Annotated in this window: 51 protein-coding genes (2 of these 51 cut by a window edge); 20 read left to right on the top strand and 31 right to left on the bottom strand. The window is 48.2% G+C overall.

What is annotated here, in order from left to right; translation table 11 throughout:
• Positions 1-884, top strand: partial view of a LysR family transcriptional regulator gene (locus EJP77_RS12670; protein ID WP_127199599.1) — the 3' portion only. The gene continues 4 nt to the left of window position 1, outside the view; only the last 884 of its 888 coding nucleotides appear in the window; its start codon lies off the left edge, out of view; it ends in the stop codon at positions 882-884.
• A gap of 189 nt (positions 885-1,073) precedes the next feature.
• Here EJP77_RS12670 and EJP77_RS12665 read toward each other — a convergent pair whose 3' ends face one another.
• A complete protein-coding gene (locus tag EJP77_RS12665; RefSeq protein WP_127199598.1) occupies positions 1,074-2,489 on the bottom strand; it encodes a deoxyguanosinetriphosphate triphosphohydrolase family protein in 1,416 nt (471 codons plus the stop codon).
• A 280-nt stretch (positions 2,490-2,769) separates the two neighbouring features.
• Between EJP77_RS12665 and EJP77_RS12660 the strand changes: the two genes are divergently transcribed.
• From EJP77_RS12660 to EJP77_RS12650, 3 genes are all read left to right on the top strand, one after another.
• Complete coding sequence (locus tag EJP77_RS12660) at positions 2,770-2,982, top strand: hypothetical protein (protein ID WP_127199597.1); 213 nt, start codon at positions 2,770-2,772, stop codon at positions 2,980-2,982.
• A gap of 23 nt (positions 2,983-3,005) precedes the next feature.
• Positions 3,006-3,857: a sulfurtransferase gene (locus tag EJP77_RS12655; RefSeq protein ID WP_127199596.1), complete on the top strand. Its 852-nt coding sequence runs from the start codon at positions 3,006-3,008 to the stop codon at positions 3,855-3,857.
• 534 nt (positions 3,858-4,391) lie between these two features.
• Positions 4,392-6,617 carry an AAA family ATPase gene (locus tag EJP77_RS12650; RefSeq protein WP_185897335.1) on the top strand — a complete coding sequence of 742 codons (2,226 nt, stop codon included), beginning with the start codon at positions 4,392-4,394 and terminating at the stop codon, positions 6,615-6,617.
• Between the two features lie 310 nt (positions 6,618-6,927).
• On the opposite strand, the gene EJP77_RS20685 is transcribed toward EJP77_RS12650, so the two are convergent.
• Positions 6,928-7,071, bottom strand: coding sequence for a hypothetical protein (locus tag EJP77_RS20685; protein WP_185897334.1), 144 nt, complete (start codon positions 7,069-7,071; stop codon positions 6,928-6,930).
• Between the two features lie 104 nt (positions 7,072-7,175).
• Here EJP77_RS20685 and EJP77_RS12645 point away from each other — a divergent pair, with 104 nt between their 5' ends.
• Both EJP77_RS12645 and EJP77_RS12640 read left to right on the top strand, forming a co-directional pair.
• Entirely contained in the window at positions 7,176-7,739 is a 564-nt protein-coding gene (locus EJP77_RS12645) for a PadR family transcriptional regulator (RefSeq protein WP_127199594.1), read from the top strand.
• Positions 7,732-8,718 (top strand): BtrH N-terminal domain-containing protein, encoded by a 987-nt coding sequence (locus tag EJP77_RS12640; protein ID WP_127199593.1) that lies wholly within the window; start codon positions 7,732-7,734, stop codon positions 8,716-8,718. Before EJP77_RS12645 ends, EJP77_RS12640 begins: the two co-directional genes overlap by 8 nt.
• A 216-nt stretch (positions 8,719-8,934) precedes the next feature.
• Here the strand turns inward: EJP77_RS12640 and secA2 are convergent, their stop codons facing one another.
• Positions 8,935-11,211, bottom strand: a complete 2,277-nt coding sequence (secA2, locus tag EJP77_RS12635) for an accessory Sec system translocase SecA2 (RefSeq protein WP_127199592.1) — start codon at positions 11,209-11,211, stop codon at positions 8,935-8,937.
• Positions 11,212-11,454: 243 nt separating this feature from the next.
• On the opposite strand from secA2, the gene EJP77_RS12630 reads away from it, so the two are divergent.
• Positions 11,455-13,518 (top strand): RCC1 domain-containing protein, encoded by a 2,064-nt coding sequence (locus tag EJP77_RS12630; protein WP_127199591.1) that lies wholly within the window; start codon positions 11,455-11,457, stop codon positions 13,516-13,518.
• Between the two features lie 211 nt (positions 13,519-13,729).
• Here the strand turns inward: EJP77_RS12630 and EJP77_RS12625 are convergent, their stop codons facing one another.
• Genes EJP77_RS12625 through EJP77_RS12615 form a run of 3 tightly spaced genes read right to left on the bottom strand, consistent with a single transcriptional unit; the run spans position 13,730 to position 16,109 of the window.
• Complete coding sequence (locus EJP77_RS12625; RefSeq protein WP_127199590.1) at positions 13,730-14,404, bottom strand: sulfite oxidase-like oxidoreductase; 675 nt, start codon at positions 14,402-14,404, stop codon at positions 13,730-13,732.
• Positions 14,405-14,433: 29 nt separating this feature from the next.
• Positions 14,434-15,198, bottom strand: coding sequence for an SDR family NAD(P)-dependent oxidoreductase (locus EJP77_RS12620; RefSeq protein ID WP_185897333.1), 765 nt, complete (start codon positions 15,196-15,198; stop codon positions 14,434-14,436).
• 17 nt (positions 15,199-15,215) lie between these two features.
• Positions 15,216-16,109, bottom strand: coding sequence for a hypothetical protein (locus tag EJP77_RS12615; RefSeq protein ID WP_127199589.1), 894 nt, complete (start codon positions 16,107-16,109; stop codon positions 15,216-15,218).
• A gap of 180 nt (positions 16,110-16,289) precedes the next feature.
• Between EJP77_RS12615 and EJP77_RS12610 the strand changes: the two genes are divergently transcribed.
• On the top strand, positions 16,290-17,066 hold the full coding sequence (locus EJP77_RS12610; protein ID WP_127199588.1) for a MerR family transcriptional regulator: 777 nt from the start codon (positions 16,290-16,292) through the stop codon (positions 17,064-17,066).
• A gap of 102 nt (positions 17,067-17,168) precedes the next feature.
• Here EJP77_RS12610 and EJP77_RS12605 read toward each other — a convergent pair whose 3' ends face one another.
• Together EJP77_RS12605 and EJP77_RS12600 are read right to left on the bottom strand one after the other, a co-directional pair.
• On the bottom strand, positions 17,169-18,557 hold the full coding sequence (locus EJP77_RS12605) for an aldehyde dehydrogenase (protein WP_127199587.1): 1,389 nt from the start codon (positions 18,555-18,557) through the stop codon (positions 17,169-17,171).
• 33 nt (positions 18,558-18,590) lie between these two features.
• Positions 18,591-19,349, bottom strand: coding sequence for an exodeoxyribonuclease III (locus EJP77_RS12600; RefSeq protein ID WP_127199586.1), 759 nt, complete (start codon positions 19,347-19,349; stop codon positions 18,591-18,593).
• Positions 19,350-19,489: 140 nt separating this feature from the next.
• Here EJP77_RS12600 and EJP77_RS12595 point away from each other — a divergent pair, with 140 nt between their 5' ends.
• Positions 19,490-21,208: a methyl-accepting chemotaxis protein gene (locus tag EJP77_RS12595; protein ID WP_127199585.1), complete on the top strand. Its 1,719-nt coding sequence runs from the start codon at positions 19,490-19,492 to the stop codon at positions 21,206-21,208.
• Positions 21,209-21,344: 136 nt separating this feature from the next.
• On the opposite strand, the gene thrC is transcribed toward EJP77_RS12595, so the two are convergent.
• Positions 21,345-22,745, bottom strand: a complete 1,401-nt coding sequence (gene thrC / locus EJP77_RS12590) for a threonine synthase (RefSeq protein ID WP_127199584.1) — start codon at positions 22,743-22,745, stop codon at positions 21,345-21,347.
• 189 nt (positions 22,746-22,934) lie between these two features.
• Between thrC and EJP77_RS12585 the strand changes: the two genes are divergently transcribed.
• Positions 22,935-24,095, top strand: coding sequence for an MFS transporter (locus tag EJP77_RS12585; RefSeq protein ID WP_127199583.1), 1,161 nt, complete (start codon positions 22,935-22,937; stop codon positions 24,093-24,095).
• Positions 24,096-24,319: 224 nt separating this feature from the next.
• Here EJP77_RS12585 and EJP77_RS20680 read toward each other — a convergent pair whose 3' ends face one another.
• Positions 24,320-24,484 carry a hypothetical protein gene (locus tag EJP77_RS20680; RefSeq protein ID WP_185897332.1) on the bottom strand — a complete coding sequence of 55 codons (165 nt, stop codon included), beginning with the start codon at positions 24,482-24,484 and terminating at the stop codon, positions 24,320-24,322.
• A 409-nt stretch (positions 24,485-24,893) separates the two neighbouring features.
• Between EJP77_RS20680 and EJP77_RS12580 the strand changes: the two genes are divergently transcribed.
• Positions 24,894-26,585 carry a methyl-accepting chemotaxis protein gene (locus tag EJP77_RS12580; RefSeq protein ID WP_127199582.1) on the top strand — a complete coding sequence of 564 codons (1,692 nt, stop codon included), beginning with the start codon at positions 24,894-24,896 and terminating at the stop codon, positions 26,583-26,585.
• Positions 26,586-26,657: 72 nt separating this feature from the next.
• On the opposite strand, the gene EJP77_RS12575 is transcribed toward EJP77_RS12580, so the two are convergent.
• The 11 genes from EJP77_RS12575 to EJP77_RS12525 all read right to left on the bottom strand — a co-directional run bounded on the left by EJP77_RS12575 (position 26,658) and on the right by EJP77_RS12525 (position 38,172).
• Positions 26,658-27,959, bottom strand: coding sequence for a pyrimidine-nucleoside phosphorylase (locus EJP77_RS12575; RefSeq protein ID WP_127199581.1), 1,302 nt, complete (start codon positions 27,957-27,959; stop codon positions 26,658-26,660).
• Between the two features lie 235 nt (positions 27,960-28,194).
• On the bottom strand, positions 28,195-28,902 hold the full coding sequence (gene deoD / locus EJP77_RS12570) for a purine-nucleoside phosphorylase (protein ID WP_127199580.1): 708 nt from the start codon (positions 28,900-28,902) through the stop codon (positions 28,195-28,197).
• Positions 28,903-29,204: 302 nt separating this feature from the next.
• Complete coding sequence (gene deoB / locus EJP77_RS12565) at positions 29,205-30,383, bottom strand: phosphopentomutase (protein ID WP_127199579.1); 1,179 nt, start codon at positions 30,381-30,383, stop codon at positions 29,205-29,207.
• Positions 30,384-30,409: 26 nt separating this feature from the next.
• Positions 30,410-31,588, bottom strand: coding sequence for a NupC/NupG family nucleoside CNT transporter (locus EJP77_RS12560; RefSeq protein ID WP_127199578.1), 1,179 nt, complete (start codon positions 31,586-31,588; stop codon positions 30,410-30,412).
• An 83-nt stretch (positions 31,589-31,671) separates the two neighbouring features.
• A complete protein-coding gene (locus tag EJP77_RS12555; protein ID WP_127199577.1) occupies positions 31,672-32,070 on the bottom strand; it encodes a cytidine deaminase in 399 nt (132 codons plus the stop codon).
• 33 nt (positions 32,071-32,103) lie between these two features.
• Positions 32,104-32,769: a deoxyribose-phosphate aldolase gene (gene deoC / locus EJP77_RS12550; protein ID WP_127199576.1), complete on the bottom strand. Its 666-nt coding sequence runs from the start codon at positions 32,767-32,769 to the stop codon at positions 32,104-32,106.
• Positions 32,770-32,961: 192 nt separating this feature from the next.
• Positions 32,962-33,897, bottom strand: a complete 936-nt coding sequence (locus EJP77_RS12545) for a DNA-binding transcriptional repressor DeoR (RefSeq protein ID WP_127199575.1) — start codon at positions 33,895-33,897, stop codon at positions 32,962-32,964.
• Positions 33,898-34,095: 198 nt separating this feature from the next.
• Positions 34,096-36,354, bottom strand: a complete 2,259-nt coding sequence (locus EJP77_RS12540; RefSeq protein WP_127199574.1) for a carboxypeptidase-like regulatory domain-containing protein — start codon at positions 36,352-36,354, stop codon at positions 34,096-34,098.
• The gene (locus EJP77_RS12535; protein ID WP_127199573.1) at positions 36,332-36,682 is read right to left on the bottom strand and encodes a hypothetical protein; all 351 of its coding nucleotides are present in this window, start codon (positions 36,680-36,682) and stop codon (positions 36,332-36,334) included. The genes EJP77_RS12540 and EJP77_RS12535 overlap by 23 nt, the downstream gene beginning before the upstream one ends.
• Positions 36,666-37,211 carry a sigma-70 family RNA polymerase sigma factor gene (locus tag EJP77_RS12530; protein ID WP_246021883.1) on the bottom strand — a complete coding sequence of 182 codons (546 nt, stop codon included), beginning with the start codon at positions 37,209-37,211 and terminating at the stop codon, positions 36,666-36,668. The genes EJP77_RS12535 and EJP77_RS12530 overlap by 17 nt, the downstream gene beginning before the upstream one ends.
• 67 nt (positions 37,212-37,278) lie before the next feature.
• Complete coding sequence (locus EJP77_RS12525; protein ID WP_127199572.1) at positions 37,279-38,172, bottom strand: LysR family transcriptional regulator; 894 nt, start codon at positions 38,170-38,172, stop codon at positions 37,279-37,281.
• Between the two features lie 194 nt (positions 38,173-38,366).
• On the opposite strand from EJP77_RS12525, the gene EJP77_RS12520 reads away from it, so the two are divergent.
• From EJP77_RS12520 to EJP77_RS12500, 5 genes are all read left to right on the top strand, one after another.
• A complete protein-coding gene (locus tag EJP77_RS12520; RefSeq protein ID WP_127199571.1) occupies positions 38,367-39,293 on the top strand; it encodes a phosphate ABC transporter substrate-binding protein in 927 nt (308 codons plus the stop codon).
• Positions 39,294-39,387: 94 nt separating this feature from the next.
• Positions 39,388-40,287 carry a phosphate ABC transporter permease subunit PstC gene (gene pstC / locus EJP77_RS12515; RefSeq protein ID WP_127199570.1) on the top strand — a complete coding sequence of 300 codons (900 nt, stop codon included), beginning with the start codon at positions 39,388-39,390 and terminating at the stop codon, positions 40,285-40,287.
• Positions 40,284-41,171: a phosphate ABC transporter permease PstA gene (pstA, locus tag EJP77_RS12510; RefSeq protein ID WP_127199569.1), complete on the top strand. Its 888-nt coding sequence runs from the start codon at positions 40,284-40,286 to the stop codon at positions 41,169-41,171. Before pstC ends, pstA begins: the two co-directional genes overlap by 4 nt.
• A 28-nt stretch (positions 41,172-41,199) precedes the next feature.
• Complete coding sequence (gene pstB, locus EJP77_RS12505) at positions 41,200-41,955, top strand: phosphate ABC transporter ATP-binding protein PstB (RefSeq protein WP_127199568.1); 756 nt, start codon at positions 41,200-41,202, stop codon at positions 41,953-41,955.
• Positions 41,956-42,201: 246 nt separating this feature from the next.
• The gene (locus EJP77_RS12500) at positions 42,202-42,771 is read left to right on the top strand and encodes a permease (protein ID WP_127199567.1); all 570 of its coding nucleotides are present in this window, start codon (positions 42,202-42,204) and stop codon (positions 42,769-42,771) included.
• Between the two features lie 45 nt (positions 42,772-42,816).
• On the opposite strand, the gene EJP77_RS12495 is transcribed toward EJP77_RS12500, so the two are convergent.
• Entirely contained in the window at positions 42,817-43,380 is a 564-nt protein-coding gene (locus tag EJP77_RS12495; protein WP_127199566.1) for a GbsR/MarR family transcriptional regulator, read from the bottom strand.
• Between the two features lie 233 nt (positions 43,381-43,613).
• Here EJP77_RS12495 and EJP77_RS12490 point away from each other — a divergent pair, with 233 nt between their 5' ends.
• Positions 43,614-44,816, top strand: coding sequence for a quaternary amine ABC transporter ATP-binding protein (locus tag EJP77_RS12490; protein ID WP_127199565.1), 1,203 nt, complete (start codon positions 43,614-43,616; stop codon positions 44,814-44,816).
• Positions 44,816-46,573 carry a glycine betaine ABC transporter substrate-binding protein gene (locus EJP77_RS12485; RefSeq protein WP_127199564.1) on the top strand — a complete coding sequence of 586 codons (1,758 nt, stop codon included), beginning with the start codon at positions 44,816-44,818 and terminating at the stop codon, positions 46,571-46,573. The genes EJP77_RS12490 and EJP77_RS12485 overlap by 1 nt, the downstream gene beginning before the upstream one ends.
• 96 nt (positions 46,574-46,669) lie before the next feature.
• On the opposite strand, the gene EJP77_RS12480 is transcribed toward EJP77_RS12485, so the two are convergent.
• Together EJP77_RS12480 and EJP77_RS12475 are read right to left on the bottom strand one after the other, a co-directional pair.
• A complete protein-coding gene (locus EJP77_RS12480; RefSeq protein WP_127199563.1) occupies positions 46,670-47,050 on the bottom strand; it encodes a response regulator in 381 nt (126 codons plus the stop codon).
• Positions 47,051-47,230: 180 nt separating this feature from the next.
• Positions 47,231-47,908 (bottom strand): Na-translocating system protein MpsC family protein, encoded by a 678-nt coding sequence (locus tag EJP77_RS12475; protein ID WP_127199562.1) that lies wholly within the window; start codon positions 47,906-47,908, stop codon positions 47,231-47,233.
• A gap of 298 nt (positions 47,909-48,206) precedes the next feature.
• On the opposite strand from EJP77_RS12475, the gene EJP77_RS12470 reads away from it, so the two are divergent.
• A complete protein-coding gene (locus tag EJP77_RS12470; protein ID WP_127199561.1) occupies positions 48,207-50,837 on the top strand; it encodes an S-layer homology domain-containing protein in 2,631 nt (876 codons plus the stop codon).
• A gap of 241 nt (positions 50,838-51,078) precedes the next feature.
• Here the strand turns inward: EJP77_RS12470 and groL are convergent, their stop codons facing one another.
• The 7 genes from groL to EJP77_RS12435 all read right to left on the bottom strand — a co-directional run bounded on the left by groL (position 51,079) and on the right by EJP77_RS12435 (position 56,212).
• Positions 51,079-52,698, bottom strand: coding sequence for a chaperonin GroEL (gene groL, locus EJP77_RS12465; protein ID WP_127199560.1), 1,620 nt, complete (start codon positions 52,696-52,698; stop codon positions 51,079-51,081).
• An 81-nt stretch (positions 52,699-52,779) separates the two neighbouring features.
• Complete coding sequence (gene groES, locus EJP77_RS12460) at positions 52,780-53,064, bottom strand: co-chaperone GroES (RefSeq protein WP_127199559.1); 285 nt, start codon at positions 53,062-53,064, stop codon at positions 52,780-52,782.
• Between the two features lie 275 nt (positions 53,065-53,339).
• On the bottom strand, positions 53,340-54,101 hold the full coding sequence (gene tatC, locus EJP77_RS12455; protein ID WP_127199558.1) for a twin-arginine translocase subunit TatC: 762 nt from the start codon (positions 54,099-54,101) through the stop codon (positions 53,340-53,342).
• A gap of 121 nt (positions 54,102-54,222) precedes the next feature.
• Positions 54,223-54,438: a twin-arginine translocase TatA/TatE family subunit gene (locus EJP77_RS12450; protein ID WP_127199557.1), complete on the bottom strand. Its 216-nt coding sequence runs from the start codon at positions 54,436-54,438 to the stop codon at positions 54,223-54,225.
• A gap of 85 nt (positions 54,439-54,523) precedes the next feature.
• Positions 54,524-55,009, bottom strand: a complete 486-nt coding sequence (locus EJP77_RS12445) for a MogA/MoaB family molybdenum cofactor biosynthesis protein (RefSeq protein WP_127199556.1) — start codon at positions 55,007-55,009, stop codon at positions 54,524-54,526.
• 39 nt (positions 55,010-55,048) lie between these two features.
• Positions 55,049-55,516: a cyclic pyranopterin monophosphate synthase MoaC gene (gene moaC, locus EJP77_RS12440; protein WP_127199637.1), complete on the bottom strand. Its 468-nt coding sequence runs from the start codon at positions 55,514-55,516 to the stop codon at positions 55,049-55,051.
• A gap of 72 nt (positions 55,517-55,588) precedes the next feature.
• A complete protein-coding gene (locus EJP77_RS12435; protein ID WP_127199555.1) occupies positions 55,589-56,212 on the bottom strand; it encodes a 5-formyltetrahydrofolate cyclo-ligase in 624 nt (207 codons plus the stop codon).
• A gap of 202 nt (positions 56,213-56,414) precedes the next feature.
• Here EJP77_RS12435 and EJP77_RS12430 point away from each other — a divergent pair, with 202 nt between their 5' ends.
• Positions 56,415-57,671 carry the 5' portion of an ABC transporter ATP-binding protein gene (locus tag EJP77_RS12430; protein ID WP_127199636.1) on the top strand. 693 nt of this gene lie beyond the right edge of the window, so 1,257 of the gene's 1,950 nt are visible here — the first part of the coding sequence; its start codon is at positions 56,415-56,417; its stop codon lies off the right edge, out of view.

Below are 57,671 nucleotides of genomic sequence, written 5' to 3'. Positions count from 1 at the left end.
AGCTTCTACAACTTCAATATTTTATTGCTGTAGCCAGATTGGAGCATGTAACGGAAGCCGCGCGAAGTCTGCACGTGACTCAATCTTCGCTAAGCAAGACGATTCAGCGTCTGGAGGAGGATTTAGGTGTCCCCCTATTCGACCGAGTAGGAAGGAAGCTGCGGTTAAATGAATTCGGGAGCAAATTTCTTCGCCGCGCCGAAAGGGCCCTCTTTGAACTCGAACAGGGGAAGCAGGAGATTAGCGATTTATCAAGTCCCGAACATGGCACACTCGAATTGGCAGTAACCGCAGCAAGCGCACTGCCCTATATCCTTCGGGAGTTCCGGAAGAATCGGCCCGATGTCCAATTTTATGTCCAAATGCTAACCACACAAGAAATGGTTACGCTTCTTCACAGGGGAGAGGTAGACTTCTGCTTGTCCTCTCCATCTATACACGGGGATGATATTAATACCCAGATCGTGTTCTTCGACCCGGTCCTTGTTGCTGTTCCCAAGAGTCATAGACTGGCAGGCCAGGATAGCGTGAGCTTGGCTGAACTGAGAGATGAGTGGTTTGTCGGTGTGAAAAGAGGCTATGGTACACGTGATTTAACGGACTCGGTATGCCAATCTGCCGGATTCTTGCCAAAATACGTGTACGAGGGAGATGAACCTGCAAGGTTAGGCTCACTTGTGGAAGCTGAAATTGGCATTGCCTTCATCCCAAGCACAGCAAGCAATGCCAATGATCATATTCACTATCTCCACGTGGAGGGTCATGAATTGGTGCGAGAGATCGCATTGTTATCACATAAGAGTCGCTACATTTCGCGGGCAGCCCAGGAATTTCGTGAGGTGGTTGTGGAGTATTTCGCGGCGATGGCGGCAGGGGAAAAATAAAACAGCAGCAGAATTAGACTTTATGACTCAGTCCAATTCTGCAGCTGCTTTTTGTATTCGAAGTTCGCGCTGTCAGCAGGAATACCATCAAGGAGCTCTCCCAATATGATAACCGTATCATAGGGGATTCTCCCTTCAGATTATTATTTCTCAGAACCATCTCCCGCCGGGAGCCCGTTCTGCTCGGGGTTAATCCAGATCGTAAATCGAGCCGACCTTGAGTCCGTACAGTTCGTTGTATATTTTCTCGGCGTAAGCGTCGGTCATGCCTGCAATATAATCAATGATCATATGCTCCCAGGTCCAGATCGGGTGCTCTCTCTTCTGATCCCGGTCAAAACGGCGGAGCCAGTCGCCCGGAATAATGGACTTCGAAGTGTGGGGGTCCACAAAAGCATCCCAGAGCCTTTTAATAATCCACGCACTCCGCTTCTGCAGGCGCTGTACCCTGAGGTCCCGGATCATGGTAACCCAAGCGAAGCTCTTGAGCACACTGACCGTCCGCAGCATATCCTCGTCCTCTTCCCCATTCCTCACAAAGGTCACCTTCTGCCAGTTCCCGTCCGGAATGACGCCCAGGCTTCCCACGAAGAGGCTTACCCAATAAGCCTTAACTTCCCGGCGGGTCCTTGACGAATCGAAGTCACAGGTCGGCAGCTTCTCATTCCAGACCCGCAGGAACGAAGTCAGCACCTCCTCTGCCTTACTGCGTATGCGCTCATCATCCCATCCCTGCCAGCACGGATCCTCCAGCGTATTCACCTTCTCCACAATCAGCTGCTGGATATGCGAGTCCTGCATGAAATGTTCATGCACCTCGATCTTCCCCGCCTTGATCCCATCCTCCAGATCATGCGCCGAGTACGCGATATCATCACACAGGTCCATCAGCTGGGCTTCCAGCGTCTTCTTGCCCGCCGGGATGCCCCAAAGACTGCGGATCTCAGAAATATACTGCCACTCATGGTGATACATGCCCTTATGATTGACCGTGCCGGGAAATGGATACTTGTTCGTTCCCAGCAGCACCGCATCCGACAGATTCAGCCCGTCCAGATCCTCCCGCTTCTCCAGGAACATCATAAGCCGGAAATTATGGGCATTTCCTTCGAAATGCTCGTATTTCTGCCGCATTGTGGAGCGAATTAGCAGCTCATTGGCAGCTGGATCAATGCTCTTCTGCAGCTCCTGCTGCACCTTGTCCTCGATCAACCGGTCCAGAATCCCCGCGAGCACCTCTTCTCCTTTATGCCCAAATGGCGGATGCCCGAAATCATGACAGATCGCCGCACATTCCACAACCTCGGAGTCAATAATGAGTCCCGGATTGCCAGCCCGCGCGGTGTCAATGCCCGGATAGGAACGAATCAGGCTGCGCGCAGCTTCCCTCGCAATCTGCGCCACCTCAAGAGAATGGGTAAGACGAGTCCGGTAGTAATCGCCGGTTCCGGCCCCGAACACCTGGGATTTCCCCTGCAGGCGCCGGAAGGTAGGTGAATGAATCAATCTTGAATAGTCACGCTCGTAAGCCGCCCGTGCATTCCCATGCCCGTGCCCCGTCTGATCCGGGTACTGCCTGTGCTGCCTGAGTCCATTAACGTCCATAACAAAGCCACTCCTAATTATTAGATCTGCTATATGAGTTGAACTAGTGATTTTACCTGTTAGTCAGCCGTGTGAAATGTTCTTACAATTAAGTTCAACTTCTATAGCAGGATTTTAGTAATTTTTAACTAGTGTACTTCCAGACTCTGTGTGAAGTCAAAAGGAGAATCCCATGTCCCTACCAGGCATAAAATCCTGCGGCAGCTTGCGGTCGCACCAAGGGCCATTTTTATGATATGGTAACCTTAATTGTAATTTGTACCAGCAAAGGGGAATCACCATGCCAATTAGAAGACCACTCCTGACAGAACAGGACTTTCAGGAGGCTTTGGACCATCAGTACCGTATTCGTGTATTTCAAGATGATCATCTGGTAGATTCCGGCGGAGTCATTATCCGCTTTGATGACCTGACTGTCATCCTGCAATCGAGCGTAAGCGAACTGGCGTATCATTCACGCAAGGACTGTCAATTTTTTGAGATTCGGAAATAAAAGGATATAGAGGAGGAGTAATCATGTCTATGTTGGTTGCAAAAAACTGGCTACTCGCGAGGCTCTACGAGCAGGATCAAGTCATTGTGGACTGCCGCTTCCAGCTCGGCAAGCCTGAAGTAGGACGGCAGGCTTATGACGCCGGCCATATTCCAGGCGCTGTCTACCTGGACCTGGAGGCAGACCTGTCGGGTCCTGTCCAGGCCCATGGCGGACGCCATCCCCTGCCGGAGCTAACGGCACTGGAAGAGCGTCTTAGCCGGGCCGGGATTGGCCCGCAGACGAGAGTCGTTGCTTACGACGATCAGGGCGGCATGTACGCCGCGAGGCTGTGGTGGCTGCTGCGCTATGCCGGGCATGAGCAGGTCTATGTGCTGAGCGAAGGCTTCTCCGCATGGGAGGCGGCGGGTTACCCCGTGAACGCCGAGCAGCAGGTGGTCATTCCGCAGACGTTCACCGCTCAGCCGCAGCGCGGCATGTGGGCTGACGTCAGCGAGGTGCGCGAAGCCTCTGCCGCCGGGGCACACGGCGCGCTGCTGGTGGATTCGCGCGAAGCGAAGCGCTATATCGGCGAGGAAGAGCCGATCGATGCCCGCGCAGGACATATTCCAAGCGCGGTTAACCGCTTCTGGAAAGAGGTGCTTGACGAGCGCGGAGCCTGGAAGAGCGAGGCCGAGCTGAGGGAGCATTTTGCTGATATTATTCAAGAAGCTGAAGAAGGCCGCGACGTTGTTGTATACTGCGGATCTGGCGTGAGCGCTTGTCCGAATGTGCTCGCGCTGCACCATCTCGGGTATACGAACGTGAAGCTGTATCCGGGAAGCTGGAGCGACTGGATCAGCTATGAGGAGAATCCAATAGCTGTGGGAAATTAAGAAAAAGCTTAGCATCATATAAATATGATGAAAATTTTAAATACATCGTCACTGAGGCATGGGCTTTGGGCGGTGTATTTTTTATTCTTAGAACAATGAGTCAACGCACCTGTCCAGGAACATTACAAATCAGGTCGTTTCAGATACTGGCTCTAATGTCCTTGTTAATAGAAATATGGTGGGATCCCTGACAAACCAACCAATGGAATAAAACACCTAATATCTCCGCAAGTTAAAATTTAACAACCCTTAAGTTTAGTCAGCAGCAATTAACATGTCAGGGACAACAAATAAACAAACATACGTTCCATTACTAATTTACCACTATCATAGTAAAATGGTCATATATCCCATTTGTTATTTGCCAATCGGGAATGAATTCTTTAGGGAATGAGGGGATGAAGAATGCTTGATATGGAGTGTCTAGTTATTTGATTTTTGCGAGCAAGCTACATCACTGAAAAATGGAAGCACTTAAGAAAACTATATTTTAAATATCCCTTTTTTCAAAAAAACACTTACGGGGTGAAAGTAGTGATTAAAGAATTATCTATAAAAAAAATAGCGACTTATAATGATTTAGGCGTTACCTATAGTGGGTTTAAGAAAATTAATTTTCTTTACGGTTCAAATGGAAGTGGAAAAACATCACTATCAAATGTTATGAAAGATATTGATCACTTCTCGGAATGCAATATAGATTGGGTTTCTCAACCATTAAAAACATTGGTATACAATCAAAAATTCGTAGAGGAGAATTTTCATCAAGATTCAAACATAAAAGGTATTTTCACTTTAGGTAAAGAGTCAACAGAAATAAAAAATGAAATTCTTGAAAAAAAGGGGTTAGTAGATATATTAGATGGTGAGATTCGGAGAATGCGCAGTAACTTATCAACTAAGGAGGAGGAATACACCTCAAATGAAAGTGAATTTATAGAATATTGTTGGGATTTGAAAAGGAAATATGATGACGAGTTTTTGCAAGCTTTTTCGGGTGTTCGAAATAATAAAATCAACTTTATGAAAAAATGTAAACAAGCACATTCAATCGAGAACATACTATGTGATTTTGAAGATTTACGCACTCGTTCAAATAAGTTATTTAAAGGAACTTTAGTGAAAGTTCAAAATATTCCCTTAATAACTATTGACGAACTTAACGCTCTTTGTATTAATAAGTTATTCCAAAAACAAATTGTTGGTAAACAAGATGTTGATATTGCGTCTCTCATTTCAAGGCTAGCTATAAGTGATTGGGTTAAAAGTGGATTCGATCATGTGCATAAGTCAGAAGGTAAGTGTCCTTTTTGCCAACAGTCATTACCAGATGGTTTTCTACATAAGTTGGAAGAATACTTTAATGAAACTTATGAATATGAGATGAATGAGTTAATAGATTGCGTTGACTTATATATTAAATTATATAATAGTCTTGAAACGACGATCCAAGCTCTACTAAATGAAGAGTTGCCATATATCGATAAATGGAGAATTAATCAACAGTATGAGTTAATTAGATCAAAAAACGAAATTAATCTCGAATTGATTGACCAAAAGCAAAAACAACCTAGTAAGAAAATTGAATTGACTTCCTTTGATGCATTTGTAAAAAATATCAATTTGGAAATTGATAAAGTAAATCTAGAAATTCACGGACATAACAGGATGGTTGATAACCGAGCCCAGGAAGAACAAATATTGAAAGACCAAATATGGAAATACATAGCGAATGAAAATCTCCATATTCACGAGATCTATGTGCGAAAAGAATTTAGCATTAAAAGTGCTATTACGGGGATCAAAGCTGGCATATTGTCAAAAACATCTGAGAAAAATAGGATAATTTCCGAAATTCAGAGTTTAGAAGCTCAAATTACCAGTGTAATTCCTTCCGTTAATGAGATGAATCGTATGTTAAAGGCGTACAATTTTACTAACTTCAGTTTTGCCCATACACAAAGCGAGGGTAATTATCGCTTGATACGTTCTAATGGAGAAGATGTAAATCAGACGTTAAGTGAAGGAGAAAAAACATTCGTAACATTTTTATATTTTATGCATTTGTTGAATGGAAGTAATAACAGAGATCTTATTTCAGAGAATAAGATTGTTGTAATTGATGATCCTATTTCTAGCTTGGATAGCAATATATTATTCATTGTTAGCAATCTCATTTTGAAGCTAATCGATGACATTAGGAAGAATCAGAACAATGTGGTTCAATTATTTGTTTTAACCCATAATGTTTACTTTCACAAGGAGGTAACTTTTCAAAAGAAGCGTTCAAAGGGAATAAAGTTAAATGATGAGACGTTTTGGATAATTAGAAAAGTTAATAATGTTACTGAAGCTCAACCTTACGATTCAAATCCAATAAAAACCTCGTATGAGTTAATGTGGAACGAGCTTAGAGCAGCAGCAGAGAGTAGTACTTCATCAACTACAGTCCAAAATCTAATTCGTAGAATCATAGAAAATTATTTCAAAGTATTTGGTAATTTTAGTGAAGACGATATATTGGGTAAATTCGAGGAAGAGGAAATGGTAGTATGTAAATCGCTTTTATCTTGGGCAAATGATGGGTCCCATTTTGCTGGTGATGATTTGTATATTGAACATCCATTAGACACAAATGCTAGATACCTAAAAATATTTGAGAAGATATTCGAGGTAACAAATCATCATGCTCATTACAAAATGATGATGGGCGTTGAGGAAGTTAACCTGAATGAAATCAATCAGGCACAGGTATCGTGATAGAGATCAAGTCTTTTTAGTTCAATTCCTCTTCATATGCTTGCCAACTGGTGCGACTGGATCAGCTATTAGGAGAATCCGGTAGCAACCGGAGAAGAGTAAGAACAAAGAAGCCGCACTAGACGCGGGTTGTAAGGGCTGTGGCAGGTTGCCGAGAGGCGGGCTGCTGCGGTCCTTTTTTAGGTTCCGTTGCGCTGGTAAACTGCATACCTTTGCGCCCCTGCTACTTCCTTCTCCATGACTAACTCACCATTTTGCTATGCTGTGTCGCTTCTGCGTTCTACTCGCCAGCTGCACAGTCCTCTTTAGATTACGTTACACTCGGCAGCTTGCCATGCCTTTCCGCTTGCTGCTTCGCCATGCCTAGTTCTTCACTCTTACGATGCTGTCCCTCTCCCCTTGGTCTCCAGCTGCAAGTTGTTGTACCTCTTCCCCTCCGATCTGCATGGGTCATTTCTGCTGAAGCACACCCCCCTCCCACTTCCATCATTATGTTGATATATTGTTTCACTAGTGTTATATTACACATGTGTAATATTAATCATTAGGAGCCTGAACATGAATCCACTTTCGAATGTTGAATTTACGCTGCTGCAAATTATCGCGGAATGTAATCAAGCATCGGGTTACGACATCAATAAGCTAATCGATCAACGAGGTTATAGGGAATGGGCCAATATCGGTACGACTTCAGTCTACGCAGGTCTGAAGAAGTTGAACGATAAGGGCTTGATTGAGCACGAGGAATCCGGCGAGAAATCCGGGAAGGGTCCTATGCCGACTCGATTTGTTGTGACCGAAAAAGGCTTCAGGACGCTGAGGGATGATGTCATTTCAAGCCTGTCTTCTTCACGGGAACGCGATAACCGGTTCGATCTCGGGCTTGCCGCATTACCTGTTGTGGAGAAGGACGAGGCGATTGAAGCTTTGCGTAAACGGCTGGATTTTCTTGGCGAGACAATGAATCATCTTAGACAGATGTATGAATCGCAAGGCGGCGCTCATTTACCGCTACACGTTAGGGCACTTTTCCTTCACCCAGTGAGTCTTATCGAGAGTGAGCAAGCGTTCGTCAGCAGGATCATTCATGAATTGTTAGAGGAGGCGGAGGAACGTGAGTAGAATCATTGAAGATTTTGTGTCTTATCAAGGGGAGCATTGCGAGACGACAACCGTGGGCAACTTGCTTCAATTTGCTGGGATTCGGCTATCGGAGCCGATGTTATTCGGATTAGGTCAGGGATTCGGTTTCATTTATTGGGATTCCAAGCAGATGGATTTTCCCTTCATTGGGGGAAGAGTGAAGCCGGATGAATTGACCTCCTGCCTGGCATCCCGGCTCAATCTAACCCTCAGGGTGCAAGAGAGCTCCTCTGTCAATAAAGCGTGGCAGAATGTGCTGAGCTTTATTGAACGCGGAGTTCCGGTTGGCCTGAAGTTAGACTCCTATTACCTGGACTATTTTACGAATAAAGTGCACTTTGCAGGTCATTACGCAGTAATCTATGGCGCGGATGCCGAATACGCCTACATGGCGGATACAAGCCAGCAAGGTGGACTCGTGAAGACACGACTGACGCAATTGGCCATAGCCAGAAACGCAAAGGGCCCAATGAGCTCCAGAAATCGTTCCTTTACGATTGAGCCGCCTGATACGCTTCCTGAGCTAGTACCCGTAATACGAGCGTCTATAACCCAAAATGCACGTGACTATCTAAATCCGCCCATTCGCAATATAGGGAATAAAGGCATTCTCAAAATGAGCCAAGAAGTCCTGAAATGGCCTTCTAGAAGCAAGAATATCGATGCAGATCTATGCTTGACTGCGCTGTTGATGGAGAAGGCGGGAACTGGCGGCGCTTTGTTCCGAAACTTATATCGGGATTTTCTTGAAGAATGTATGGCTCATCTTGGAGACTCAAGACTGGACAAGGCATATAAGCTATTTGCGGAAATTGCGCCCATGTGGGTCAGCGTGTCTTCTACATTTGACCACGCAGGGAGAACGGGTAACTATCAGGAACTGAAGCAGGCTTCCGAGCTTTTGACTGAGATTGCGAGTAAGGAACGTGAAGCCATGGAGCTATTGTTGACCGTGTGATTCTCTGGTTCAAACTCACAGCTCCCTGGATCAGTTAGGAGTTGAATCCGATGGCTGCCTGCAAAGCAGAGTAGATTTAATTAGTGTTACCATCTAAAGGAGTACATTGCCCTAATGGCGATGTACTCCTTTAGATCAATATAGTGTTGTAACAACAAGTCGACATAATTGGTCAACAGATGGTGATCTAGTATGATTACAGCGGAATTCACCGCATTAATATTTTGACAGCTTGAATAGGGGTCTTGCAAACTTGCGAAGCCAATAAGCAAATACGGTCATGGCAGACCAGGAGCTGCGCTTGTTCTGGATGTATTGATCATTAATAATATAAGTTCGTGTGGAGGTAGGGTTCTTCAGGCCGAACTTTTCCCATTTACCCGGATCATTCGAGCCCTCGAGCCTTACAAGCATCTCCTCTGAAGCACGATTGATTTTATCGGGAATTTCATCAAAGGCTTCGGTAATTTGCACATGAAATTCGTCGATGGGACTGCGGCTGGCTATGCTCTCCAGGTGGATGCCTTCGCGAAGGTAAGACACGTAGGCTAGATGCTCAGCCCAGAACTTGTCGATATAAAAAAGCCGTACCCGCTGCTCCGCAGGACTCATCGGCTTCATGCCTTTCAAAATTGCAAGCCGCTCTTCGTATAGAATTCGTCTCTGATCCTCCACCATATCCGAATAACCATTCAGCTCCTGCTGGATATCGAAGTTCTGGCCCATAACAACGCGCTGAATATGTATGATTTTATCGCGGAGTACCGGATCTTCGAGTGGTTCATCCTGCCTCGGGGCGCGAATTGCTTTGTGAATACCGAACCGAAGCAATAACTCGTCCTCCAAGCTTACGAAAAATACGGAAGCGCCAGGATCGCCTTGGCGTCCAGAACGCCCGCGCAGCTGGTCGTCGATTCGCACGCTTTCGTTCACATGCGTCCCAATTACATACAACCCGCCCAGGTTGGCGACAGCTTCTGCCTGCATGGGGTTGCCGCCGCCAAGCCGAATATCCACGCCGCGTCCCGCCATATTCGTGGATACCGTTACGGCACCGATTTCACCTGCTTTGGCAATGATCTCCGCCTCTTCTGCGTCGTTTCTCGCATTCAGCACATGGCACGGTACACCAGCAGCTGATAGCGCCTCCGCCAGCAGGTCAGACTCCCCGACACTTGATGTGCCAATGAGAATTGGACGTCCCGTCCTATGGACAGACGAGATTTCGCGTACAAGCGCCTTGAGCTTGGCTTCTTTATGGGTATAAATCTGATGCGGATGGTCGATTCGTATGTTTGGCCGATTAGACGGAATTCGCACGACCTGAAGCTGATATACAGCCTCGAATTCCATTGCCGAAGCGTATGCGGTAGCCGTCATTCCGCAAATTTTCGGATACAGGCTAATAAAGTGCTGAAGGGTGATCGTCCCGAGGATTTTCCCACCAGCTAAAGATTGCAGCCCTTCTTTGGCCGCAAGCGCAGCTTGCAATCTTTCGGGTAAATGCCTGTTCTCTGCCACCCTGCCGGTATATTCGTCAATCAGCTCGATCATGCCATCCCTGACGATGTAATCAACGTCTTTCGTCAATAATGTCTCCGCGTGCAGCGCGCAATTTAGCGATGATAACAAGCCGTTATTATGGCTATCGTACAAATTACCGCATCCCATTAGCGACTCCGCTCTCGCAGCGCCCGTTTCATTCAGGTATACATTTCTCTGAAACTCATCAAATACGTAATGCTCCCCTTGCTGCAGCTTCCGGGCCACTTCTGCGAACAAAATGCCGTCATTCTTGGAACTGACCGGCTCGCCGGCAATAACTAGCGGTACCCGTGCTTCATCAAGAAGCAGTGAATCCGCTTCGTCGACGATAACGTAGTGGAAAGGACGATGCACCGTATCGGCTTCTGATAGCGCAATCGTGTCGCGCAAGTAATCGAACCCCGCCTCTTTAGCCGTAACATAGGTTATGTCCGCAGAGTACGATTCCCTTTTCTCGTAGAAGGTCATACCCGCTTGAACTGAATCAACTGTTATCCCAAGGAACCGATAGATCGGGGCCATCCACTGCGCATCCCGATTTGCCAAATAATCGTTAAAAGTCAGCACATGAACGCCTTTGCCCGTTAACGCATTTAGATAAGCAGGCATAACAGCTGAAAGCGTCTTGCCTTCACCGGTATGCTGCTCAATCAAAAATCCCTCGTGCAGAGCGATAGCCGCCATGATTTGGACTTCATAAGGACGTAATCCCAGCTTCCTCTTTGCTGTCTCGCAGACTAACGCATAAGCATCGATGAGCAGCTCCTCCAAGGGCGTGCCCATTCTTGCTTCGTTCTGCAGTCGGACAGATTCCACTTGAAGCTCCTCGTCGTTCCATACCTCCAAATTTCGTGTCATGATGAGCTTCGCTTTGTCCTGATAGACTCTCAGCTTGTTGTGTGTATCGTAGTCTCTAAATCTCCCAAACAATTTGGCTGCTACATTCATAGAAATTTGATCTCCTCTCGTTAAGAGACACAAAAAAGTAGTGCTACGAGTATACCATATTTGGATAAATGTGGTGAATAGAGATAGACCCGTACCCAAGCGCTTACGAAAGAAACAACGTCTATCGTGTTCTGAATGATTCGCAGTGACCGCACGCTTGGCTGGTAATTTTTAGAGGAAATCATACCCATCCCGCCGAAGTAGGATTGTAATACTTTTAATTCAAAAATATGGAGGTTTGAAATGCATTCAATGTATTCCAGGTTAAAGTTTGTTCTTCTTGCTCTCTGCGCATTGCTGCTTTGCGGGACGTCTTACCAAGGTGTCTCCGCTGCAGCTGCGGGCAGTCAGAGCGTGAAGTTCACGAAGATTGCAGGAGGATATTATCATTTTCTGGCTTTAGACACAGAGGGCAACACATGGGGCTGGGGGAATAATATTAATGGTCAGCTGGGTGACCACAATGTCAGCTATCACAACGTACCTGTTCCAATCAAAGGGTTCGAAAATGTTAAAATTATTGACGCAGGGTATGATCATTCAACGGTCGTAAAGCAGGACGGAACCGTATGGCAGTTGGGTCAGGGCCAAGACGACTCGGTGCCTAGACAAATAAGCGGGATATCCGATGTCATTGACATAGCAGACAGCGCCTACTATACACTTGCTCTTCGCAAAGACGGAACAGTATGGGGCTGGGGAAGCAATAAAGTCGGGCAACTGGGGAACGGTCAAAGTGGCAATGATGAAGTAGTTCCTGTTCAAGTTCAATCTCTTTCCAATGTCACCGCTATCTCAGCTTCCTTCGATGAAGGTCTCGCCGTCACTTCAGATGGGAATGTGTGGCGATGGGGCGGGGTCATCCAATGCAGCGGCGGGAAGTGCAAGAAGGAGATCGTTACCTCCCCTGGTCTTTTTAACGGATTAAGCAGCGTAAAGTCTCTATCCGGCGATATCGCGCTTTTGCAGGATGGCACTGTTGTAAAATGGGGCATAAATTACCAAGGGAGTATCGGAACTGGAGAGATGCAATACAGTTACTTTAAAGATCCGATCCCGTTACCTTCCTTAACAGACATTGTTCAGGTGTCGGGAACTCACGCGGTCACCAAAGAGGGTCAGGTATGGTCCTGGGGGCCGAATGAATATGGCCAGGTAGGTGATGGAACGACAGAGTCCCGGCCAAGACCTATCAAGCTGAGCAAGATTGACAATGTGGCGGAAATTGCAAGCGGAGAAGAAATTACGGCAGCCCTAACCCGTGATGGACAGCTATTTGAGTGGGGAAATAACAAAGAAGGGCAAATTTCCAATGAACCCGCGAATATAATGGCTCCGACTCCTGTACCAATGACACGCCAGACGGTTACTTATGCTTTGCCTATCCCTTGGCATCCTAATGATTGGACCTTTGCTTGGACGTACCTGGATGACAAGGGCTCTGTTGTAAAAGACGGCCAGACTTATTACCGGGTCAAGCCTTTCTCGGAAGGACTCGCCGCGGTTCATCGCGCCGCGAACGACTTATGGAGTTTTATTACCCCTACCGGTGAACCTGCATTCCCGGGTGAGTATAAGCTCATCCGAGATTTCCATCAAGGCAGGGCTGCCGTGAAGGACGACAAAGGCTGGCAGTTCATCAACACGAAAGGCGAATATATCGGCCAGAACCGTTATCCAGACCTGAACGATTTTGCCAGTGGACTTGCTCCCGTACTGGTTGGCAAGAAGTGGGGCTATATTAATTTATCCGGTCAAATGGTCATTGCACCGCAGTTCTCATCCGCACAGTCCTATGCCAATAACCTTGCAGCCGTGCAAATCAATGGTAAATGGGGATTTATTGATACAAAAGGAAAGCTCGTGATCAAAGCGGTCTATTCAGCTGCAGGATCCTTTACGGGACCCGCGGCTGCGGTCAAGCAGAACGGGAAATGGGGCTTTATCAATAAAGCGGGAGCTTGGATCATAAAGTCTCAGTTCGAGGATGCAAAAGCATTTTCAAACACTCTACTGGCCCCTGTAAAAATAAAAGGAAAGTGGGGCTATACCAATCTTCAAGGCAAGCTCAGCATATCGCCCCAGTATGATGATGCAGCTTCCTTCCAGGAGGGCTTGGCCAGCGTGAAGAAGAACGGGCTTTGGGCGATCATGAACAGTTCAGGCAAGAGAATAACAGGATTCGAGTTTGTCGAGGTTCGGCCTTACAGCAACAAGTTGGCTTGGGTTGTTACCAAGACGGACAATGGATATATTGATTCTACGGGCAAGTGGTATTACAAGGCCAAGATTGTCAAACTTCCTTGATTCATACTGACAGAGAATGACCACTCTGAGGAACCACCCCCTCCCAACACCGTGCATTGTGAAATGCCAGTTTTCTAGCAAAATCTCTAAAAACCTGTCTTCTGCATACACACAGAGACAGGCTTTTTTCACTTCCACAAGCTTTACACAGATTATATCCGCATATAAAAAAAACCGGACAGCACCATCGCTGTCCGGCCTATCTCAAAGATCAATCATACTCGTTATACTCCCATTCGCCTTCCGGCATTTCATACTCATCCGAAGAGAAGCGCTGCTCCTTGAATGGGTCAGCCGTGTTATGGAAGCCATGACTTTCCCAGAAGCCCTTGCGGTCTTCCTTCATGAATTCGATGCCTCGGACCCATTTGGCGCTTTTCCAGAAATACAAGTGGGGAACGACCAGCCGGAGCGGATAACCGTGCTTGGGCGTTAAGGGCTTGTCGTCATAGCGGAAAGCAAGCAGAACATCTTCATGCAGCAGATCCTCCAGCCGCAGGTTCGTCTCATAATTCGTATCCGCATGAATCATAACATACTTCGCCTCTGGCAGAAGCCCCAGTTCTTTCATGAAGTCCTTGAACTTCACACCCTCCCAGCGGGTGTCGAACTTGGACCACCGAGTTACGCAGTGGATATCGCTTTCGGACTTCGACTGCGGTAAGGATTGGAGTTCATCCAAGCTGAAGATTCGCTCCTCTTCCACTTCGCCAAATACACGCAGCGTCCACCTGTTCAGATCATATTCGGGTACCGGACCTTCGTGCAATATCGGGAACTTGCTGGTCAGCGTCTGTCCGGGAGGCAATCGATGCTGCTCGGAAGACTCCGTTTGCTGCCGGTCCGGGACTTTGGCTGCTTTCAGCCGATCGGCTTTGTCATGCATGGGATCAAGCCTCCCTTCTACCCATTAATTTAGATCGATGGCATTACATTCCCGCCACTGACGGGCACGTAAGCTCCGGTTATAAAGCTGGCCAAGTCAGAAGCCAGGAATGCCACCACGTTGGCAATTTCCTGATCTGTCCCGCGCCGCTTAAGTGGAACCGATTGCTCGTAGGATTCGCTATGCTCTGTGTTGTTATTCCGGTCCCGCTCACTGATCGTCCAGCCCGGCGCAACCTGGTTCACGGTGATCTGATGCTCCCCGATCTCTTTGGCCAGCACACGGTAGACGCCATCCATCCCCCGCTTGCCCGCCACATAGGCGGACTGGGTAGGGAAGTTCTGCATGGAGCTTTCTGTGTTAATCGCAACAATGCGCCCTCCCTGCTGCTGGATCATATGGGGTACAAATGCCTTAGACAAGTGAACGGCCTGCAGCACGGTCGAGTTGAACTGGTCCAGATAGTCAGCCGGATCCTGCTCGAGCACCGTGGTCCAGCTATACTGGGAGACCGCATTGGCTATGACAATCTCCGGAAGCTTAAACTCACTTTGCAGTGTATCTCTCATCTGAAGGACGGAATCTAGGCTGGAAATGTCCGCAGAAATAACAAATGCCCTGCGGCCAAGCTGTTCAACCTCCTGCCGAACGGACTCCGCCTTCGCTAGATTGCTGAAATAATGAATAATAATATCGGCCCCGCTTTGGGCAAGTGTGCGTGCCATTACACGACCCAGCTCTCCACTTGCTCCTGTGATCAGGGCTGTTTTGCCTGCCAAATCAATGGAAATCATGCAATCCCTCCATTCACCTATTCATTCTCGATCGTATTCAGCGCCGCGAAAGCAAGCGGTCCGAATCCCTCTGAGGGCTCCCCCTGGGGCATGTCTACGTGGAAAATAAACCTGCTGCCATCAAGCTCTTTCACAATATACTCATAAGTGGCTGACTTGCCCGAAGAGAGCAGGAAAAGCTTCGCATCCCGCATTAACGGATTGATCTCTTCTCCAATCAGCTTAGTCACTTTACCATGCGGCTCAAGCTTCTTCCTGCCCTTAGTCTCCAGATCCTCAAGATTAGAGTCAGAAGGCAGCTTCTCAATTCTTACCGCATAGTTCTTATCGATGTTCATATAGAGAAGCCCCGCCTTCGAATCAAATGTGAACTGCTCCGGGATATAGAAGGAATACCCTTCACCCTTCACAAGCGAAGCCGTCCGCTGCTCGGTGTTCCCCTCCAGGGTCACTTCCAGCTTCCCGGTCTTTGGACGTTCCTTGGCGGCTGAATCCCCTGAACCAGATGCTCCGCCAGATGCCGCCTTCGTAATCTCGGTCAATACTAGCTGTTTGGCCGCCGAATCGCCTAAGCCCGTTTTCTCCTCATATTTAAAGCTTACATTATCGTTCTTCTGCAGTCCCGCAACCGCTTGATCCATCCCTTCTCCCAATTGAAAAGCGGCCGGGTTACCGTCCATAATAATCTCAACGGTATGTGGATCGGCAAGGCCTGTGAATGTTCCCGTGCCTTCCTTCATCACCATTTCTTTAGGCTGATCTTCCGGCTTATTGGCCGTCTCATTCTGCCCCGTCTTAGTTGGTGCCTGCCCGGTTGCAGGCTGTTCGGACTTCCCGTTACTGCATGCGGCCAAGGCAAGCACCATAACCATCGCCAGCAGAGCGGAAGCCATTTTCAATTTGTTCGTCATATCCATCAACACCTCCGATCATTTAAACGCAGAGATCCCCTGCCAGGTTGCACCGATCACATTTCACAGGACCATTCCCCCTAAATAGATCCATAGATATTCCTGTATAATTTAAGAAAAAGATATTGACCTTCACGTTACGTTAAGGCGTACAGTTAAATGGTCAGGAGGGACGCCAAGATGGAATATACCATACAAAAGCTCGGTCAGCTTGCTGGTATCAGTACCCGAACGCTCCGCTATTATGATGAGATTGACCTGCTTAAGCCGGGAAGAATCAACTCTTCCGGTTATCGAATCTACGGCCAAAGTGAGGTTGATCGGCTCCAGCATATCCTCTTTTACAGAGAGCTAGGACTTAGTCTGGAGCAAATTCGGGAATTGATAAATACCGCTTCGTTTGATAGAGCCAGGACACTCAGTGAACATCTGAAGCAGCTCCTTGGCAAAAGAAAGCAGCTTGACCTTCTTATCGCAAATGTGGAGAAGACGATAGCTGCCCATGAAGGGAGAATGGTTATGACAGACCAAGAGAAATTTGAAGGCTTCAAACAGAAGCTCATTGACGACAATGAGCAGCAATACGGACAGGAGATCCGCGAGAAATATGGTGACGATGTGATCGATCAGTCCAACAAGAAGCTGAAGAACATGACACAGGCCGAGCACGAGGAGCTCACCCGCCTTACTGATGAGCTGTACTCCACCTTGGCTGAAGCCTTCAAGACAGGCGATCCCAGTGGCGAGTTGGCTCAGAAAGCAGCAGATCTGCATCGACAGTGGCTGACCTACCACTGGACTCAGTACAGCAAGGAAGCCCATGCGGGGCTCGCCAGGATGTATGTGGATGACGAACGCTTCAGAGCGCATTATGACGAGAAGCAGCCCGGCACTGCCGAGTTCTTGAGGGATGCTGTTCTTGTCTACACAGGGGTCGGGCAGTCCGAAGCGAATTGACCCTTAAAGAACAAGTACCCAATAGAGGCCATTTCATTCACGAAAAAGAGCCGTATCGCGGGATCTCAGCGCAAGTCGAGAACCCAGATACGGCCCTGCCCGTTATTTTAGCATTTTCCTGATTATACGCAGAGCATTCTTGGATGATGGATAACGGAATGTGAAGTCAAAGCGCGTCGTCTGATAGAGCACGCTTTTCTCATGAGAGAAGGTCTTAAAGCTCTCTAAGCCGTGGTAGCTCCCCATTCCGCTGTCCCCCACGCCTCCGAAGGGCAGATAAGGGGTGGCCAGATGCATCAGTGTATCATTAATCGTTCCCCCACCGAAGGATAAGGAACTAATCACTTGATTCTGAATCGCCTTACTTTGACTGAACAAGTACAGGGCGAGAGGCTTCGGATGGCTGCGAACACGGGCAATCAGCTCCTCCAGGTCCTCATACTCCAGCACCGGGAACACCGGCCCAAAGATCTCCTCCTGCATCACAGGCATATCCCAGGTTATTTGATCCAGAACGGTAGGCTCAATCTTAAGACTCCCCTCATCCGACCGACCACCCAGCACCACTTGTCCATCCTGCAGGAACATCACCAGCCTGTCGAAATGGCGCCGACTCACAATCCGGCCATAATCCGGGTGGCTTAGTGGATGCTCTCCGTAAAAATCACGAATGACATGGCGCATTTCCTGAAGCAGCTGTTCCTTCACGTTCTTATGAACCCACAGATAATCCGGCGCCACGCAGGTCTGGCCTGCATTGGTGAATTTGCCAAAGACAATTCTTCTTGCCGCAAGCACAAGGTTTGCATCCTCATGCACGATACAAGGGCTTTTGCCCCCAAGTTCCAGGGTCACTGGGGTAAGATGCTTTGCCGCTGCTTCCATGACAATTCGCCCTACGTTCACACTGCCAGTGAAGAAAATATAATCAAATTTGCACTTAAGCAGCTTGGTACTTACCTCCACGCCCCCTTCCACTACAGCAACATGCTCCTCCTGAAACACTTCGGCCAGGATGCTCTTTAGGATTGCCGATACCGACGGGGTCAGCTCTGAAGGCTTAAGAACGACCGTATTCCCTGCTGCAATAGCACCTACAAGGGGAGAGATGGCAAGCTGAAAAGGGTAATTCCAAGGCGCAATGATAAGCACCGTACCATACGGCTCCGGGACAATCATGCCTTTAGAGCCCGTGTGTGTAAGGGCCGTTCTCACCTTGCGCGGCTTCGCCCAGCGAGCAAGGCGTTTGCAGATATGTCTGATCTCCTCCAGCACAATTCCGATTTCTGTACTGTAGGCCTCCAATTCTGATTTGTTCAGATCCAGACGCAGCGCTTCCATGATCTCGGCTTCTCTTGATTGCAGCGCATCTCTAAGACGGGTCAGCATGACTCGTCTGTACTCTACGCTTCGGGTACGGTCCTCGTCATAGAATTGCTTTTGCCTGGTGAGTAATTCCTTAATGTCTAATTCGGAAGCTTCGTTATTCACGTCCCTTACCTCTTTCTTGATTGATCTTGGGTGCTAATCATCTGAGAGGAGCAGTACAACTGGACAATGGTCACTCCCCATTATATGAGCGTCAATTCGCGCATCCGCAAGCTTAGGCTTAAGTCTTGATGAGGCCAGAAAATAATCGATACGCCAGCCCACATTCCTCTCACGCACTTTAGGCATGTTGGACCACCAGCTGTATGCATCCGCCTTGTCCGGGTAGAAATACCTGAAAGTGTCGACAAATCCGGCCTCCAGCAGCTGGGTCATCTTCTCCCTCTCTTCTGGAGTGAAGCCTGAATTATTGCGGTTCCCCTTCGCATTCTTAAGATCAATCTCCTGGTGGGCAACGTTCATATCCCCGCACACTAAGACTGGCTTCAGCTTATCAAGCCCCATCAAATAGTGTCTAAACCTGTCTTCCCATGCCAGCCGATAATCCAGTCTTGCCAGATCTCTCTTGGCATTCGGGGTATAAACATTCACCAAATAGAATGATTCATATTCAAGCGTAAGCACACGGCCCTCCGGCTCGTAATCTTCCTCTAGACCGTATCTTACAGAGATCGGCTTTATTTTGGTAAATACAGCTGTCCCCGAATAGCCCTTCTTCTCGGCATAATTCCAATACTGCTCGTATCTCCCGTTATGATCAAGCTCAATCTGCCCCTCTTGAAGCTTGATCTCCTGAACACAAAATATATCTGCATCTTCAGCATCGAAATAATTTTGAAATCCTTTATTTACACAGGCCCTCAGACCGTTTACATTCCACGATACCAGCTTCATATATTCCCCCTGGACTAGGTAATTTAACCCATATTGCATAAACGAGCCAAAACATCTTTAGTAACAGCCTAAATTATACGATATATAGAGAACAAAGACTTGAAATCTTTTAGACACCGAGATGAAAGAAGGCTGCAAGAATGAGGTTTATTGTGAATCAGAAGGTTTCCGTTAAAATTATGGGATTAATCTGCCTATCTGCGGTTTTTATGATTTTGATCGGCCTATCCGGCTATTATTATCTCGACAAAATCAATAACAATGCCAAGCAAATGTATACGCACAATATGGTGCCGAACGAATTGATCAGCCAGATCATGACGAACAATGCTCAGATTAACACGCTGCAGCTGGAGCTGATGATGTCCGATAATCAGAATGAAGCGAAGCAGAAAGAGATTAGCGATGAGATACAGCAGATCATCTCAAACAGCATCGCCGCCCAGAAGCAAATTGAGGCGATCGGCCTGTCCCCGGAAGCCAAGCCGCTGTACGACAGCTTCAAAAGCAAGATTGGAACGAGCAATCAAGCTAGGGATGCCATGCTGAGCAAGCTTGCCGCCAATCAGATTGATGCGGCATATCGGGTCTTCGACTCTCAGGTGATGCCGATTCGAACCGAGATCATGAACACGCTCACCAAGATCAAGGAAATGAACCAGAAAGCCGCAGCCACTTTGAACGAGAGCAACAAGAATGATGCGGCTGACAGCAAGCGTAATACCATTATTTTGCTGATCCTATCCGTTCTGGTATGCGGAGCCATCAGCCTGATCTTATCCAGAATGATCACCCGCCCACTGGGTAAGCTGAAATCTCTCATGGTAGAGGCCCAGAACGGAAACTTAGCTGTAAACGGATCCTACATCTCTAAGGATGAAATCGGCGTACTATCAAAGGGCTTCAACGACATGGTAGACAGTCTTCGGGAGATCATATCCAAAATCGGCATGCATGCTGAGACGCTATCGGCAAGTTCCGAGGAACTGCTTGCCAGTTCCAAGCAGACCAGTGAAGCCAGCGGACATATTGCGGTAGAAATCCAAGAGGTCGCCGAAGGATCGGACACCCAGTTTAATAGCTCCAAAGAATGCAGCCGGGCTATGGAGGAGGTTGCCACCGGAATCCAGCGGGTTGCCGAATCCGCAGCTGATGTCTCGAATATCTCTCAATTCGCGGCAGAACAAGCCCATCTCGGCGGGAATAAAATTGAGTATGTTAGCAGCCAGCTCGACTCCATATTGCAGACGGCACGCTCCTCCGAAGCGGTGATCCGGAAGCTGGATGAGCATTCCCAGGAGATCGGCAACATTGTCGATATGATCAAGGGCATCTCCGGGCAGATTAACCTATTGGCCCTGAACGCTTCCATTGAAGCGGCCCGGGCCGGGGAACACGGCAGAGGCTTTGCCGTCGTAGCTCAGGAGGTTCGCAAGCTGGCTGAGCAATCCAACCAGTCATCCGAACAAATCTCCTCAATTATTACGGAGATCCAGACGTCTACCGTAGAGGCCGTCAAGATGATGGAGAAGGAGAAGGCCGAGATCTATTTAGGCCTTGAAGGCATGGAGCAAGCGAAGCTCTCCTTTAACCAGATTACCCAGTCGATTCAGGATGTGAGCCAGCAGCTTGAAGAAGTGTCTGCCGCTTCCGAGCAGATCTCCGCAAGCTCCGAGGAGGTTAGCTCCTCCCTGCAGACTACGGAGGAGATCGCAGCCGCTTCATTCACCAGAACACAGAGTGTCGCTGCAGCTTCCGAGCAGCAGCTTGCAACCATGAAAGAGGTTGAAGAAGCTGTGCATTCTTTAACGGTCATGGCCGTAGAGCTCCAAGGGCTTTCTTCCCGGTTCAAGCTGTAACCGCTAGGTACGCCCCTGCCGGACTTGCATATCAATTCCAATTCTCAGCAGATCATTTGAATCTAAGCAGCAAAAAAACCTTCGATGCCGCCCCATAAGTGAGCATCGAAGGTTTTTTCTATTGATTCATCCTGCCTTACTTGTCCCCGTAAAATTTCTCCAGTTCACGGACAATTTCGTCCTGATCATGGTCAACTACTTGCTGATATTGAGGCTTAGTCAAGAGTGCAGAAATCTGCTCAGGGAATTTCTGTTCAATCATGCACAAGGCGATAGCCTCATCAAATTTGGCCGGATGCGCGGTAGCAAAAGTAATTGTCACCTCATCCTCTTCACTGCATTCCTGATACGCAGCGATTCCGCAAGCAGTATGCGGATCCAGCAGGTAATCATACTTCTCATTATACTCACCGATGTATTTGAGGCACTCATCATTAGAAGCGCCATAAGCAGCAAAATCATTCTGTACACGGGCCAGAAGCTCCGGACTTACCACAATCTTGCCTTCGGTCTGCAGCTGCTTCATATACTCGGATACCTTCTCCACATTCTCATCCAGCAGGTAATACAAATATCTCTCAAAGTTGCTCGCAACCTGAATGTCCATGGACGGACTGTGCGTGCTCTTGAAATCGCCCGGCTTGTATTCTCCCGTGCGTACAAAGCGTTCCAAGATATTGTTCTCATTCGTGGCAATAATCAGCTTGTGAATAGGCAGTCCCATTCTCTTGGCCAGGAAGCCCGAGAAAATATTGCCGAAGTTCCCTGATGGCACACTGATATTAACTTTCTTGGACGCCTGAGCCTCGGCATCAATATGGAAGTACGCGTAGAAGTAATACACGGTCTGCGCCAGGATCCGCACAAAATTGATGGAGTTGATGGCACGCAGATGATGCTTCGCTTTAAAGTCCAGATCTGCGAACAGATCCTTGATGACTTTCTGGCAGTCATCGAAATTCCCTTTGACCGACAGATTGAGCACATTCTCATCATTTACCGTAGTCATCTGAAGCTCTTGAATCTTGCTGACCTTCTGATGCGGATGCAGAATACAGATCTTGATCCCATCCTTGCCCCGAACGCCTTGAATGGCGGCCGCTCCCGTATCCCCGGACGTAGCACCAAGAATATGAATAATCTCATTCTGTTTCTTCGAGACATATGAATAGAACTCACCCATAAATTGAAGGGCTACATCCTTGAAAGCAAAGGTAGGACCATGGAACAGCTCCAGGATATACAGAGAATCATTGATCTTATTAACCGGAGTCACTTCAGGTGTACGGAAGCTGGCATAACTCCGCTTCACCATCGCCTTTAGATCTTCCGCTGGGATCTCATCATTAATGTATAAGGAGAAAATTTGCTGGAATAATTCCTCATAGCTGAGATTCTTCCATTCCTCCAGGGCCTCAGGGGAGATTACCGGAATCTCGGCAGGAATCATTAGTCCCCCATCATCAGCCAGCCCCATGAGCACGGTATCAATAAAACCTTTGGGTGCAACCTGCCCCCGTGTACTTACATATTGCATACTCTGCCTCCAAGTGTGAAATTTGATTATGTCTATATTAACCTTTCAGGGAGCCGCAACCAAGTACTATTTTTCAAAAAGCAGCAATTCCCTGGAAGTTAATTCTCGGATTTGGAATCTGGGGAGCCCGTGATACAATGAATAGATTGTATATCAGCCAGTCAAGTCATATCTAAGGCAGGGACCACTATGAAATCAACAGCATCTTTACGCACATTTAATTTTTTGTATTTTGCTCTATTGGCCGTCTTTATTCCATTTCTACCTGTGTATCTTAGCGAGCAAGGGCTGAATCCTGCACAAATCGGCTTTGTAGTCGGCAGCGGCGGGTTTATCACCATAATCGCCCAGCCGCTCTGGGGGATGATCAGCGACCGGACCAAGACCATCCGCAAGGTGCTCCTCCTGCTGCTCGTATTCTCTACTCTGCTCGGTTATCTGCTGTATGATTCTTCAAGCTATACGCTGCTGATTACCTATGCGATGCTGCTCTATTTCTTCCTTATGCCGATCGATCCGCTAACCGAGAGCCTGAATTTTAGAATCGGCGAAGCAGAGGGAGTAAGCTACGGTTCAATTCGGACATATGGGGCACTCGGATATGCCGTCATGTCGCTTGCTGCCGGTTATATTATGACAGGCTATGGAGCTCACAGCCTGGCCTTTCTCTTCGCATTTATCGGCATAGCGGGCTTCATCATAAGTTTATTCATGCCGGACGCTCCTGTTGCGGGCAAACCGGTCACATTGGCAAGTCTGAAGACGTTCCTCGGCAACCGGGAAACGCTGCTCTTCCTGGTTCTGGTGTTCATCAGTTCGGTACCCGCCCGGATGAATGATACGTTCCTCGGTGTATACATCCGTGAACTGGGAGGAAATTCGGAATTAGTCGGTCAAGCCTGGTTCCTCGCCGCAGGGAGCGAGATTGTCGTCTTCGCACTAAGCTTCTGGTGGATGCGCAAAGGACATGAGCTTATGATTATTTCCATCGCAGGTGCCTTCTACTTCCTTCGATTCTTCTTATCGGCCTGGGTCACGGAACCTTATCTACTTGTCCTCCTGCAGGTGCTTCAAATCGCTACTTTCCCGATATTCTATTCGGCAGCTATTCAATATCTCTACCGGATAGCTCCTGTGGAGTGGCGTGCAACAAGCCAGACGGTACTGGCCCTTCTCTTCTTTGGCGTCTCGGGGATTATCGCATCCTACGCGGGTGGAGCCTTATATGAAGCCTTTGGCGGCAAAACCCTGTTCCTCACCATCTCAGTCATGTCCTTCATGGGGATGCTCTTTGGGATCATATTGAACCGGAAATATGGGACACGAGCACGAGCCTCTCGAACAGAGTAGATATCTAACTCATCCAGTTCTCCACTTGACTCTAATTACAGAACTACAGCCCATTTCCTAACGATACTAGGGAAATGGGCTGTTTGAGCTTATTGTATGTTGGATTGTTTCACTTGTACTTTAACTAAAGAAGGCTCAATCTCTGGCTTTCCAGAATTGAACCTCTTTCGATACTCTATGTATTTGTCTTCTTCGCAGTTAGAATGACGTATACCTTATTCAGCCTATTTTCTCAGACCTGAATTCGATGAACCCATCTTCTCGCTCAAAATATCCTTAAAGCTTCTGGAGTTATCATTCATACTATCTTTCTTCTGCATGTTCATGTTCTGAGGTCTATAAGGTTGATAGTGATTATATGCCATAGGCTGGTGTACGCTAAGATTCAAAATGGTTCCTCCTCAACTCACAATTTATTCATAGGACAGATGATAGGACTAGTCCCACCCATACTTTGTCTAGAAATAACTTGATTTCGTTATTACAATACCCGAATCCGATATAACGTAAACACCTTTTTCGATAATAGGGAGTAAAGGGCTAGGGATTATGGCCATAAAATAAATGAATCGTGACCTGAGGGATATTATCTGCGAAAAAAGGGCTAGAAAGATCGCCCGGGGGAATGGGACCCCTACTTTTGTGAAAGCGCTTGATTTTGAGGACCATAGACATACTAGAATTTAGTCAGATAGTCAGTGAAAAAAATCACGGTGCATAACATGTGGCTAGAGGATTTTGGTGAAAAATGTCGAATTATCACTACTACATTAAATTATGACAGAATAGAGGAATGTTATGAAAATTCGAAACAAACTGTTGTTATCTTTTAGCGTAGTCATTGCACTTCTAATCTTGATCTCAGGACTTTCCTTCTATCAAATGAAGCGATCGCAAGTGGTGGAGCAGGAGGCTTCCCATGATGCCAATTTCAGATATTCGCTGAAGGCACTTCAATACAGCCTGGCCGGGTTATCCAACGACGAACGCGCTTATTTACTGAGTGGGGATAAGAAGTTCCCTCAGGAGATGGCTGTAAAAAACAAAACCGTACAGAAGCTCTTCGTCTCTCTTAAAGCCAAGCCCGGCCTGGATGCTGCTTACCAAAAGGTCCTTGCTGAATTAGAACAGGACTATAATAATTATGCTGAAGCAAGCCAGCGCGTCCTGGCCAGTGTAGGTGCAGGTAGATCTGCCGAAGCCGTTAATATTCACTTCCATGAAGAACGCCAAGTCCGCAAACAGTTAGAGTTAGCCCTTAATCAGCTGATCGAGGAAATAGATAAAGAAACCGCTGATGAAACCCTCGAAAGGCAACAAGAGAACCAGCAGCAGGAAATGCTTGTGTTATTTATATGCATAGCCGCGGTGATTGTTGCCTGGTTAATCGCTTGGCTTGTCGCCCGCTCGATCACCAAGCCCATGAGAGTCATTAACCAGCAGATGAGAGAAATTGCCGAGGGACACGGTGATTTGAGCCGTGAGATTCAGCTTCAATCCAAGGATGAGCTGGCTGATATGGCAGCTTCTTATAATGAAATGATCCGCAATCTGCGTTCGATACTTATTCAAGCCAAAGATACGGCTATCCAAGCTGCCGCTTCTTCGGAACAATTAACAGCAAGTGCCGAGCATACGACCAGAGCAACAGAATATATTGTGGAATCCACCCAACAGATTGTGACCAGTGCCGATCGGGAACAATCTTACGTAGCCCAAGCTGTAAATGGCATTCAGCAAATATCTAATGGTATCCAAGTTGTCAAAGATCGCAATCAGGAGGTTTCTGGATTATCTGCATCTTCTCTTGAGGCCTCAACTCAGGGAGCCTCCGCCATCCAGGACATCGTGATGGAGATGCACGATATTCAGACCACAGTTCAGGAAGCTGCATCCGTCATCCAATCCTTAGGTGATCGTTCCCAGCAGATTAATGGAATTACCCGGATGATTACGGAGCTCGCCAACCGGACAAATATGCTGTCACTTAATGCAGGGATTGAAGCGGCAAGAGCAGGCGAGCAGGGTAAGGGCTTCGCTGTTGTGGCCGGAGAGGTCCGCCAGTTGGCCAGACAATCACAAGAATCCGCAGAGCAAATCAACGAGCTTATTCAAGGCATTGTCGCAGATACAGATAAAGCCGTTACCGCCATGCATGCAGGCACTGGAAAAGTCGCACAGGGACTCACAAAGACAATTGAGATGGGCCGTATGTTCCAGACGATTGAGGCTCAGGCGGCCGAAGTGTCCGCCCAAGTCGATGAGACTTCTGAGACTATTCAGAAGTTGTCCTCGGGGAGTCAGCAGCTGGTCACCTTCATGGACGAGGTCTCCAAATCCAGTGAAGAGGTCGTGGCAGCCAGTCAGAACAACTCAGCTTCCACGGAAGAACAGCTAGCCAGCATGGAGCAGATCGCTTCCTCCGCTCATGAGCTTTCTAGACTCGCAGAAGATCTGCACGGGGTCCTTTCCAGGTTCAAATTGAATTAATAATTAATATTCCCCCCCAGCACAGCAAAGAGAGCATGAATCCTCCAGGATCCATGCTCTCTTTCATTCAATTTATTCAGTTACAATATCATGGACAAGCACGGGAGCTTCAGCTTGATCTGCAATTCGGATATTTGCGTAAATCATTTCGATCACATCATCCACCTGTTCCCGATTCGCATGGATCGTAACCAGGGACTCTCCTGCTTTAACCTGATCTCCGATCTTCTTGTTAAGCATTAAGCCCACTGCCAAGTCGATCTCGGACTCCTTGGTCGCTCTACCCGCACCCAGCAGCATCGCCGCGGTACCAATTTCATCGGCCACAATCTCAGCCACAACGCCATCTGACTTGGCCGGAACCTCGATGAGGTAATCCGCTCGTGGAAGCTTCTCAGGATCATCGACGATCGAGGCATCCCCGCCCTGATTCGTAACGAACTCTTTGAATTTCTCCAACGCTTTGCCGTTCTTGATCACTTCCTTCAGCTTCTCTTCCGCTTCTTCCAGAGAAGAGGCCTTACCCGCCAGATAGACCATCTGACGACCCAGCGCCAGGCAGAGCTCTTCAAGATCTTTCGGCCCGTTCCCTTTCAAGGTATCAATCGCTTCCTTCACTTCCAGGGAGTTCCCGATAGCATAACCTAGAGGCTGGCTCATATCGGAGATCACCGCCATCGTTCTGCGTCCAACATTGTTGCCTATGCTGACCATGGCATGAGCGAGTGCCTTGGCATCCTCCGCGGTCTTCATAAATGCGCCTGCTCCAGTCTTCACATCGAGTACGATGGCATCGGAGCCCGCTGCAATCTTCTTGCTCATAATGGAGCTTGCGATCAGCGGAATTGAGTCGACCGTAGCGGTAACATCCCGCAGCGCATACAGTTTCTTGTCCGCAGGCGTGATGTTACCGGTCTGGCCAATTACGGCAATCTTGTGATTATTCACAAGATTCGTGAATTCTTCCTTTGTAATCTCCACGTGGAAGCCGCTAATGGCCTCGAGCTTATCAATCGTACCTCCGGTATGCCCAAGCCCACGGCCGGACATTTTGGCTACCGGAATATCAAGCGCTGCAACAAGGGGAGCGAGCACAAGCGTCGTGGTATCGCCAACCCCGCCCGTTGAGTGCTTGTCTACCTTTACCCCTTCGATGCCAGACAAGTCAATGGTCTCACCGGAGTTCACCATTGCCATTGTCAGATCGGCACGTTCCCGGTCATTCATATCCTTGAAGAAAATCGCCATTGCCAGCGCACTGACTTGATAATCAGGAATATCGCCCTTGGTATAGCCGTCGATAATGAAGTTGATCTCTTCTGTAGCCAGTTCCTTGCCGTCGCGCTTCTTCTCGATTAAATCCACCATTCTCATACTTCCACTCTCCTCACTTGATCTCGCAAGCGCTGTCCTGCATATAAGTTGAACTATTGATTTACATGTTGGCAACCGTGTGAAATGTTCTTACGATCGCTGTTGTTCCCAGACTTCTTAATTGAGTTTACAAAAGGTTGAAGTCCGGTCACAAAGGCGAACGCTTCGCTTCTCCAGAATCATTTCACACTCTTACCTATGGGTAATTCTTAAATTCAACTTATATATCCTAAGCCTATAGGGTGATTGCCGTATCCAAGGCAACCTCAAGCATTTCATTGAATGTGGTCTGACGTTCTTCCGCAGTAGTCTCTTCGCCTGTCAGAAGGTGATCACTCACCGTAAGAATCGTCAAAGCATTTACTCCAAACTTAGCGGCGAGCGTATAGAGTGCCGTAGTCTCCATCTCCACAGCCAGAACTCCGTAGTCCATCAGCTTCTGGGTGATGGATTTGTCATCCCGGTAGAACATATCGGAGCTGAAGATATTGCCGACATGAAGCTGAAGTCCTTTTTCCACAGCACGGTCATAAGCCGCTTTGAGCAGCGGGAAGCTCGCAACCGGCGCGAAGTCATATCCGCCGAACACATTGCGGTTCATACTGGAGTCGGTGGAAGATGCCTGGGCAAGAATAACGTCACGTACGCGAATATTTTGCTGCATGGCGCCGCAGGTTCCTACACGAATCAGATTCTTAACGCCGTATTCGCTGATTAATTCATTTGCATATATGCTAATCGACGGAACACCCATACCGGTGCCCTGGACGGAAATTCTCTTGCCTTTATAGGTTCCGGTGAACCCCAGCATCCCACGAACCTGATTGTAGCAGGTAACATCCTCAAGATATGTATCTGCAATATACTTGGCCCGGAGCGGGTCGCCCGGCAGCAGAATGGTCTCGGCGACGTCGCCTTTTTGTGCATTAATATGAACACTCATGTGTGAATCCTCCTAAGTAAAAATAGTCTAAATAAGTTGGCCTATATAAGACGCAGCTAAGTCTTTTACATTTTGAGGTACGGTCGTAACTAGGGAGAATGCTTGGACTTTCGGTCGCTGCCCGCCTCCAGATTTCTTAATTTATACCGCGGTGCGGATAAAATCCGGAGGCAAAGAGCATATGCTTCCGATGCAGCTTTCTTTCAGAAAGCTTTTAGGCGATCGCTTTCGCTCCTACAGTCCCAAGCTTCCCCTCCATTACGCCTCCCTGCATGTCACTTTTCTGATTGCGTCTTATATAATTATTTCAAATCAGCCAGGAAGCTGGTTCCATGCTCAGGCAGCTTAACGCCGAAGTTCTCGGCCACCGTTGCTCCGATATCGGCGAATGTGCTGCGCAGCGGAAGTTCGTATCCTCCATTAAATTTCGGTGAGTAGACGAGCAGCGGCACATATTCACGTGTATGATCGGTGCCCCGGTATGTGGGATCATTCCCGTGGTCTGCAGTAATGATCAGCAGGTCCTCATCAGTCAGCTTCGCAAATACTTCCGGCAATCTTGCATCATAATCTTCAAGTGCCTTCGCATATCCTTCCGGATCACGGCGGTGTCCGTACAGCGCATCGAAGTCAACCAGATTGAGGAAGCTTATTCCGGTGAATGGCTCATCCAGCACTTCCACCAGCTTATCCATCCCGTCCATATTGGAGACGGTCCGAACGGCCTTCGTTACTCCTTCTCCATCGTAAATATCAGAAATTTTACCAAGAGCAATCACATCAAGACCTGCATCCTTAAGCTCATTCATAGTCGTGCGGCCAAACGGCTTCAGCGCATAGTCATGGCGATTCGCAGTACGGGTGAAGTTCCCGGGCTCCCCAATGAATGGACGGGCAATGATCCGGCCCAGCATGTAGGGATCATCCAGGGTGATTTTGCGGCAGAACTCACAGATTTCATACAGCTCCTTAAGTGGAACTACCTCTTCGTGAGCTGCAATTTGGAGCACCGAGTCCGCAGAAGTATAGATAATCAGGGCTCCTGTCTTCACATGCTCCTCTCCAAGCTCATCGATGATCTCCGTTCCACTGGCCGGCTTGTTCCCGATTACTTTGCGGCCTGTCTTCTCTTCGATACGCTGAATCAGCTCGTCCGGGAATCCATGCTCAAACACACGAAACGGGGTATCAATATACAGACCCATGATCTCCCAGTGGCCTGTCATCGTGTCTTTACCGCTGGAGGCCTCCTGCATCTTCGTATAGTAAGCCATGGGCTTGTCCGCTTTAGGAACTCCCTTGATTTCCTTAATATTGGAAAGGCCCAGCTTGGCCATATTCGGCATAGTCAGACCGCCGGTCGCCTCGGCGATATGTCCGAAAGTGTCCACATCGTAGTCATCGAACTGCGCAGCATCCGGTGCTTCTCCAATTCCCACCGAGTCCATCACGAGTACGTGAATTCTTTTAAATTCAGCCATATTAACGGCTCCTCTCACCTTGTGTCTTAAATGAACAACCCTGCAACCGTGGCCGACAGTACACTTACCATCGTGGCTCCGAATAACAGCCTCAGGCCAAACCTCGCTACCACATTACCCTGCTTCTCATGCAGACCTTTTACTGCACCAGCAATAATACCTATAGAAGAGAAATTTGCAAAAGAAACCAGGAATACGGACACAATGCCCACCGTATGTGTAGATAACGCCGTATGTTTGCCGAGCTCAAGCATCGCAACGAATTCGTTCGAGACTATCTTGGTCGCCATAATGCTCCCCGCCTCAACCGCTTCCTTCCAAGGAACACCCATTACAAAGGCAAACGGTGCAAAAACAAAACCCAACAGCTGCTGGAACGAGATCCCGAAGAGCCCGCTGAAGATGCCGTTTACGAGTGCGATGAGAGCCACGAACCCAATCAGCATCGCTGCAACGGTAATGGCAACTTTGAAGCCGTCCATAATATACTCACCCAGCATCTCGAAGAATGATTGCTTCTCCTCTTCCCGAACTTCAAGGATATCCTCTTCACTAGTTACCGTATAAGGGTTAAGAATCGATGCGATAATGAACCCGCCGAACAAGTTAAGCACGAGTGCTGTAACCACATACTTTGGATTAATCATCGTCATATAAGCACCTACGATTGACATCGACACTGTAGACATTGCAGAGGCACATAATGTATACAGACGGTGCTTCGGAAGCTTTCCGATCTGCTTTTTCACAGAAATGAACACCTCTGATTGTCCCAAAATAGCCGAGGCCACAGCATTGTAGGATTCCAGTTTACCCATTCCATTTACTTTACTCAAGATGAAGCCAATGTATTTAATAACAAAAGGCAAAACTTTGGCATACTGCAAGATTCCAATAAGCGCCGAAATAAAAATGATGGGCAGCAGAACCGACAGGAAGAAGGGCATTTGACCTTCATTCGCTAATCCGCCGAATACGAAATTCACGCCTTCTGAAGCATAGCCCAGCAAATGATCAAAAACGGATGCGAATCCTTTGATCATGAGCTCGCCAACCCCTGTATTCAGCAGGAGAAATGCGAGTACGGCTTGCAGCACGATCATCAGAACAATCGGACGGAATCTTATATTCCTCCGGTCGTTACTGCCTAAGTAGGTTATTACAACAACGACAAGTATACCCAGCAAAGCTATTGCGTATTTCATGATGTCTGCACCCATTTCTGTTAAGTCAAAAGTTGTGTCTTAAGCGCTTTCACTTTAAAGCAAAAAAGAATAATCCCGAAGGATTAATTCTTCTTATCCATATCTTCTGCCTGAAAAGCTCCCGGAAGGAGTCGTTCCATCGTCCATTCCTCCGTATTGCCACTAAGGTTCGTCAAATAGATCTTCGTATCCTTGTCGCAAAATTCAGCCAATACCTGGCGGCAGGCACCGCAAGGAGATACCGGTCCTTCCGTATCGGCTATAACGGCTATCGCTTCGATCCTCTGGTTTCCTTCGGATACTGCCTTGAATATCGCTGTCCGCTCGGCACAATTGGTCAGGCCAAAGGAAGCATTCTCGATATTGCAGCCCCGGTAGACCTGTCCGCCGCTCAGTACGGCCGCCCCTACCTGGAACTTCGAATATGGGACATAGGCCATCTTCCGTGCCTCTGTGGCTTCTTGAATCAGCTGATCTTTCATGGAATTTCCTCCTTCTTGGGTTAGGCAGTTAAATTAATAGGAAGATGTGGATTGCCCACCCTCCATGATCTTCACACCTGAGCTTGCACCGATCCGGGTGGCTCCGGCTTCTACCATTTTGGTCATATCTTCAAGACTGCGCACGCCGCCAGATGCCTTAACCCCTACCTGATCGCCCACCGTACGGCGCATAAGGGCTACATCCTCAGGTGTTGCTCCGCCAGAAGAGAAGCCTGTCGAGGTCTTGACGAAATCAGCTCCTGCTCGTACAGCAAGCTCTGAGGCCTTAACTTTCTCCTCATCTGTGAGCAGGCTGGTCTCGATAATGACTTTAACCAGCGCTTTTCCAGCTGCCGCCTCTACGACTGCTTTGATATCCTGCTCCACAAGTGTATGGTCTCCATCCTTAAGTGCCCCAATGTTAATGACCATGTCAACTTCACCGGCGCCATTCTTAATGGCATTAGCGGCTTCAAAAGCTTTAACTTCTGAAGTATTGGCCCCGAGAGGGAACCCGATAACCGTACATACTTTAACAGAAGTCCCCGCGAGCTGCTCCGCACAATATGCGACCCAGGTTGGGTTCACACATACGGAGGCGAACTCGTACTTCTTTGCTTCTTCGGTCAATTTAGTAATTTCAGCTTTAGTGGCATCTGCACGCAGAAGGGTATGGTCGATCAACGCAGCTACATTCATTATGGTCAGTCTCCTTTGTGGAAAAGTTATCTTCATTAGGTGTGCTTATCGCATTAGTATCATGTACAGCCATCTTAGCACGCCTCTGAACATACGTAAACGTTATTATGAAATTATGTTCAGAACGCTCTTCTCTTTATTATTATCCTAAAAACATAAAAAAATCTGCCGCAGTACACTACGGCAGATCATTTATATTAATAAGGCTTGTGCGGTAAATTGGTCCGTCACCAGAATATTGGCATACTGTCCGGTAAGAGCCGCCCGGATAGCTTCAATCTTCCGGTGTCCGCCGGCGACCAGGATCGACTTCTCCTTACGCCGAAGGTCGATGAGATCGATGCCGACGGTACGCTGATTAATATCGTCACTGATAATATTACCTTCCGTATCGAAGAATCTGGAGCAGATATCTCCAATCCCCTTGGATTCAAGCAGCTGCTGTTCTTCTTTATTGAAATAGCCGAGCCGGAACAGAAGTGCATCCTCCTTCACAGTTCCCACTGTGAAGACGGCAATATTGGCCTGGCGGCCCAGTTCGATAATTCGCTGAATGTGCCTGTCCTCTTCAACCATCTGTTTCACAGCGGTGTTATCAAAGATAACCGGAAGAGGCAAATACCGGGCAGCCGTATGGAAAGCCTCGGCAAATAAATTAACGGTCTCTACGGCGAACGTATTTACATGAGAATGACTGACGCCGCCTTTTAACTGAACCACTTCTACGCCCTTAACCTGCTTGGGCCGCAGATTCTGAGCAATCTCATACATGGTGGTTCCCCAGGTTACACCGATAATATCTTTGTCCTGCACGATCTCATGGAGGTAATCGGCCGCTTTCTTGCTAATCTGCTTCTGTATCTCCTGGTACTCATTGAGCGGTGAGTAGCTTACCAACACAAGATCCAGATTGTACTTCTTCTTCAGCCGATCACCCAGAACATCCAGATCTTCCAAGGGATCAACAATATCGATCCGCACATATCCCTGATCCTTCGCATACTGGAGCAGCCTCGAAATCGTCGGACGGGAGACGCCAAGCCTTGTAGCAATATCCTGCTGACTGTAATCAGAGAGATAATAGAGCCTGGCGGCCTCGATACTCAGCCTTTGCTTCTCATCTTCCATGGGTCCCCCTCCTCTTCAATTTATATAAGACCGCACTTAATTTTTTTTACATTTGTACGTTTGTAACTACGGGGAATGCTTTGACTTCCCTAATCATTCTATTATAATCGAAATGCAAATGATAAGAGAAGAGCTCGCTGCCAATGAGGCTTACCCATGGCTTACTGCCGGGCTTACCTATGGGGCCAGCTATGGAGCTTAACCCACATGCGCTAAAGTCTGCACAAATTGCTTCATGCCGGACTCGTGTGTACTCTTGAGCCAAGTCTCCAGTTTCTTCTCCCCGCTTAGTACCCATCTGATCTTCTCGCTCACTTGCTGCCGGTAGTCTGCCGAACCCCGGGCTTCCTTCTCAAGCTGAAGGATCATTTCCTCCCAATATGTTTCCCCGGTAAAAGAAATCTCCGGATATTTCCTCGCCAGCGCTTGAACCGATGCAAAGGAATCTCCGCAGAGCAGCGCGGCAGCCAGATAATTCCCGACAAAACGATGGCTCCGATCATCCTGCATGACATGCTCGAATGCCTTGACCGATTCTGCCAGTCTCCCTTGCTTAAGCAGCACTGTGGCATAGAGGGAGCGGTCATACGTATCATCACTCCCCGGAGCCTTGTATTTCTCCATTTCCTTATAAGCAGTGTAGAACGCTTCCCAGTCGTTATGTCTATAGTAATAAATCATTACGCGGAACCAGTTGTCTGCGGAAGGATAAAGCTCTGCGAGCCGTTTCTCGTAAGGCAACTGCTCTTCGGCCAGCTTTTTCCGTTCTTCTCGATCGTCGCTAAGGGCGTCAAGGATTTTAATTAACATCCTGACACTGTGAACATCGGACGGATTCAGCTTAGCAGACTGCTTATAAGCACCCAAAGCTTCATCGAGCTTGCCCCCCAGCAGCAGACGATCCGCATCTGTAAGTGTACGGCTCTTGATCTGAAGCAGAGGTAATGCTCCCAGCGTATTGCTGTTCAGGCGGTAACCGTTGCTGCGGGTCAACAGCTTACCCTTGGCATCATAAGCTTCAATACTCCAAGAATAGGTGGCTTTCGGATTCGAGAATCCCAGAATAGAGTTAGGATCAGGGATCATCACGTTCTCTGAATTGCTGTGAGAAGTAATTCCCGTCTGCTTGTCATACAGATCCGTCACAGGAATCTGAATATGAGTGTCCTGAATACCTGAACGTATACTCAGACCCGTCAAGCCCGTTTCCTCTAGGCCCATCTCCAAGCTGTATGAGGCAGCTCCCTGAACAGGCTCCCACTGGAAATCTATCGAATCCCCCTTGATAACCTGCTTGTTCACTGGAGAGATCAAGTCGAGCAGAGGTCTTAACGTGATGTCTTTCACCAGATGCTTACTTTCATTAAGGTCGATCCAATCGCCTGGCATTACAGGCCAGGTCCAGCCATCAATTTGATTCAAGCTGAATCCCGCATACAGTTGATATATACCGGCCAGGACAACGGGGAATTCATACTCACCTTTAGAGTTGGTCACCGTCAGATAGGGTTCTGCATCAAGAAGGCTATGAGTAACGTCTTTCTTCTCCCGAAGGAATACACCTACCCCTGCGAGAGGTGTGCCGTCACTGCGGGTTACTCTCCCCTTAACTGTAGAGGCGAGGTTCGTCTGCCGACTTGCTGCCTTAAGCTGCTGGCTTAGTGCCGTAAGTCGGCCAATCGGGTCCCAAACTCTTGAAACTTGATCCGCCTGGTTCCCGGTTGATCCGCTTTCACTTTTGTTATCACGAATAGTATGACCTACTATGTCCACTGCCTCCTGAAGCTTTCCTTCACGGGCCAAGAATTGAGCTCTCATGGTCACGAGACGTGCCGTTAGATCCAGACTCCCAATTTTATCCTCAGTCTTCATTAATCCGGTAATAATCTCTTGAGCCTGCTCCTCCTCACCAGCGAAATTCAAAAGCCAGGCACGCTGTATGGCAAGATTCAGGCGGGTGAAGCCATATATCTGGGGTATTCTTTCCTCCGCCTGCTTCAATATAGCTACAGCTTCAGCAGGATTCCCCTTCACATAGAAAGTTCTGGCAAGCCCTGAAGCAGCCGTTCCATATTCACTTTTGTCGGCTGGCCCATTACGGACATAGTCTAATAAGAGCGGCAGCTTCTCGGAATCATCGAATTTTACCGGCTCTGAACGATCAACCCCACCTCCCTCGGTGGAGTCCGGGCCTACTACGACATCGTAACTCTGCTCATCCAGACCCGGAGTACCCGGGATTACATACTTGCTGATCAGCTCCCACTTCTTGCTGCCCTCGGCAGTTGAAATCAGCTTCAACAGCTTCTCCTTGCCCGTAACCTTCCCTTGCTCAAATCCTTCTTCCGCAGCAGTAAGCTCCATTCTCGGAATAACGTACTCCCTGAAGAGAATGAAGATCAAGGCCGCGACAACCACTAGTCCAGCCAAGTGTTTAATCTTGAGTCTTATCTTCAAGTCTTGCCACCGCCCTTTCGTAGTCCTTTTTCCAATAGGTATTGCCATAGGCTTCTATCAAAGGGCCTCGATCAGCGAACTGTTCAGGGTTATGAGATACGGAACTGCTCCATGGGTGCAGGAAGAGGATCACTGCAATGAGAGTAAGTGTACCCGCAGCAGGAATAACGGGGATTTCAATTTCATAGTTCCAGAACATTCGAAGCTGTTCACCCCAGCTGCTGGGATGTGTTCTCTTGAGTACTTCCGTTTGATATGTAAAATGTAACGATTTCAGTTCCTGATCAAGCTTCTGCTTTGGCGTACTAGTACTAGGTTCCCTGTTCATCCTGCCGCTCCTCCTTCTCCCATAAGCTTCTTAACTGATTCCGACCCCTGACCAGCCGTGCTTTAATCGTATTCTCACTTATATTCAGCTGCTCCGCGATTTCCTGGATCGACATTTCGCTGTAATAATATAGGGTAATCACTTCCCGGTAAATGTAGGCCAGCTGATGAATCGCGTCACTTAGCCGTCCGTTTCTCCACTCTAGAAATATCTGAAACTCTGGACCGTGCTGCTGCTCATCCTCCAGCCATGACTCCACTTCACTGCTGGGGAATAGATTCTTCCAGCTCCAGGTACGCTGTCTCATCCGGCAGCGGTTAATCATAATGCGGAACATCCAGCTTCTCAACTTATCTCTGTCTCTTAGCTTGCTGATCTGCGTGTATACTTCAATAAAGGTATCCTGCACAGCTTCTTCTGCAGCCTGCCGATCCTTCAGCAGCAAGTAAGCTGTTCGCAGCAGTTCGTCCCCATACTGATCCATCAGATGCCGAAGCGCCGCCTCGTTCTTCTCTACTAATTCCTGCACTACATCCAGATCGGCTCCCCCCTCCCCTACATAAGATGCCTGCCAGAGAATTTAAGTTGCACGAATATTAGATAGATCTTAGAAAAGCGGCGAATTCCCTTCCAGCCGCCGTAACAGGTCGGTCCTTCCGGTAGATCAGTGTAATTTGCGGATCTGGGACCGTGTTGCCGGGCAGAGGCGCAGTTCGAACTCCGGCAGAAGAAGGATCGTCCATAAGCAGTAACCCTCTTTTCGTATAAAAAGAAATCCCCGCCCGGGACTGCACGGCCAGCTTCACCGCTTCCGGCGAGTCCATCCCAGCGGAGTTCCACAGATTCACTTGATTCGCTGCTGCCCAGCGCTCTGAGAAACCGCGAATGAACGACCCGGCCGCATGCTGGATGAAGCGCTCCTGGGCAATCTGGTTCACGTCAATCTTTTTCAGTGCCGCAAAAGAATGTTCAGCCGGATAAATAAGTACGATCTCATCCTCTTCCAGCACTTCACACTCCAAATTATCCTCGTTAAAAGGTTGATTCGTATGCATGACCGCCAGATCAATATCTGCCTGCTGAAGCATCCTTACAATATCCTCATCGGCCCTGATCTTGATATCCAGATGAATCCCGGGAAATTGACGCATGAATCGCCCTGCTACAGTCGGAAGATAATAATTACCTGGCATAAGCCCTGCACCAATTCGCAGTGTTCCGCGTTCCAGGGTATCGAAATCCGCCACGATATTAATCGCTTCGTCGGTTAAGGATGTAATTCTTTGTGCATAATACAGCAACGCTTTACCTGCCTCCGTCAGGATTACCCGGCCGCGGCGGGTGTCAAAGATCGCCGTTCCCAGCTCCTCCTCGAGGCTTTTCATATGAAAGGTGACTGTTGGCTGTTTGAGACCCAGCACCCCGGCCACATCGGAAATTTTCTTGTATTTATCTATTAAAACGACAATTTTCAGCTTTACAATGTTCATACAATGACCGCCTCCTTCCTCTATCTTAGCCAGATAATTAGATAAAATCTATGCTTACATCAGCTTTTTCTTCTACTTTTTATCACTCCATTTACAAAGTAACGAATTTAGAATGATGAATGGGCCCTATACTTTTAAGAGTCGAGAACAAAATTCGACCAAATAAAAAAAACATTTAGGGGAGATTACGAACAATGAAATTAAAGAAGCTGCTCCTTTTGACTCTTACGCTTGCTTTTGCAGTATCACTTGCAGCATGTGGCAACAAGGACAATACGTCTGGAACAACTACAACTGACAAAAATGCTGATTCAGCTGAAACTACAACTCTTAGCGGATCCATTCTTGCTTCCGGTTCTACAGCACTTCAACCACTCGTTGAACAAGTAGGCAAGAAGTTCATGGATAAAAACTCCGGTGTATCCGTACAGGTTCAAGGCGGAGGCAGTGGTACAGGACTTACTCAAGTATCAGGCGGACAAGTTCAAATCGGTAACTCTGACGTTTTCGCTTCCGAGAAAATGAAAGACGCTGCCGCAGCGAAAGAATTGATTGACCATCAAGTCGCTGTAGTCGCGATTGCTGCCGTTGTTAACCCTGAAGTTGGTGTGACCAACCTTACCAAACAGCAGCTGGTTGATATTTTCACAGGCAAAATCACGAACTGGAAAGATGTTCAAGGTAAAGACCAAGCGATCGTGATCGTGAACAGACCTAGCAGCTCCGGTACTCGTGCTACATTCGAGAAATTCGCTCTGGGAACCAAGACCGAAGACTTGAAGGGCTCAATCCAAGAAGATTCATCAGGTACAGTTAAGAAGCTGGTTACAGAAACTCCAGGTGCCATTGGCTATCTTGCTCTCTCTTACCTGGATGACAAAGTGAAAGCTGTTCAATATGAAGGTGTAGATGCAACGGTTGACAACGTGATTTCTGGTAAATATCCGGTATGGGCTTACGAGCACATGTACACTAAAGGTGAGCCGGATGCTACTACGAAGGCATTCCTGGATTACTTCATGACTGACGAAGTTCAAAACGGCGACGTGGTTGAGCTTGGTTACATCCCTGCAAATAAAATGCAAGTAAAGCGTGATGAAACAGGTAACGTAACGAAGTAAGTTCTAGTAACTCGGCTGGTCACGAATTTATACCAAGAGGCGGAAGAGTAACCTTCTGCCTCTATTTTCAATTTAGAAAGGAAAGAAGGACCTCATGAAATCTAACCAGGATACCCCCCTTCTGCTGCGCAAGCATCGTACTGAGGAATGGATTGGGCGGGGATATACAACCATATGTGTGCTCTTCCTCATTGTTATCATCATATCCATTGTTTATTTCGTAGCTACCAAGGGTATTTCCACCTTTGCCATCAATAACGTAAGTCTATCCGACTTCTTGTTCGGATCCACCTGGAGCCCGGATGATAACAAATTCGGCGCGCTGCCGTTCATTTATGGATCTTTCCTGACCTCTCTCCTGGCTGCGGTAATCGCAAGCCCGCTGAGTGTATGTGCAGCCCTGTTCATGACTGAAATCGTTCCTTCCTGGGGCAAAAAGCTGCTTCAGCCAGTCATCGAGCTGCTTGCAGGAATTCCATCTGTCGTATATGGATTTATCGGACTGAGTATCCTGGTCCCTTTCATGCGCGATACCTTCCCGGGTCAAGGGATCGGTGTGGCTGCCGGAGCCATCGTCCTTTCGATTATGATTCTACCTACCATCACCAGTATTGCTACTGATGCGCTTGGGGCCCTGCCCCGCAATCTCAAGGAAGCTTCATACGGGCTTGGGGCAACCCGCTGGCAGACCATTTACGGTGTCATTATCCCTACGGTTCTTCCTTCTATTCTGACCGGGGTAGTTCTGGGTATGGCCCGCGCCTTTGGTGAAGCTCTTGCGGTACAGATGGTGATCGGGAACGCACCGCATATCCCGACCTCGTTGTTCGAATCGGCTTCTACCCTCACCAGTGTAATTACGCTGAATATGAGTAATACCGTTATGGGATCTGTGCAGAACAATGCACTTTGGAGTATGGCTATGATCTTGATGCTGATGACCTTCGTCTTTGTCTTTGTCGTAAGGCTTCTCGAAAGGAGACATAAACTTTGAAACCGAAAGCCGCCGATAAGCTTGCAACCGGTATAATTGTATTTTTCGCCCTGTTGATTGTAGCCGTGCTCTTGGGCATGCTGGGCTTTATTCTATTTAGAGGGCTCAGTCATATCAGCTGGGACTTCTTGACTTCAGAGCCTCAGACGATCCGCGAAGGAGGCGGAATTGGGCCTCAGCTCTTTAATTCCTTATATCTGCTAATCCTTACCATGATCATTACCATTCCACTCGGCCTTGGGGCAGGCATCTATATGGCTGAATATGCGAAGCCGAACAAGCTGACAGACGCCATCCGCCTTATTGTTGAGGTGCTGTCCTCCTTCCCCTCCATCGTGGTGGGTCTGTTCGGTCTCCTGGTTGTCGTTCAGCAGTTCGACTTCGGATTCTCGCTGTTCTCGGGAGCCATTGTACTTACGATCTTTAACATGCCTTTGATGGTGCGTGTAACCGAGCAGGCCTTCCGCAGCGTACCGAAGGAACAGAAGGAAGCTGGACTTGCCATGGGTTTGTCTAAATGGAAAATCATCACCTCCATCCTGTTCCCGGTGGCGCTGCCGATCATCGTAACGGGCACCATTCTGGCGGCTGGCCGGGTCTTCGGTGAAGCTGCTGCCCTGCTCTTCACGGCAGGAATGACTACGCCGCATATTAACTTCAGCGACTGGAACCCGCTGCATCATAATTCGCCGCTGAACCCGTTCCGGCCGGCTGAGACGCTGGCTGTGCACATCTGGAAGGTCAACAGCGAAGGACTTGCACCTGATGCCGCACAGATTGCCGCAGGCGCATCCGCCGTCCTGGTTATTCTGGTTCTGATCTTCAACCTGCTGGCCCGCTGGCTTGGCAGAGCACTGTACCGGAAATTCACATCGATCAAATGATAAATGATAAGGAAGAGGAGAACGGCTCATGACGGACACCTTACGTACTGAAAATCTTAAAGTCTATTATGGAGAACATGAGGCGGTAAAAGGTATTGACATGACCTTTGCCGAGCAGAGTGTAACGGCTTTGATCGGCCCTTCCGGCTGCGGCAAATCCACGTTCCTCCGTTCACTCAACCGGATGAATGATGAAATTCCGGGTTCCCGTCAGACCGGGAACATCTGGATCGGAGATAAGGACATTAATTCGTCCGAGACCGATGTCACCGTGCTGCGTCAAAAGATCGGAATGGTATGGCAGCGGCCTAATCCTTTTTATAAGTCTATTTATGAGAACATTGCCTTTGGTCCCAAATACCATGGAATCAAGAACCGCAAGCAGCTTGATCAGATCGTAGAAGATAGTCTTCGCAAAGCTGCCCTCTGGGATGAGGTCAAGGACCGCCTGCATACTTCTGCCCTGTCCCTTTCGGGAGGTCAACAGCAGCGGTTATGTATCGCCCGGGCACTCTCGGTTAATCCGGATATTCTGCTTCTGGATGAACCTGCATCCGCCCTGGATCCCATCTCAACATCCAAGATTGAAGAACTCATCGGCGAGCTGAAGAAGTCGCTGACCATCGTTATCGTGACCCATAATATGCAGCAGGCTGCACGGGTCTCGGATTTCACCGCTTATTTCTACCTTGGCAGTCTAATGGAATATAACGAGACAAGCATCATCTTCACCAATCCATCCAAGCCGAATACGCAGGAGTATATATCCGGCCGGTTTGGGTGATTACACAGACAAGTGAACGGAAGCAGGCTTCGGTGGATCAGACCGAAGACCTGCTTTTTATTTGCAGAAATATGGAATAGGCTATTGAAAAACTAATGGTATTAGTTATAATAAAACTAATGTTATTAGTTTAGGTTCGAAAGGAGATCCTGCCATGAGTTTCATTCTGTTTCTGCTCTTGTTCACGTGCCTTTGTGGTTATCTTGATTCCCGTCTTGGCAGACTTAAGAAGAAGGGGGAGAAGCTATGTTAGCCGGCCACTTTGGTCTTGCAGCAGCTGTGAAGGCTAAGGTACCCGAGGTTCCACTCTGGGCTCTCATGCTGTCCACCCAACTGATTGACGTCATCTTTGTCCCTTTGTATGTGAGCAATATCGAGACTGTAGTCAAGACAGGGGTTGGCTATGGGAATCAGGTGATTCACGCGGATTACTCTCACTCCCTGCTCAGTGTTCTTGTGCTTGCTGTCTTGACTGGCTTCCTGGCGAGAAAGCTCTGGGGGAAGCGGGGAGGCTATACCGTGGGCGCCGTAGTATTCAGCCACTGGATTCTTGATCTGCTCGTGCACCACTCTGATCTTCCGATTCTGCCTGGCAATCTCTGCCATCTTCCCCTGCTTGGATTCGGTCTGTGGCGCAGTAGTACCCTATCCATGATAGCTGAGCTGCTTCTAATAGCTGCAGGAAGCTTCATGTATTTACGATTCGCTGTCTCTGGTACAACGGGGAGCACGAAACTCCTTGCCCGCTACTCTGGTGCCATATTGGCCGTTCTTATGCTTCTGTGTCTGGCTTCCGACGTGCTGGGTATAGGATAAGTGCATGAATTGTGCCATTCAAAAAAAGCGTAAGCGGTTATCCGCTTACGCTTTCGGTTCAACCTGCCTCGGAACCAGATTATAAATCTCCCCGCTCTCCAGCGTGTCAATTAACCGGTCAAGCCACAGGTAGTATTCCACAGCTTCTCTCATCTTCCTTTGATCCTCGATCAGAACCCTCTTCACTGCTTCAACCTCTGTCTCGGCAATCCACTTATCCAGTTCCAGTATAGAACGTCTTAGTACATTCAGATTGGTCTCCACAGCTTTACGCCATTTGATGGCGAAGAAGTCATTGAAAGTCTGATACCAGTCGTACTCCACTTCATACAGGTCCTTGCGGGAACCTTTTTCCCATACTTTATTAACCATCTTAAGATCCAGCAGCGTACGTACTCCCGTGCTCATACTGGTCTTACTCATCTTCATTTCCTGTCCCATTTCATCCAGCGTCATCGGCTTGTCTGCAAAGAACAGCAAACCGTACAGATGCCCGGTAGATAGGGTCACTCCATATAAATCCATATTTCTTCCTATAGCTTCAATTACTCGCTTGCGGACCTTCTGAAGAGCCGCTTGCTCCTGCTCATTAAGCTGTTCCAAGCTCATGCTTGCAGCCTCCTATTTAACCTCATTGAACACTTATGTATCTTATCTTAGAAAAAGAGTGCCTAAATGTAAAGAAACGACTTAGATAGCATTTAGGAGGTAGAGTGAGCATTATTCGCATAAACTATGTACAGTATTTTCTGTACGTACTGTATGTACAGATATAAGAATTGATTAAATGGAATTTTTTTTGATAGACTAAGACCTACAGATATAAAAGGGGTGAGCTTTTTTTGGAGAAAACAATTCTTGAAGTGCGGAATGTCAGCAAACTGTTTGGGCCTAACGTGGCTCAGGGCATTCAGCTGTTAGAGAAAGGGCATACCAAAGAACAACTGGCCCGCGAGAAACAAATTACAGTCGGGGTTAACCGCGTAAGTCTCGATATCCGCCAAGGTGAGATATTCGTGATTATGGGACTTTCAGGCAGCGGCAAATCTACACTTGTTCGAATGCTGAATCGTCTGATTGAGCCATCATCCGGGGAAATTCTGATTCACGGCAAGGATCTGCGAAAGATGAATAAGGCGCAGCTTCGTGAAGTCAGACGTAAAAATATCAGCATGGTATTTCAGAAATTCGCTTTATTTCCTCACCGTACGGTGCTTGAGAATGTAGAATACGGAATGGAAATCCAGCAGATCAGCAAGGATGAGCGCAGAGCCAAGGCGGAAAATGCCTTGGAGCTTGTTGGCCTGAAAGGCTGGGGTCCCAAGATGCCTGATGAGCTTAGCGGCGGCATGCAGCAGAGGGTCGGTCTTGCACGCGCCCTGGCGAACGATCCAGAAGTCCTGCTGATGGATGAGGCATTCAGCGCACTCGATCCGCTGATCCGAAGAGATATGCAGGATGAGCTGCTTGAGCTTCAGGAACGGATGAAGAAGACCATTGTCTTCATTACTCATGACCTGGATGAAGCTCTACGTATTGGAGACCGGATTGCGCTGATGAAAGATGGCGCGCTTGTACAGCTGGGCACGCCGGAAGAAATGCTAACACAACCGGCGAACCGCTATGTTGAGCGTTTCATTGAAGATGTAGATTTGTCGAAAGTACTTACCGCTTCGCATGTCATGATACGTCCGGAGACCGTGACGCTGGACAGAGGTCCGCGGGTTGCCCTGCAGCTGATGCGTGAGCGCGGGATCTCCAATCTCTTCGTCATTGACCGCGGAAAGCGGCTACTCGGTGTAATTACCGCCGAGGATGCTTCTACAGCGCTTAAATCCGGGATGGGGCTCTCCGAAATTCTGATTAAAGATGGTCCTGAGGTTAGCCCGGATACACTCCTAGGAGACTTGTTCGAGGTGACCAGCTCCGCGAAGGTCCCACTCGCCGTCGTGGACGAGAATCACCGCCTGCTTGGCGTGATCGTACGCGGTGCGGTACTCGGCGCACTTGCTGGGGATACCAAAGTCCTTGGAGGTGAAGCGTAATGTTACCGAAATTGCCACTAGCGGATTGGATCGAGGCTCTTGTGGGCTGGATGGGCTCTCATCTTGGGGGGTTGTTTGATGCCATAGCTGCAATTATAGAGCATGTCGTAGGCTTCTTTTCTGGCCTATTCTTGCTGCCGCATCCCCTGCTCTTCATTGCTATATTAGGAATTCTCGCTTTTGCCATCGGTCGGCTTCCTTTAACCTTATTTACGGTTATTGGCTTTCTACTGATTGAGAATTTGGGATACTGGACACAGACGATGAATACGCTGGGCCTGGTCATCACCTCAGGTCTCATCTCCATCATTCTCGGTATTCCACTGGGAATCTGGAGTGCTTACAGCAGGACGGCTCATCGCATCATCTCGCCAATTCTTGACTTTATGCAGACCATGCCTGCCTTTGTGTATTTGCTGCCGGCCGTCACTTTCTTCAGTCTGGGTGTAGTACCGGGCGTTATTGCCTCGGTGATCTTCGCGATACCGCCAACGATTCGAATGACTTACCTGGGGATCAAGCAGGTATCCGCCGAGTTGTCCGAAGCAGCCGAAGCCTTCGGCTCCACCACTTGGCAGAAGCTGTTCAAGGTGGATCTTCCGCTGGCCATGCCTACGATGATGGCCGGGATTAATCAGACGATTATGCTGTCGCTGTCCATGGTCGTCATTGCGTCCATGATCGGGGCGCAGGGAATCGGAGCCGAGGTCTACCGGGCTGTTGCCCAGCTCAAGATCGGTCAAGGTTTTGAAGCTGGACTTGCCGTGGTTGTTCTGGCCATTGTGCTTGACCGATTCTCACAGAACCTGTTCAAGACAGGCCGCCGCAAAGCCGTGCTGCAGAATCAGCCACGCCGTCGCCTGATATTCGCTTCAGCCCTGCTCGCCACCCTCATTATAGGGGGCATTGCCCAGTATCTGCTTCTGCCATCAGGAACGTCCGCTGATGCTAACCAGGGAGGCATCGTCGCAAGCAAGTTCCATAACCAGATCATCGGGATTGATCCGGGTTCAGGGATTATGAAATCAACTGCCAAGGCCATGCAGGACTATAAGCTGGACAGCTGGAAGCTGATTGAGGGCTCTAGTACCGCGATGACGGCCATGCTGGATAAAGCCATCAAGAGCAAAGAGCCTATAATCATTACAGGATGGACACCGCACTGGATGTTCACCAAGTATGATCTTAAGTACCTGGATGATCCCAAGAAGACCTATGGTGAATCAGAGGAAATTCACACCATAGCCCGCAAGGGACTGGGGCAAGAACAGCCAACTGCCTATGCATTTCTGGACCGATTCAAATGGACGCCTGAGGAGATGGGCGAAATTATGGTTGCCATTCAAGGAGGCCAAAGCCCTGAGGAAGCAGCCAAGGACTGGGCCACGAAGCACAGGGACCGTGTACAGGAATGGACCAAGGGACTTGCCAAGGTGAATGGCCAGAAGCTCACGCTCAGCTATGTGGCATGGGATTCTGAGATTGCCAGCACCAACCTCCTTCAGTATGTTCTTCATGAGGAACTCGGCTATGATGTCACTTCTCTCCAAGTCGAAGCTGGACCGATGTGGACCGGGGTCGCGAGCGGCGATGTAGATGCCACAGCTTCAGCCTGGCTTCCATTGACTCATGCGGACTACTGGAGTAAGTACAAGAACCAGGTAGAGGATTTAGGGCCGAATATGACAGGTGTCCGTACGGGCCTTGTGGTACCTGCCTATGTAGATGTATCTTCTATTGAGGACTTGAACAAATAGAATGGAAAGTGTTTCTAGATAAAATAACCCCTGTCCTGCCTGGACGGGGGCTTTTTTGTACATATAAATAGATGATTTCCTCTTTGCAAACGTTCCTTAAAGCTTAATCCACTGCTCAATCAAACTTTTGAAAGCCTTCACCTGGAAAGGCTTGGTGATGTAATCGGCAAAACCCGCCTGTAATCCTTTCTCAATATCAGACTTCTGTGCAAATGAACTGACTGCCAATACGGGAATGTGCCGAGTCTCTTCCCTGATTCGAAGCTCCTTAAGAGCCTCGTAGCCGTTCATGCCGGGCAATTGAATGTCCATAAAGATGATATCCGGCTGCCCATTTATAGCGATCTCTATGCCTTCCTCTGCGTTTGCAGCACCGATAAGATTGATATGCGGGATCTTTTTAAAGATATGATCCATCAACGCCATATTCAGCTCATTATCCTCTACATACAGAATCGTATAATTGGGTGAACTCATTATCTTCTTCACTCCTTATTGTTGAAGCCTACGTGCTGAACGAAGGGAGAATAGACCGTAAGACCGTAAGCGATTAACTTCTGGACTCAACAAAAAAAGCCAAAAAAAGAGTTCACTCACTCCTTCTTTGGCTTATGTTCAGCTCATTCTCATGTCTGACCCATTACAACCCTTATGTAATTATTGAAAAGTGTAGGCAATTACACTTCGATCCCGTGTGAAATCCCAATCCACATAAATATCGGATAGTGTCTTGTTAAGTACCTTTGTAAAATCTGTCTCCTGATCCAAGAACCTCTTCTCCATCTTGCGCTTGGTCGATTTAAGTATATTCTCATACCCCATATCAAGAAGTTCCTTCTCGAGGATAATAAGTATACCTTCCCTGATTACAATTAAAGTCTTGGAGTTTAACCACCAGGAGTCAATATTCACAGGCTCCTTTTGAACTAAGCCGCTTACCTTGATGACACTGTCATGAACACTCTTCTGTCCCTGGTACGGTTCGGATTTCTCACTGTAGAGTTCGAATAATCCGACAATCATCCCGGAAGCGTTATGAAGTCCCCAGTCGTAATACATTTCCTGTGTCTCAATCGCAAGCTCAGCCTTCAGATAGGCAGACAGCTCGGGAAGCAGCGACTTCATCAGAAGCTCCCTAGTGTACCTAAGGGACTGCTCTTCTTCCTTATCCAGTAAGAATTGCTCCACTGGACTAATGAAATTCCGAATATGTATGGCGATTCCGCGTTCTCCGAGAGATACGTTAACGGATTCGGGTCCTTTGCCAAAACGATTTCTTAACAGTTTCCCGGTGAAGCTGGCAATCTGGGTATTTTTTTCCTTTAATGTTACCATTCTACCACACCTCCCTTAAATACTAAATGAATAAACAATAATATAGATATTAATAGATTTCCCTTTGCTTGGTCAATTGGTATTTATTTAGCTGATCCTGAATCAAGTTAGCCAGTTTATTATACGCCAAATGCAGTGGGTTTTAGGCGTTAATTGTAAAATTTTTTTATAAACAATTGCAGCTTTCTTCCGATATATATATTGATTCATTAGTGATTATACGGTTCCTTGGAACGCTTCGGTAGCAAGAGGCTATTATCAATCAACTAGAGAGTACATTCAGCAAAGGGGCACACCCATGAAGAAGCGTAACTTAAGAAACAAATCCTTATCCGTACTTTCCACCGCAGTACTTCTTGGAGCATTGACTCCGCATGCTTCAGCTGCCACAACCTTGTCCGACATTCCAAATAACTATGCCAAGCAGGCCATTCTTGAACTGGTCGAGAAAGGCATTATGAATGGAACGGGCAACGGAAAATTCAACCCCACAAGTAATATTAGCAGGCAGGATTTTGCCATTGTACTGGCTAGATCGCTTAATCTTGATCTTAGCAATCCGCCAGCTACAGCCACTTTCAAGGACATTCCCAAAGACCATTATGCTTATGCTGCCGTAGAAGCAGCTGCAAAAGCTGGCCTTGTTAAAGGTACCGGCGGCGGACAGTTTGGAACAGGCCAAAACCTGACCCGCGAGCAGATGGCCGTCATATTTGTTAACGCACTGGGTGTTGACGCTTCAGGGAAAGCCAAAGACCTCAAATTCTCAGATGCTTCATCTATTGCGACCTGGGCGAAAGATGCTGTTGCCGCGGCTGTTGAGTATGGGCTGATGACTGGCAACACAGATGGAACCTTCAGTCCATCCAATAGTGCGAGCAGGCAGGATTTAGCGCTTGTGGCTTCCAAGTTTTTGAAGGAGAAGGTGGTGGTAGAGGAGCAGAAGAAAAATGAACAGGAACAGAACAAGCCTGCTGATCCTGTAGTGACGCCCCCGGTAGTCACGCCTCCTATTGTTACGCCGACACCAGACCCTACACCAATACCGACGCCTACACCAACTCCACCTGTCGTGGAGACGCCGCCGACACCGACAAATCCACCTGTTGATGAGAGTCCTGTACCGGCTCCAGAACAGCCGGATCTTGCTCCACTGCTGGAAGGTGTAGTGATTGCAGCCTCGACTAATGAAACCTTTTACAGCCATGGGGTAACACCAACCTCCGAGCGTTCCGACATTAAGAAAGTCGAGCTTTGGCAGGCATCCTATGGGATGTTCGGGAGAGGTTCATCTGAGCAGCTTGTTGAAGGCTATACTACCTTAGGCGCCGCAATCAGCGATGAAGCTTCTTATCATCTGAAGGTTACGGATAATTCGGGCCAAGTAGTGGAGACCTGGTTCACTATTGACAAAACAACCCCTAGTATTCAAGGCGTTAATTACCAGTCCCAGAATAGTGTGGGGGATGGATACGCCTATGATGCAGGTGATTACATTATGATCGCTTTCAATCGTTCGATTCAAAAGTTCGATACCACGGATATGAACAATTCGGCAGGCTCGGATACTTTGCCTGGGGCACTACCTGGTTTGTCCGTTCAGGCGATTGAGAATGCCCTTAAGAAGAAATCTGAAAATTATACTTTAGGTTCCGGAGCTTCCCTGTACACTCAAAACTCTATGGGCAGCATTAACAATGTGCCTTATGGCAATATATTCAGGCTGGTACTAGGCGAAGGCGCTAATATTCCAGCTGGCGGCCTAACTATTGCTCTGGATCCAGCCAAAATTGTAGGCCCGTCCGGCTTAAGCCCAGCAGAGTCTTTTACGATCACAATTCCTGCAGTTCCAGCGGCTCCAGTAATAAGTGTGAATCATGCTCCCACTGTCAATGATGTAACAATCTCAGGAGTTAACGAAGCAGGCAAGACGCTGACAGGTTCATACACGTTTAGCGACGAGGATCTTGGCGATTCTGAAGGGGCTACAACTTATAAATGGTACCGGGTGGATAATGATGAGGTTAGTAATAAAACTGAAATATTAGATGCTAATGCTACAACCTACACACTCACTGCAGCTGACAGCGGACACAAAATTATTTTTGAAGTTACTCCAGTTGATACCAGAGGAGAAGTTGGTTCACCTGTGGGAAGTGTAACTAATACTGACGTAACAGACCCTGCTCCAACAATCAACGGTCTACCTAATAACAATAACAGTGATACTCAGCCTTACCTGAACCAATCGGTTACGCCTAGTTCAACGGATAGCGATATTATAAATGTCAAATTATCGAAAACTGATACAGGCCTCAATTATTATAATCATACCTATAGTCTGGAAGTAACAGGATATAAGCTAGGAGACAGTATAACTGAGAATGGTTCATATGAACTCGCTGTTACAGATAAGGGAGGGCACACGACCCTGTCCTATTTTACAATAGACACAGTTGAACCTACTCTGTCTGATGATGAGCCTGTTACACAACAGCAAGACGGTTCTGACCCTGCAAGGTATGATAGCAACGATTCCATCTGGATTAATTTCAATAATCCTATCAAAAAGTATACTATAGCAGAAGACTACGACAAGAATGGACTGGACACTACCAATGTGTTCAACTTGGAAGAGCTTGAGAGTGCGCTTCAGGCCGTCAATCCTGTCTATACTTTTGGACAAGACGCAATTCTAATGGCTACAACAGATGGATTCTATATTGGCAACGGCTCATATGCTAGTGATTTTCAAATCATATTAGGCACTAATGCCAATATTCCAGCTGGCGGAGTTACGATCTCACTTTCAGATTCTATTATCTCGGGACCAAGTGGTGTACATTCGGCCGAGCCTATCTCGATCACGATTCCTGCTATACCTGGTGGATCTAACCAGGGACCTGTTATTCCAGGGGGAGACATCTAAAGTAATCATTTCCATATGCAAAAGGATGAATCTGCAAGCGTCTAGAGCTTGCGGGTTCATCCTTTTCTTTACTTGAACGCCAGCACAGAACCTAACCTGTCCAGGCGCCAACCCTAGAGCAGGTTACTTCTTTGCTTCGTTCCAATCCCAATATATCAGACCATTCCTCTTCATCGGGATGGTCTTTATTTGTGTTCTCTAAAAAAGAAAAAACCCTTGATATTCAAGGGTTTTGTCTTTATTACATCATTCCGCCCATACCGCCCATGTCAGGCATAGCTGGTTTTTCTGGTTCTGGCTTGTCAGCGATAACCGCTTCAGTTGTCAGGAACAGGCCTGCAACGGATGCAGCGTGCTGCAGTGCGGAGCGAGTAACCTTAGCAGGGTCAACGATACCTGCTTCGAACATGTTCACCCATTCGCCGTTAGCTGCGTTGTAACCTACGCCGATTTGTTCTTTTTTCAGACGCTCAACGATGACAGATCCTTCTTCACCAGCGTTAGCTGCGATGGTACGGATCGGCTCTTCCAGAGCGCGAAGCACGATGTTCACACCTGTTTTCTCGTCGCCAGTTACATTAACTGCAGCAACAGCGTGATATACGTTCACAAGCGCTGTACCCCCACCGGATACGATACCTTCTTCAACCGCAGCGCGAGTTGCGTTCAGAGCATCTTCGATGCGCAGTTTGCGTTCTTTCAGCTCAGTTTCAGTAGCTGCACCAACTTTGATAACCGCTACGCCACCAGCCAATTTAGCCAGACGCTCTTGCAGTTTTTCTTTGTCGAACTCGGAAGTAGTCTCTTCCAATTGGGAACGGATTTGGCTAACGCGAGCTGAGATATCGTTCTTGTCGCCGCTTCCGTCAACGATAGTAGTTGCTTCTTTGGTTACGCGCACTTGACGAGCGTTACCCAGTTGTTCGATGCTTGTGCTTTTCAGGTCAAGACCGAGCTTCTCCGTGATCACTTGACCACCAGTCAGAGCAGCGATATCCTGCAGCATAGCTTCACGGCGGTCACCAAAGCCAGGAGCTTTGACAGCTACGGCATTGAATGTACCACGAAGTTTGTTCACGATCAGCATAGCTTGAGCTTCGCCTTCGATATCTTCAGCAATGATCACAAGCGGACGAGCTTGTTGAACGATCTTCTCTAGCACAGGCAGGATCTCTTGCGTGCTGCTGATCTTCTTGTCTGTGATCAAGATGTATGGGTTATCCAGAACAGCTTCCATCTTGTCTGTGTCTGTGATCATATAAGGAGAGATATATCCGCGGTCGAACTGCATACCTTCAACCACTTCAAGCTCAGTTGCGAATCCACGGGATTCCTCAACAGTAATAACGCCGTCTTTGCCGACTTTCTCCATAGCTTCAGCGATCAGTTCGCCTACTTCTTCGTCAGCAGCAGAGATCGCAGCCACTTGTGCGATGGATTGCTTGCCTTCGATGGTTTTGGAGATCTTTTGCAGTTCTTCTACTGCTGCGCGAACCGCTTTGTCAATCCCTTTGCGAAGACCGATTGGGCTTGCACCTGCAGTTACGTTCTTCAGACCTTCACGAATGAGGGCTTGAGCAAGGACGGTTGCTGTAGTTGTACCGTCACCAGCTACATCGTTAGTCTTGGTTGCTACTTCTTTAACAAGCTGGGCACCCATGTTCTCGAATGCGTCTTCGAGCTCAATTTCTTTGGCGATGGTCACACCGTCATTGGTGATAAGCGGGCTTCCGAATTTCTTCTCAAGCACTACGTTGCGTCCTTTTGGTCCAAGTGTTACTTTTACCGCATTTGCCAAAGCATCAACCCCGCGCATCATCGCGCGGCGAGCATCTTCACTGAATTTAATGTCCTTTGCCATTATTCAAAAACCTCCCTGATAAATTTAGTAATCAATGATCTTCACTTACGCTTTATATTGAAGTTCGGGACCTCGCAATCCTTAGCCAATGACTGCGTGAATGTCGCTTTCTTTCATAATCAAGTATTCTTTACCTTCATACTTAATTTCTGTTCCGGCATATTTGGAGAACAAGACTACGTCGCCCTCTTTCACTTCAAGAGCTACACGAACACCGTCCTTGTTGACGGAACCGCTGCCGACAGCAATTACTTTGCCTTCTTGCGGCTTCTCCTTGGCAGAGTCGGGAAGTACGATCCCGAATGAAGTTGTTTCGTTTTGTTCGATCGGTTCTACCAATACGCGTTCACCTAAAGGTCTGATCATGAAAAATAGCCTCCTTAATTAGTTATGTTGTGTTAATTGGATACACTTTGAATGTTAATGTTAGCACTCAACATCGTGTAGTGCTAACAACCAACTTTATGATACTAGGTGTGGCGTCAGATTTCAAGTCCCTGTCACCATTTTTTTCTTGGACACGCCCCTTACATCCTATCCGAAGATCAGCCTAAATATTCCTCATTCTTTAAGCTATCGCAAATATAAAAAAGGCCCCTCTTCATTCGGCCAATCCCGGCCTTTGAAAAGGGACATTCAGCTCAATTCTCGTATTTCGCTCTTCGCTCCGCATCCGCAGCCAACTGCTTGCTGTGCATTCTTCCTGACAGCACCACACTGAATTCATACAGAAGAATCATGGGTACCAGCACCAGGAACGCCGAGAAGAAGTCTGGAGGTGTAATCATAACGGACACGACCACCAAGGCAAAATAAGCTACCCGGCGCATTTTCTTAAGACGTTTTGGATTAAGCAGACGCAGCTGGGTCAGGAACAGCACGACAATCGGCAGCTCGAACAGCAGCGAGATCGGCAGAATAATATTCATCATGAACTTGAAATAGTCCGTTATCCCATAAGTCTCGACCAGACCCAGCTGTTTGTTGAGACTTGACGTGAACTGCATAGCCAGCGGAAATACAACAAAGTATCCGAAAGCCACACCAACCAGGAAGCAGATAAAGACAAATGGAATATATTTCAGGGTGGCCCGCTGTTCCTTTGGCTTCAGACCCGGGCTGACAAAGGCCCAGATCTGGTAGATCATAAATGGCAGCGTTACAGCCAGCGCTACGATCAGCGCAATCTTCATATATACATTGACCCCATCCCAGAAGGAGAATGCATTAAGCTTCAGTTCAAGACCCTTGGGTCCGTGGGTGGTCAAATAGTCGTATACCGGATGAGCGACGAAAAATCCGCCTACAAGCACGATAGCAAATAGGATCAGTGTAACAAACAAACGTTTGCGAAGTTCAGACAAATGATCGACAACCGACATTCCATCCTGTTCGTCAGGCATAAAGGCCGCCCTCCTGTACATCATCATATTTCGGACATAAATAAAGCACCTTCCGGTGCCCGTATAGAAGCGAAATCTATGCTACCCTCAAAAAAACTCCTTCCTTCGGGAAGGAGTCTGATTATTCTGGCAAACGGCGTTCAGCTGCCTGCGGCTGCTGCTCTGGCCTAGGCGGCAGCGGCTCCGTCTTCTTCACAGGTGGCTCATCTTCCACAATATCGCGGGTGGCTTCTTTGAATTCACGGAACGTACGGCCCACCGCCCGTCCGAGATCAGGAAGTTTATTCGGTCCAAATAGCAGCAGGGCTGCGATCACGATCAGGATAACTCCGCTCATCCTTGTTCCCTCCGTTCTGTCACATGCTATTGTCCAATCATAACATAACTAAAATTACAGTTACAGCCGAAATGCGCATTTAGTCCTACAGCCGGAACTGGCCTGTAACCATCAGCAGGGCCTCCGGCAGCTGTCTCATGATAGCAGCGAGGTTCTCATGCACGCCCTTGGGAGTTCCCGGCAGGTTCACAATTAATGTACGGCCCCGAATGCCCACGACTCCCCGGAACAGCATCGCCGCCGGGTTCTTCTGCATAGCGCTTGCCCGCATCGCTTCGGCCATACCCGGAACTTCCCGTTCAATAATGCGGCGCGTCGCTTCTGGTGTTACATCCCGGGCTGCCAGCTCCGTCCCGCCGGTTGTCAAGACCAGATTGGCCTGAAAGTAATCCGTCATTTCGATTAAAGCTGCAATAATCTCATCCTGTTCGTCAGGAACAATGCGGTATTCCACAATTTCTCCGCCCAGTTCTTCCTCGACCAGTTCCCGGATAACCTGGGCGCTCGTATCTTCACGTTCGCCTCGGGCTCCCTTGTCGCTAGCCGTCAAGATCGCTGTTTTCCATACCATGAAGTCACCCTCCTTATCCGAATTGGAACATTTAGTTGTCTATACCCCGAGGTTATAATCGCCGCTCTTGCCGCCTGTCTTTGATTTCAGCAGGGTAGGTCCGATGACCATATCCTTTTGCAGCGCCTTGCACATATCATAGATCGTCAGGGCAGCTGCAGAAGCGCAGGTCAAAGCCTCCATCTCCACCCCGGTCTTGCCTTCGGTCTTAACCGAAGCTTCTATATAGAGCTCGTCCTCTCCATTATCGGAGAAGATAATATTCACACCGGTCAGCGGCAACGGATGGCACATCGGGATCCAATCCGATGTCCGCTTGGCCGCCTGAATACCGGCAACCTGGGCCACGGCCAGCACATCACCCTTCCCAACTCGGCCTTCCTTAATTGCGAGCAGTGTAGAGGGAAGCATGCTCACTTTCGTTATAGCCACTCCCGTGCGAACCGTAATCTCTTTGCCCGAAATGTCCACCATCCTGGCCCGGCCCTGCTCATTGAAATGCGTCATCTTACTATGTTCTGATGCTGAATCTGTCAAGATCTTCCCAACCTTTATCGTGAAATGCGATTCCCCGTTGTCCTATAAAGTATTAACGACACCGGCAGCGGTAAAAAGGAGATCCAGCCGAAAATCATGCTCCTCCATCGGAATGCTGGAAATCAACTGTTCGCGGAGCACTAAGGCCGCTAACAGAGGCATTCTTGTACCACTGCATTGTCTCTTCAGTTGTTCCATAAAACGATCATAATAACCGCCGCCAAAGCCAATTCGTCCCCCGGCAGGATCATAAGCAAGCCCTGGGACAATAACAAGATCAATATCGGCATACTGCTCAGAAATCCACTCGGGCAGATGTTCCGCCGGTTCAGGAATCCCCCAGGGACCGATAGTCACGTCCTCTTCCCCTGGAAGCTCATGCAGCGTGAAAGTCTCTGGTCCGGTTATACGCGGAACCAGAACGCGGTCTCCCTGGGACCAGCAGCTGCGAATAAGCGGTAGTGTAGCAGGCTCGTCCCGAAAAGAAAGGTAGGCAAACACCGTTAGCCGGCCCTCACTCTTAGCGGCGCGAAGCGGGGCAAGGATATCTGCCTCCGCGAGGCGGCTTGCCGACTCGGACTGCTCCACTCTTGAAGCTTCAGGGATCGCAGCTCGTATGCTCGTCATCTGGCTGCGCAGCTCTCTTTTGGCATCCGGTATGCCCAATTTATATCACCCTTCGCCCAACATATCTCTCTTTAGTTTAGCACTGTTCTGTCAAAATGAAAACTTGATACAAGGGGAGCTCCTTCATAGACATAGACACCTGTTACATAGCGGTGCAATTGAGGGATGTTTCATGTAAACTATGGATATCAGCGCCTGTATACAGGCAAGGTTGCTTATAGATATGGAGGATATACAAGTTATGCTGCTTCAAGCTACAGATATTCGTAAATCGTACGGTACTACCCATATATTAGAAGGCATCGGCCTGCAAATTCTGGAGCGCGACCGCATTGGGCTAGTGGGCGTGAACGGAGCCGGGAAGTCTACCCTTCTGCAGATTCTAGCCGGAGAAATGTCTTACGACAGCGGACAAATCTTCAAAGCCAAGGAGACCACCATCGGCTATCTTGCCCAGAACAGCGGACTGCAGTCCAAGCGCACAATCTGGGAGGAAATGCTGTATGTTTTCAATCCTTTAATTGAGACCGAGGCTGAGCTGCGCCGCATGGAACTTGAAATCGCAAATCCGGAATCCGCTGAGAACGAGAAGGCTTTCGAAGACCTCTTGGAGCGCTATGCCCGGAAATCCGACTGGTTCAAAGATCATGGCGGATATGAAATGGAGACCCGTATTCGCAGTGTTCTGCACGGAATGGGCTTTGGCTCCTTCCCTCCGGATACGCTGATCTCTACCCTGAGCGGAGGCCAGAAGACCCGCCTGGCCCTGGCCCGGATTCTGCTGCAGGCCCCTGATCTGCTTATGCTCGATGAGCCGACGAACCATCTGGATATTCAGACGCTGACCTGGCTGGAGGATTATCTCCGCAGTTATTCAGGCGCATTGCTCATCGTCTCCCATGACCGTTATTTCCTCGACCGCCTAGTCACCGCTATTGTGGAGATCGAGCGTCACCAATCTAAGAAATATACAGGCAACTACAGCCGGTATATTGAGCTCAAGGCTGCCGAGTACGAGAGTCAGATGAAGCAGTATGAGAAGCAGCAGGACGAGATTGCAAGACTTGAGGATTTCATTCAGAAAAATATCGTCCGTGCCTCAACCACCAAGCGTGCACAAAGCCGGCGCAAAGCCCTTGACCGAATGGAGGTGCTCGACCGCCCTCTCGGGGATCTGAAGAAAGCGAACTTCTCCTTCGAAGCTGAGATCATGTCCGGCAAGGAAGTGCTGCAGGTGGACCAGCTCGCTTATTCTTTTGACAAAGAGAAGCCTCTGTTCCAGAACGTAAGCTTTGATCTGCGCCGGGGAGAGACGGTTGCCCTCATTGGACCTAACGGGATCGGCAAATCCACGCTCCTCAAAATGCTAACCGGTGACCTGAGGCCGACTTCAGGCCGTATTAACTGGGGAACCAAGGTCAAGCTGGGTTATTATGACCAGGAGCAGACCCATCTTAATCCAAAGAATACCGTTCTTGAAGAACTCTGGAGCGCCTTC

This window comes from Paenibacillus zeisoli (genome assembly GCF_003994465.1).
In the GTDB taxonomy this organism is placed as follows: domain Bacteria; phylum Bacillota; class Bacilli; order Paenibacillales; family Paenibacillaceae; genus Fontibacillus; species Fontibacillus zeisoli.
Note: the sequence above shows the minus strand (reverse complement) of the source record. Positions and strands in the feature narration are given on the sequence as shown.

Bases quoted from the DNA above. Each gene is read 5' to 3' on its own strand.
- deoC (WP_127199576.1), bottom strand. From the start codon at position 32,769: ATGAATGTAGCTGCGTTGATCGACCATACCCTTCTGCGTGCAGATGCC.
- pstC (WP_127199570.1), top strand. From the start codon at position 39,388: ATGAAATCTAACCAGGATACCCCCCTTCTGCTGCGCAAGCATCGTACT.
- EJP77_RS12645 (WP_127199594.1), top strand. From the start codon at position 7,176: ATGAATCCACTTTCGAATGTTGAATTTACGCTGCTGCAAATTATCGCG.
- EJP77_RS12480 (WP_127199563.1), bottom strand. From the start codon at position 47,050: ATGAGTTCACCCAATTATACGATTCTGTATGTAGAGGATAATGAGCTG.
- EJP77_RS20685 (WP_185897334.1), bottom strand. From the start codon at position 7,071: ATGACCCATGCAGATCGGAGGGGAAGAGGTACAACAACTTGCAGCTGG.
- EJP77_RS12585 (WP_127199583.1), top strand. From the start codon at position 22,935: ATGAAATCAACAGCATCTTTACGCACATTTAATTTTTTGTATTTTGCT.
- tatC (WP_127199558.1), bottom strand. From the start codon at position 54,101: ATGCCTGACGAACAGGATGGAATGTCGGTTGTCGATCATTTGTCTGAA.
- EJP77_RS12625 (WP_127199590.1), bottom strand. From the start codon at position 14,404: ATGCATGACAAAGCCGATCGGCTGAAAGCAGCCAAAGTCCCGGACCGG.
- EJP77_RS12580 (WP_127199582.1), top strand. From the start codon at position 24,894: ATGAAAATTCGAAACAAACTGTTGTTATCTTTTAGCGTAGTCATTGCA.
- EJP77_RS12575 (WP_127199581.1), bottom strand. From the start codon at position 27,959: ATGAGAATGGTGGATTTAATCGAGAAGAAGCGCGACGGCAAGGAACTG.
- EJP77_RS12660 (WP_127199597.1), top strand. From the start codon at position 2,770: ATGCCAATTAGAAGACCACTCCTGACAGAACAGGACTTTCAGGAGGCT.
- EJP77_RS12630 (WP_127199591.1), top strand. From the start codon at position 11,455: ATGCATTCAATGTATTCCAGGTTAAAGTTTGTTCTTCTTGCTCTCTGC.
- EJP77_RS12555 (WP_127199577.1), bottom strand. From the start codon at position 32,070: ATGAAAGATCAGCTGATTCAAGAAGCCACAGAGGCACGGAAGATGGCC.
- secA2 (WP_127199592.1), bottom strand. From the start codon at position 11,211: ATGAATGTAGCAGCCAAATTGTTTGGGAGATTTAGAGACTACGATACA.
- EJP77_RS12535 (WP_127199573.1), bottom strand. From the start codon at position 36,682: ATGAACAGGGAACCTAGTACTAGTACGCCAAAGCAGAAGCTTGATCAG.
- EJP77_RS12545 (WP_127199575.1), bottom strand. From the start codon at position 33,897: ATGGAAGATGAGAAGCAAAGGCTGAGTATCGAGGCCGCCAGGCTCTAT.
- EJP77_RS12445 (WP_127199556.1), bottom strand. From the start codon at position 55,009: ATGGTATGGAAAACAGCGATCTTGACGGCTAGCGACAAGGGAGCCCGA.
- moaC (WP_127199637.1), bottom strand. From the start codon at position 55,516: ATGACGCATTTCAATGAGCAGGGCCGGGCCAGGATGGTGGACATTTCG.
- EJP77_RS12615 (WP_127199589.1), bottom strand. From the start codon at position 16,109: ATGACGAACAAATTGAAAATGGCTTCCGCTCTGCTGGCGATGGTTATG.
- EJP77_RS12520 (WP_127199571.1), top strand. From the start codon at position 38,367: ATGAAATTAAAGAAGCTGCTCCTTTTGACTCTTACGCTTGCTTTTGCA.
- EJP77_RS12595 (WP_127199585.1), top strand. From the start codon at position 19,490: ATGAGGTTTATTGTGAATCAGAAGGTTTCCGTTAAAATTATGGGATTA.
- EJP77_RS12470 (WP_127199561.1), top strand. From the start codon at position 48,207: ATGAAGAAGCGTAACTTAAGAAACAAATCCTTATCCGTACTTTCCACC.
- EJP77_RS12600 (WP_127199586.1), bottom strand. From the start codon at position 19,349: ATGAAGCTGGTATCGTGGAATGTAAACGGTCTGAGGGCCTGTGTAAAT.
- pstB (WP_127199568.1), top strand. From the start codon at position 41,200: ATGACGGACACCTTACGTACTGAAAATCTTAAAGTCTATTATGGAGAA.
- EJP77_RS12450 (WP_127199557.1), bottom strand. From the start codon at position 54,438: ATGAGCGGAGTTATCCTGATCGTGATCGCAGCCCTGCTGCTATTTGGA.
- EJP77_RS12560 (WP_127199578.1), bottom strand. From the start codon at position 31,588: ATGAAATACGCAATAGCTTTGCTGGGTATACTTGTCGTTGTTGTAATA.
- EJP77_RS12665 (WP_127199598.1), bottom strand. From the start codon at position 2,489: ATGGACGTTAATGGACTCAGGCAGCACAGGCAGTACCCGGATCAGACG.
- deoB (WP_127199579.1), bottom strand. From the start codon at position 30,383: ATGGCTGAATTTAAAAGAATTCACGTACTCGTGATGGACTCGGTGGGA.
- groL (WP_127199560.1), bottom strand. From the start codon at position 52,698: ATGGCAAAGGACATTAAATTCAGTGAAGATGCTCGCCGCGCGATGATG.
- EJP77_RS12495 (WP_127199566.1), bottom strand. From the start codon at position 43,380: ATGAGCTTGGAACAGCTTAATGAGCAGGAGCAAGCGGCTCTTCAGAAG.
- EJP77_RS12610 (WP_127199588.1), top strand. From the start codon at position 16,290: ATGGAATATACCATACAAAAGCTCGGTCAGCTTGCTGGTATCAGTACC.
- EJP77_RS12475 (WP_127199562.1), bottom strand. From the start codon at position 47,908: ATGGTAACATTAAAGGAAAAAAATACCCAGATTGCCAGCTTCACCGGG.
- EJP77_RS12525 (WP_127199572.1), bottom strand. From the start codon at position 38,172: ATGAACATTGTAAAGCTGAAAATTGTCGTTTTAATAGATAAATACAAG.
- EJP77_RS12620 (WP_185897333.1), bottom strand. From the start codon at position 15,198: ATGATTTCCATTGATTTGGCAGGCAAAACAGCCCTGATCACAGGAGCA.
- groES (WP_127199559.1), bottom strand. From the start codon at position 53,064: ATGATCAGACCTTTAGGTGAACGCGTATTGGTAGAACCGATCGAACAA.
- EJP77_RS12655 (WP_127199596.1), top strand. From the start codon at position 3,006: ATGTCTATGTTGGTTGCAAAAAACTGGCTACTCGCGAGGCTCTACGAG.
- thrC (WP_127199584.1), bottom strand. From the start codon at position 22,745: ATGCAATATGTAAGTACACGGGGGCAGGTTGCACCCAAAGGTTTTATT.
- EJP77_RS12485 (WP_127199564.1), top strand. From the start codon at position 44,816: ATGTTACCGAAATTGCCACTAGCGGATTGGATCGAGGCTCTTGTGGGC.
- deoD (WP_127199580.1), bottom strand. From the start codon at position 28,902: ATGAGTGTTCATATTAATGCACAAAAAGGCGACGTCGCCGAGACCATT.
- EJP77_RS12500 (WP_127199567.1), top strand. From the start codon at position 42,202: ATGTTAGCCGGCCACTTTGGTCTTGCAGCAGCTGTGAAGGCTAAGGTA.